Raw genomic sequence first — 56,680 nt, forward strand, 5'->3', positions numbered from 1 at the left:
TATATCAATTAGCTGAAAATGATGGGACGCCGTATGACGGGAAACTGTCACGTACGGTGTTAGGTGGGGGAAAAGGTGGAGATGATATCAAAGCTTTACCTATCACGCACAGTTTGGAAGCAAATTTAAAAATCTTGGCGGAGAATGGGTGAAGTTCAAATTACGTGGAGGTAATAGAATTAATCCCTTTGATCTTCCAAAGATTACTTCATCTACAGAGGAACTTGATGCTGGAAGTGTTTTGTTAGTTAAAATCACACAATTATTAACTATGTTTAGGCTTATGTATCCCTCAATGACAGATTTAGAAGAAGATATAATTTCTAAAATTGTTATTGAAGTATATAAGGACAAAGGCATTGATTATGATACAGATACTACCAAAATTGGTGTAAAAGATGTCCCGATTATGGAAGATTTGTACAATAAGTTGGATGAATATAAGGAAAAGGATAAAGAATTGTATGCTGAAATTAGAAATTTCCATACAACATTAGAAACATACACATATGGTTTGTATAGTAATTTATTTAATGGCTATACAAACGTAAATATTTCGAATGATTTAATTGCTTACGATATTTTTGATTTAAATAATAACGAAAAAGTCCAACGTATTATTTATTATAATTTACTGTCTCATACCACATATGAGCTTCTTAAAGGAGATAAAAGGTCAACCCAAGTTTATATAGATGAAGCCCATGTAATTGCTGATCCTAAAGTACCACTAGCTATGCAATATGTATACTTTATGATGAAAGTCTTACGTTCCTTCAATGTTGGAATTACACCAGCAACACAGTCTATAAAAGATTTTATGAGTGCAAAAGATGAAAAGCGAAACTACGGTGAGGCTGTTATTAGTCAATCTGTACAAAGGTTATATCTTCCTATGACACAAGAAGAGGTAACTTATCTAGAAAAAGAATTATCTCATGAGTTTTCAGAACAGGAGAAGACGACATTAGTTGTACGAGAAGGAGATAAGGATAAACAGGCTGGTAAAGGCATTCTATTCTCAGGGTCTAAGAAAATCAAAGTAGAAGTACAACTAACGCCTTTAGAAAAACAATTATGGTTTGAAAATAAAAAAATAGAAGATATAGCAATATAGATTGGTGAGATCTCGATGAATAGTAGAAATGGAAGTTACATTACGTATCTATTGTTTAAAAATCCGTATATTTTAGCGTTTTTCCTATTGCTTATTTTTACGTTCGGATTAATGTCTATCTTTTTCTTTGCCGATGCTGGAAGTAAAGATAATTCCCAAGATAATAATATGGGCAATGGAAGTTATATGTGCACAGAGGGACAAGTAAATGAAGGTGTGTATATGAAGGCCTTTGAAAAGGCTGGTGTGTTTACTGGAAAGGGGAAAGATTTTATTCAAATTGCTAGGAAAAATAATATTGATCCAGTTCTTCTTACAGCAATTGCTTTCCATGAAACAGGAAGAGGTACATCTAACGCTGTGAAAAATAAAAATAACCCCGGAGGAATCATGGGGAAAGGCGGTTTACGTACATTTTCAACACTAGATGAAGGACTAGATTATATGGCTGGAAACTTATTCAGATTATATATATCGCAAGGACTTGTTACGATACCACAAATCGGAAATAAATATGCGCCTGTTGGAGCTTCTAATGATCCTACAAATTTAAACATTCATTGGGTTCCTATAGTTACAAATATGACTAATGAATTAGGCGGTTTATCAATGAATTGTCAAGCGGTGGGTCAAGGATCTGGCGGTGTAGTTATAGATGGAAGTGGAAATCAAATTTTTGATCCTAACGTTGTGTATAACAGTATGGCAAAATTCTTAGGGCAAGCATATGTGTGGGGTGGAGCATCCCCAACAGGATTTGACTGTTCCGGTCTAATGCAATGGAACTTTAGACAGACTGTTGGTATTAATCTACCAAGAACAGCCGAAGAACAGTATCATGCAACAGCAAGGGTCAGCAAAGAGCAACTTAAAGCTGGTGATTTAATATTCTTCACCGGAACGTATGTCGGGAAAACTGTTACACATGTGGGAATGTATATTGGAAACGGAAAAATGATTAATTCGAATAATTCAGGTGTAAAGATAGATGATGTCTTTTCGCCTTATTGGGGAAAGTATTATTATGGTGCTGGAAGAATAACTCATAAATAAAATATGAGGTTATAAGGTGAAAAAAATGAATAAAAGCCAAAAAAAAATACCGATTATAAATTTCCTTTTAATTTTATTTCTAGTTATTTCATCACTTTATTCTTTCTCAGTTTATAAAAAGAATAAAGAGATAAATAATGATATTCATTTATTAGAAGAAAAATTAAAAAAGGAAAAAGAAATTAGTGTTATTTACGATAGATCAAAAGAGTTTATTGAAAAGTCTAGTATTGCTGATCATGGGGATATGTTAACTGGACAAGCAAAGGAAATGTTTGAAGATGCAATTAAGCAAAAAGAGCGTGAGGGTGCTGAAGACAGTCGCTCTCACTCTATTTTAGAAAGGACAGATATAGATCATATCTTTGCTGTGAAAACAGGAGATAACACAGCGAAATCATATGCAATCTATAAATCTATCTATAATTCGAATCCATACGCAACAGATTCAATGCCCCAGCAAGTAATGACTTTAACAATGATTGTTGACTGGGAAAAAGTTAATGGAGAATATAAAGTTTCTGATTATAGAATTAATGTCTTAAAAAATAGTTTGGATGATTATCTAAAAAGTTTAGAAAAATAATCTTAAAAGCTGGTGATTATTGTGAATGACCTATCAGACAAAATTTCTACTTTTTACTTTTCAGTAAATAAAAAGGTAAACAATTTAATTGAAAAAACTATAGATCAAAATCTTGATAAAGAAAAAAAGGTCTTTTATAGATTGTATCAAAGAGATCCTAATGATTCTGAAATTCTCGAAATTAAAAAAACTATCATAATGAGAAAAGGAATTTCATTATTTGCTGTAATCTTTTTAATCATGATGGGTCTTATAAGTATTGCAAGTTAAAGGAGAAACCGCTATGAAACTAAAAAAGATGTATCAGATCTTATCTATAGTTCTTTTAATATTTGTCGCAATGAATACTAATCTTACTACAGCGTATGCAAAAAAAGGTGAATTTTACGATCAAAATAAAAAGGCTATTGAAAAAGAAATTAAAAATAAAGACAAACAAGAGTTTATAAAAAACTATGATTACAAAGATAATTACTTTGATTGTGGGACATTTGATGTTTCTTGCAAAGTTTCGGGATTGGCTTATGAATCAATTATTGGAACAATAAAAGTAACATACGATAGTTTGAAATCAACTGTAATTAAACCAAGCGATATAACAGGAAATAAAGAATTTAAAAAATACAAAAATGCATTTAATAGCCTATCTTCAACTATGTTAGCTATATTCTTGATGTGGCAAATATTAAAAATCTATTCCATGCGGTATGTAGAACCCGATGGGGATGGTTTTTTGGTAATCAACGAAAAGATGATTATGACTCTTACAGCTGGGGTGCTATTAGGTATATATGATCCGTTTATAAATTGGGTATTGGGATTTCAAGAAGTAATTGTAACATCAGTGTTGTATGAACCAATCAAAATGGAAGAAGTCGTTTTAATGATATTTATAAAAGGTTCATTATATGGTTTCTTCATTGCATTGATAGTAATGTTTGTTTTGTTTGTATTCGCATTAGCGTTTATGTATAGATTTGTTTTGTTTGGACTATTATATGTCATTGGAGTAGTAGCGATCCCAACAGCACTAAATGATGAATACAATTACTTCTCTTTATGGATTAGATTATTTGTAAATAATAGTGTTACGTTGTGCTTACAAGCATTAACGTTTTCATTAGGTTTTATGGCGCTAGTAAAGAATAATGCTTTTGGTCATGGTGTTTCATTTACAGTAGCGTTTGCGTTCTTTATTTTGGCCTTAGCAATTCCTCATTTACTTGGACAATTGGGTGCAAGTACAGGTTCTAGTAGAGCAATGGGACAATCCTTACGTTACCTTTCAAGGAGAAGATAAAGGGAGAGGACTTTATGAAGATAAAAAACATAATACTTGTTGGTGCATTAGTATTTACCACTTTAGTTGGTTGTGAGGATACAAATAAAAAAACAGAAACAAATGAAAAAGTATTTTTTAGCGAAAATGATATGAAACAAGCAAAAAATATCATAGAAAAGGTATTTTACACGTATGAGAATCATCAAAAACAATTAACAATGGATGAGTTTGAAGAAGCAAATAAGTCTATTGCTCAGGATATATCCGAACAATTAAAAGATGCGTACTTTGATGATGTAGAAGTCAATATAGTAGATAATCATCATGTACGTTCAGGAAAAGATGATTTTTTAGAAGATCCTAATAATTGTTATAAGAAAGAAGAAGGAGCAATGCTAGGTACGTATGATCCAGAATGCTTTTTAATTTATAAATTTGAAGGGAATAAGGTAAAATTACAATCCCCTAAAATTGTATATTATAAAAATATTAATGTGCATGAGTTAATTATTCCGATGACTTATGAGGGAAAAGATTTAATATTACCTTCGTTCCATTTTGTAAAGACCAAAGAAGGAATGAAATTAATTCAAGGATTAGGAATTAGTTCAACGATCTTGAATGATTTTAAAACTTTAGAAGATAAAACAGTAGAGGAACTTAAGCTTGAAAAACAATCTAAAACACTAAAAGAAATAAAGATGTATAACATTTTTTAAGAAATATGGTGGTGATAGAACGTGCGAGTTAATATTAACAAATTAGCAAACATAGAAATTGAAGATAATACACTCAAATATCGGATTCCAATAACAGAATTAAATCAAGATGATCTTAATATTATTGAAAAAAATCTTAAAAGAAAAATACAGAGTATAGATAATGATCCACATTATTTAGTTCCATTTGAGATGCAAATATTAAATGCATCTTTAATACTTTATTATGACATGGAGAAATATAAAAGTTTTGAATACCTTAGATCGTTAGAATTTAGTGAGCAATTAAAATATTTTTCATCCATGATTCAAATAGCTAAAAATAGTGTGCATACAAAAACTTTATGGAATAAATATAATTTTGTTTTAGACGAATATGAAGACAAGATGAAAGTAGTTATTTATGACACAACTGATTTGAAAATTTATGACATAAAAGACTCACTAATTGGCGTTAAGGAGTTAATTTTGTTAAGTCTAACAAAATTAACTCAAATTTATGGAAAACCACGCCGTACGGACTTTATAGATCCTAGTGATGAAATAATTCAATTTGCGGAAACCTTGTTACAAATTGAGGATCTTGAAGATCTAGATCATTTTGTTAATACAAAAATGATCCAATCAGAACACTTTGAACCTGAAGAAACGGAAGTAGAAGAAGAAAAGGTTACTAAGGATAAAAAATGGAGTTTAAAGTTAAAAAGTAATAAAAATGATATAAAAAAAAGAGAAAAGAAACAGCAACAGCAAAAGAAAAAGAAAAAAAATAATAGCAAAAAAACCTATATCATATTAGGTAGTGTTATAATATTAGCCATAGGTTTAAATTTTGCCCTTACTTCTTTAAATGATAGTAAGAGTGCGGAAAAGAATAAGCAAAATGCAAAGAAACAGTATCATGCTGAAGTCTTAAAGAAGAATAAGCTTGATAATAAACCATTGAGCCAAGACGAAAAGGATAAACTGTTTGATGCATATCAAATAGCTTTAATAGGCGAAAATCAGAAGGCAATTGAATCATTAGAAAACATTGGATATGAAAACCTTCGAAGCGTAGACCAACAAGTATTAGATAATTTATACAAGAAAACGGATCAGGTATATAAATTATTTGATAAGAAGCCTTCTCTTGTAAAAGGTATTGTAAATGAAATGCTGGCAAATAATAAAGGTGACGAATTATTAAAGATTCAAGAGAAAATGGAATCTAAAAGTCCATATGTAGATTTTGAAGTTGCATATATTAATAAGGACTGGAAAAAGGTTGTTGAATTAAAAGATGAAGTAGATTTAAATGGAAGAAGAGAAAAACAGATTGTAGAAGCGTTTACGTCTCTGAAGAAATACAAAGAAGCTAAAGATTTTGCTCAAAAGGTCGGAAATCCTGTATTGTTAGAAGAGATAAAAGCTTTCTCTGAATAGAGGTGTGAAAAGGTGACATTATTAAAAAAAATTGATCATACAGGTAGAATTACTTTGCCAAAAGACTTATGTGGCAAATTTGGTTTAAAAAAGGATGATCAAGTAGAAATAACGCATGATGAGCAGTTTATTAAAATTAGAAAGCATCAACCTGAGTTTGTTTGTGCGGTGACTGGTAAAATAACAGATCAAGGACAAACAATCGGGAACGCTTTTATTTCCTTTGAAGGCATAGAACAAATCTTACAAGAGCAAGAGCATTTAAAAGAAAAAGAAAAAAAGTAAAAAGCAACCCCTACTTATAGATAGGGTTGCTTTTTACTTTTTTATTTAATTAGTTTTAGATTCGCTTACCGCAATGATATTACATTTTTTCTTAAACCTTCTTTTAACTTCTTCTTTTAATGGTAGTGTTATATTTTTCTCTGAGAAAGCTTTAACTGTGTGTTCTTGCACTTCAGTATGATCTTCAATCTGATATGTAATAATATAAGTTTTGGCTTTAAGTTTATTCATGTGTCCCCAATCCTTGTCTTCTATTTAGTATTAAATTTGATTTTACGTATGTAAGTTGGTTGAATTTGGTTTATATTACCACTTGAATTAATGCAATTAGTAGTTTATTCTATAACTTATCAAAGTTCAAAACTATTATTCTAATTATAATGATATATGTATTTTGGGAATTATCACTCTCCTATTATTACTCAAACAATTAAATTGTAGATTTCTTCTCCTGTATACTAAAATAGTACATTTACCAACATCTTATTAAATTTTATAAATTCTAGTATAACTTGATTATAAACTACATATAGTTTATAATCAAATACGAATGTAAAATAAATATGGTTTAAATTATAAATAATGAAATATATAGATATTTCATTATTAGAGAATTGTTAAATTGGAGTCGAACCCTGTTTACTTTTTTTTAGTTGCTTTATTTAGTTCTTTTTTTGTAAATTTAATAACTGAAGACTCAAACCAATATGGAGTTTCAGCAATAATAATATCCGCATCAATTATCTTTCCACGTTTATAATAAGTATGGAATTTCCCCTGTGAATATGGAACTCCGCTCTGAGTTAAATATTCTGAGAACATTTTTTGATTATATATTTTTTCTTTATGAAGATCTTCCTCAGAAATTTTTAATATGTCTTTTTCTGATATTAAATTTGTATCTTGTTGAAAGAATTTAATAATAGTTTGTAGTGCAAATAAGAGATCATTATCTTTTAAATGTGTATACAATGTATTCATATTAAATGAATATAAACAAGGATCGTTAATAAAAAGTGACAGTTGATAAAATGTATCTTCAACATTGGTCAATGGACATAGAGTACCGTTCATTCTTTCTTTAACCTTTGGGTATTTTTTATAAATTTCTTCAAGAGATTTTTTCAACAGAGTTCCCCCCTTTCGGCACATCCTCATAAGAGTAATGTTCAAATAAATGTGTATGACTTAACTTTTGAAATACCAATTTAATTTTTCCCCAATCGCTTTTTTTCACTCAATATTGTTAAACAAATTTTGTTTAATTTTTTTACAGTTTTATTTCCTACAAAAAAACATTTTCCATTATTTTTATATAATTAGATATATATGTAAGTTTCGAGTGTGTTTTATAAGAAAAAACACGCTTTTTTGTGTACTATTTCAGAGTATCAATTGATGTTTATAAATTCAACAATATATGTATAAAAAATAAACAAAATATGATATAATTTTAAAAAAGGAGGAATCTACAATTGAGAACTTTTTTTGTTAAAAGATTGTTTGGTTATCCCTTATTATACGCTTTCATTTGGTATTACCTATATCAAAATTTTACAGATTTGTATTTCGTTAATATTACTGTAAGGCAAATTAACAGTATCGTAAGAGAATTCCCTTTTATTTATAGTAACATGAGCACATATTTTATATTATTTGGTTTTATATTTGGATATATTTACTCCACTATCTCAACGCTTTTAAAAGCAAGAGAATTTAGAGGAATATTGTTTGTATGTGTATTATCTACTAAGACATTGTTTGCTATTATGACTATTCCTTTTGGCATTATCTTTTATTTAGTAGAGTGTATTTCCCTTATTATTATTATGACAAGTTTATTTCTATTTAGAAACATGAAATATAGATATCTAGTCAATTAATCATGTTCGTGTTTTGCAAAAAAACATAGATGATAAAATTTCAATTACCGAAATGATACTATAAAAATTTGAGGTGAGGAAGGTGAACATTTTTAGGGGGATTTACGAAAGATTATTTAAAACAATTTCGATTACCCTTATGGTGATCCTTTTTTTATGTTATTTTGCTGAAATTGTTTATCCTGAATTAATACGTAGTTGTTGGAATCTTTTATTTGTAATTATTATGGGATATTTAGTTTTGACAATTCTATTCTTTGCACTTCATAAAAATGAACCTATTGTTGACGAGTCAGAAGATGACAAAAAATCTTAATACAAGGTGCATAATACGTATGAACAATTTTCTGTTTGCTTTTATTATGTTATGTGTAATGGGGATCATTGATATAAGTTGGTCTTACCTTCAATACAAAAAAAAGAAAACTAATAAATTAACAAGGAAAAAATAAATTGTAGGAAGGGATTTATGTGAAAAAACATTTTCCTAAAAAAAGAGTTTTATTAAACTGTGCAATTATTGATGATGATCTTAATTATAAAGAGGTTACTAAGGCTTTTTGCCCTAGATGTTCAGAAAGTTTGTTATTGGCTGAACCTTGTGAGAAAAGATATGGGTATAGATGCCCTATTTGTAAAGTAGGTTTTAAACATTGTAGGGATAGAAGTCAGTATAGAGATTATCTCATTGTGTTTAGTAAAATTTACGATGAAGATAATAAAATTAGATGGAGTATTTGTTTGAGTGAATGGAGTTTTATTGGTAGAGATAAGCCTATTTATAAAAAATTCTATTATAAATTAGTTTATAATAAAGAGTCGAAGCAATTGTACATATTCACAAAAACCCCTAAAGGGAAAAAAACTAAGGTTAGCCCTATATCTAATGGAGCAATTGCTAAATGGGTTAATAAAGATCATTTTGATATAATACTCAAAGATAAAAATTATAAGCATTATATGAATACGCTAAAAAAAGAGTTGCCGAATTGGATGCACAATAAAGAAATAGATATTTATAACTTTGTTAGTCTTATTAGGTATCCAGTTTTAATGAATCTACCCCATCTATCACATTTTCCACTTGGAAGATGTACAAGGTTAATATCTCCTGTAGTGAAGAAGAAATTATTAAAATGCGAGAAAAGTATATATTCTTTATTTCAAGAATTACATGGATTTAAACCTACTAAATCAGAAATAAAAATAATAACAGAGAATAGTTTGAATCTAGTAATGTATCCAATTCTAAAAAGAATAATAAAGGATAATAATCATGTAGTAAATGTTTTAAAAAGTATGAGTGAATGGAAAAATACAGATTGTTTTTCACTATCTCAATTCTATTTTAAATATTTCTTGAATCCTAAATGTCGAGTAAAGGAATGTAATCTTCTAATAAACTTACAAGTAATAAGAGGCCTATATGATACAGAGACAGCATTTGTTAGAGCCATGATTAATACGATACATAGAGTCAGTTCATATGAAAGATTAGAAATGTTTATTTTGCACTCAGTTATGTATCTTACTGAACACCAATTTGAAGATAATCATGGGATTTTTAGAAATGCTAGAGATTTTCAAACTATTCATGACGGTTTGATGCATATGGATTCTTATTTACATCTTTGTGGAATAAAATTTCATTACTCAGAAGAAGAAATTTTAAAATTTGAAAAAGAAATGAAAGGATTTAAATTTATATTACCTAAGAGTGGTGAAGATTTATATAAAGTTCATTGTGATTTAAGATTATGTGTAGATCTATACGCTCGATATATTAGTAATGGTGATGGGTATTTAATTTTCTTAGAGAATGTCACTAAAAATAAAGTTGAATATTGTCTAGAAATAAATAATAAAAATCAATTAAAACAAGCAAAAGCCTTTTGTAATCAATATCCCAATAGTAATGTTGCTAATATAATTGCTCAGTATTGTAAGGGGATTAGAGTGTCAATTGCAACTAATGATCTGAGTTCATATGAAAGTTTATCAGTGAGTTAGTTTAAAATATTTAATGGGTATCAAATACCCTTTTAGGTGTTTTTATTTAATTAAGGGTATAAGGAGGATAAGAGAGTGTTAACACACCTTAAAAGCTATTTTAATAAGAATTCAAAGAGGGAAAAAGAAATGAATGCTTTCTCAAATGAAAGGAACGTCCATTTTTTTAAGAAAGGGGAAATCCATGTTTCAAAATTAGAAAAGCAACTAATTGGATTTTCAGAAGAACAGGTATTCAAATTAGGATATGATGTGTTAACAGATTCAATCCTTATAATAAGGAGGTTTAGTTCTCTGATAATGAATCCTAGTTATATTGAGATTATTGATATAACACATAGTCAGGTAATCTCTTGGATTTATATGATTAGTAATAGTATCCATAATATATCCGATCATATAAAAAGAAAGGACTCTAATTATTTAAGAGAAGAGATAGCTAAAGCATTAAGGGTGTTATATTCAATACAACAGTATGATGAAAAGTTAAAATGTTTAGTACCAATTTTCACAGCCAATATCGATGCTAATTTTATTAGATAAGTAGCAATATGAATCATTATAATAGGAGGATCGTGAATGTTTACGGAAAACGATGATACTTTGATTGTCCAAGTTAAAATGTTTTGGTTTCATGTTTCGTTAATTGCTATAGGGTATTCTATTTATCATTGGTGTATATCCTAAAGGTAAAAGTCTTCTTAGTATAGATAACCCTTATATATTATAAAATCACCAGCATCTTAAAAAGGCGCTGGTGATTTTATTTAAAAAAGGAAATTAGTAAATTCTTCAGCACTTATGAAGCCAATCTGTTGATAAGTTTTTGCATCTTCTTCATTAATTTTGAAAGGACTTTCTTTATTTAATAAATGCCCTTTCGCTAGGTCAAATTGGCTTTTATGAAGCACCATAACAGGGTTTTCTTTGCTAGAGTCTTGAATTTTCGGGACTTCAACTTTTGTATAATCACTCTTTAATTCATAGATTTTATCATCATCCAAAGTAACATAAATAGTATGGGTATTAAACGGGATTTTCATTGTAAATGCTCCTTTTTAAAAGATTTTATTATTTCTATTTATAAGATTTTTAGTCAGATAAGACCATTCTCCGATTTTTAGATCTTAATATTTGTTCATACTTCTCATGTAGTAATTCTTGCGTAATAGCTTCAGGGAAAAAACCCTGTTTTTCTATTAAAATGTTTTCAATTATACATTGTCTACGTGTCCAATATACATAAGCTTGTCTTTCAGTTTGACTAAGTTTATAAAATTGTTTAGCATCTTCTTTGGTTGCTTTAGAGCATTTAGAAGCTTCTTTAAATATGTTAAATGTAGTATAGTGACCGCTTCGTGCTTCTCTGACTTCTTTTAATAGTAGATATAAATCAAATATATTATAGGACTTTAGGGACTCTACAGAGCCTTTAGCATCATCTAAAGAAACTGTTTTTTGAAGGTTGTTAAATTTAAATCTACTATTGCCATCATAAATCTTTAATACTCGATTTTTTGTATCATATAATTTAGCATCACAGTATGTACACTTCAATTTGGTAAGATCCTTTTCAGGATTAGTTAAAATTTTCTCTCCACAATAAGCACAATATTTCAATTTGTTCACTCCTTCTCACCATATACCCTTTTATACAATTTTAAGGCAAAAAGGGTATATGGTATACATTAAATTTTAATTAAAATTTAAAATATAGTTTTGAAAGTATATATGTAACAGAAGGAAGAAATATCATTAAAAATAATGTACCATAATACCAAACTTGATCACTTTTACTATCTTGAATTCCGAACCATCTATTGAGTCTATCATAGTGATTAATAAAACTTATAAATAGTTTTTTGATTGGGTTATTTTTTCGCTTATATTGTGGTAAAATGGGTTCATCAGTTGTTAGTTTAAGTAGTACATTTGACATTTGAATCATCCTTTCAAATTTAAGTGTATTTGTATAAAAGACTCTTTTTGGCTTGGCGGTTGAAAAGGAGTCTTTTTTTATTTGTTTATTTAATATACTTTTTTAATAATGTTTCTCTAAAAATTTGTGCACGCTTTTTATTTTTATCCTCGCATTCTTGGTCTATTAAGTCCCAAACTTCTTGCGGTAAGGTAACTGATATCTTCTTTGTAACTCCCATACTAGGTCTTCCAGCACCTTCTCGCTTTCCTCCATGTGAACTCATTTTCTCACCTCACATTTTTGTTAGGTTCTATAATTTTTATTTCTTTTTTGTTTCAAACCAAAATACACTGTAAAAATCAACTTTAAATTGCTCCTTACAACTTTCACAATTCATTTCAAAATTCCCTCCAAGATCACCCACATCTAAATAGTCATCGTAATTATCATGGATATGTTTACAGTGTGGACACTCAATATACTCCGCTTTATGCATTTTCCTATTCCTCTTTTCTATAAAAAATTTTTCTCGCTATAAACATTAAAGTTTGTATTAAAAAACTTGATTTAAGTTACCTTTATTATACATGAAAAAGGTAACTTAAATCAAGTGAAATATTAGTTTTAGCTATATTATTATTTTGTAAGTTCTTGTTGATATTTTTTTGCAAGTTTATAAAAGGTATCTTTTTTTAAGTTACATTCAGCCATTGCTTTGACTGCGGTAATTTCTCCAGCTTTCCATCGATTATAGGATTTAATGAAATCATCAGTTATTGGGATAGCTGGTCTTCCTAAGTGCTTACCATTTTTTCTTGCTAAGGCGATTCCTTCAGCCTGCCTTTTATGTGTGTCCTCTCTTTCTTTTTGAGCAAAGGCGGAAAGAACAGTTAGTGTAGATTTTTTTATGGCAACTTGAATAATGTCATTAGTATGATCATCAGTATGTATTAAGTTAATATACGGTTCTTCTATGAATTTAAGATTTATTTTATTGTTTTCATAGAACTTAAACTCTTCTAATGTATTCTCCATGTTTCTTCCAAGTCTGGTGAGAGAATCAAATACAATTGTATCACCGGAACGAACTAGGTGATGTTTTAACATCTGATAATTTTCACGATCCATATTACTACCTGTTTTTTTGTCGACAATAATATCACGTTCCGCTATTCCTAATTCTTTCATCTTTTCTATTTGTCTACCTTCATTTTGATCTTCACTAGATATACGTACATAGCCAAAAATTTTATGTTCCATTTTATACACCTCAAAAATATTATACTAAATGTATCGGAAAAGGTATATTGTATTTAAGCGCTATCTATAAAACTAAAATAATACCTTTGTCGACATATATTTTAGGCTGTTATGTAGTATCTGAAAAGGTATACCTTTTCAGATATGTATTTGGTTGATTCTATAATTAATTGGTTAGGTTAATATAAAAAAACAGGTATTCAAGAATACCTGTTTTGAAAATATTAAACATAGATTACTATGATTAGGAATATTGATCCAATAACTAATAGAATAAATTGTACGATATTTATTAATCTATTAAACTTTAAATTCTTATTAATTCCATTTAAAGAGTCCATCAATAAAGCTAATAATGAATATATTATTATTAATACTGTTATAGTCATAGTGTTGTATGATCCTTACCTTGTATAGTGTCTTTTTGTATTGTTTCCCTCATTTCTAATAGTAAGTACATAATACCTATTACCCAAAATAATGTAACAACTATTTCTTCCAATTCGAGCCCCCCATTTGTTATTTACTAGATTTTCGTCCCACATAGAAAAAGAAGATAAAAGTAATAATAGAAATAATGATTAATAAAGTATTATCACTAAAATTATATGAGAAAATATCCCCTTGTAGTCCATCTAGGTAATTATCTTTTATTTTACCATATGTAAAATTAATAGTATCTTGGTTAAATTTATAAACTACTATTAATATTATTGATGCTATTAATCCCAATAAGGAACTAAGGAGAGCTTTTAAATATCTTGTCTTTTTGTCTGTTTGTTTACTATAAATATAAAATAGCAATAATAATAACGTACTCAATATAAAATATCCGATAAGTGCAAAGAAAAAATTCATTTTTTATCAATCTCCTAAAGTTCATAATATTAAAAAGAAGAAAGGAAACTTTTTTGCTTCCTTTCTCTTGTTATTTCTTAATTATTGATACATAAATTGAATATTTAATACAGCAATGGTGTTTTTCTTAGCCTGTGCATCCCAATAAATGCTGATTCCAAAGTATTTCCCACCATAGTTTTTGCTAATCATTTTATCAATATCACGATAATTATTTGATGAAGTGCTGAATTTTTGAACATTTACTACAGCTACACCCATTTGTGTATTTTTTGGTAGATATGATGGTATATTATTTTCATTCCATAAATCCAATTTATACAGTTCTTCTTTTGCATCTAGTTCTAAAATATCTCCACTTGCAATATCTTGTACTAAGCTATCAAAATATGATTTTTTGATTCCATTATAACTTCCATAACTACCTAACTTACTTCTTAAATTATGATTAAACCCTGAAGTTTTTGGTGGCTCTACATAGAATGGATCTTGTGTTTCAGGCTTCGTCTCAGGCTTCGTCTCAGGTTTAGTCTCAGGCTTCGTCTCAGGCTTCGTCTCAGGCTTCGTCTCAGGTTTAGTCTCAGGTTTAGTCTCAGGCTTCGTCTCAGGCTTCGTCTCAGGCTTCGTCTCAGGCTTCGTCTCAGGTTTAGTCTCAGGCTTCGTCTCAGGTTTCGTCTCAGGCTTCGTCTCAGGCTTCGTCTCAGGCTTCGTCTCAGGCTTCGTCTCAGGTTTAGTCTCAGGCTTCGTCTCAGGCTTCGTCTCAGGTTTCGTCTCAGGCTTCGTCTCAGGTTTCGTCTCAGGCTTCGTCTCAGGTTTAGTCTCAGGTTTAGTCTCAGGCTTCGTCTCAGGCTTCGTCTCAGGCTTCGTCTCAGGCTTCGTCTCAGGCTTCGTCTCAGGCTTCGTCTCAGGCTTCGTCTCAGGTTTAGTCTCAGGTTTAGTCTCAGGCTTCGTCTCAGGTTTAGTCTCAGGCTTCGTCTCAGGTTTCGTCTCAGGCTTCGTCTCGGGTTTCGTCTCAGGTTTCCCTTTGTCTTCGCCGGATGGTTTGCCAAGATCTTCAGGCTTCGCTTTGTCTTCGCTAGATGGTTTGCTAGGATCTTCAGGCTTCGCTTTATCTTCGCTAGATGGTTTGCTAGGATCTTCAGGCTTCGCTTTATCTTCGCTAGATGGTTTGCTAGGATCTTCAAGTTTCCCTTTGTCTTCGCTAAATGGTTTACCAAGACTTTCAGGCTTCGCTTTGTCTTCGCTAAATTTTTCGCCAAGATCTTCAAGTTTCCCTTTGTCTTCGCTAAATGGTTTGCCAAGACCTTCAGGCTTCGTCAGACTCGCTAACTTTTCGACAATGTTATTGGTAGAAGGTTGTTCTTTTGTAGGTTCTAAGGAAACAATTAATTTATTTGATGGTTCAGTGTTATTATGGTTAATTGTTTCAGGGGAAGGTTCTACAGGTTTTTCTTCTGTCACTACTAAATCAGAATGAGGTTCTTCTTGTTTAGTTTTATCTGTTTCTTTTTCATTACGATCCCTTTTTTTGTACTTCTCTACATTTTTTTGATTTGAATCTTTTGCTTGTTCATCATTATTTTGAGTCATTACGACTGCTGTTGTTACACCGCCACCAACAACTACAGCACTAATTGCACCAATTACAGCTTTTTTACCTAACAAAATTTTTGTGAATAATTTACTCATTTTTACTAACCCCTTTTTAATTGTATTTTTATAATATAGTAAATAATTGCTTATAGGTATATAATAAACCATATGTGTTTTAAAATCAACAAATATTTAAACTAAATATGGTTTATTTTTGTTGTTGTAAATTTAGTGTAGAAGTTAATATTAAATTAATATACGCAATATAACAATATTAGGTCATTAGCTAAACCAAATGTAGTTTATTTTTAAAGGCTTATTAAGTATAATGAATATAAAGGAAGGAGATTATATGCATGAGTAATGAACAGAATCAGATAAGTCACAAGAAGGATAGAAAAAATAGCACTAAAAGTATAGATCAGCGATTAGAAAAATTAGAAATGACATTAAAATTACTTGATATATCTTTTGATGAATTAGTAGGCCTTGTTACGTATTATCGTGCTGAAAAGCAAAAGGGTGATGAACCTATGGAACGATCAGGACAACTAAAATGGAATCTAGATAAATTAATGTTAGAAATGAATTTAAACATAGATCAAGTAGCTACTATTGTAGGTCTACATAGAAACCAAATAGGGAAAATAAAAAATCATGATTTTAAACGTACAGATCTAAAAACAATAGAACGAATTTCTAAAGGATTAAATGTATCATTAGATGAATTATTTAGATATGAAAAAGATGATTCAGTCTAAAAAGAAGGTAACTCATTTGTAGGAGTTACCTTCTTTTTTTATGTGTTTTATTAAAAATGAAGTTTTCATCAATAATTAAGTTTATTTTTGATATTTTTTAATATGTATTCATTCAGGATTCTCAAATTAGTTTCTATAGGTATTTTGTTTGATTGATACCTATTGTATTATGGATACCTACAAAAATTGATACAAGTTAATCTGAAGTGTCATTTTTTCGGTAAGTATATTATATTTTGCTGAAATAAGAAAAAAAGTTATGAATTTATAAATAGATGAATATTTTATTGTTTTTTAGGTTTTTTCTTTAATGGTAAGCCATAATGTTTAGCATTTTTAATTATTTTTTTAGCTAGATCTTTAGCTTCCGTTTTCGACATATTCATACAGTTTTCCTCTCCCCTACTGTTTTATTATTTGTATGTCCAATAAGTAGGGGACTTAAACATAATTCTGAAAATTAGGACATATATTATATTATTCCTTAGGACAGTAAGACACTGTACAAATTCTTAAATCACAAATTTGAAAGGAGAATCGAAATGATTGAGCAAGAGAGGAAGGTAAGAAAAGATAAAAAAGTAGATATTAAGCCGACAATTTCAGTAGATCTCAAAGAATGTATTTACAGACTTTCATATATTACAAATAAACCTGTTAAAGATGTTTCCTTACATATTTGTGACTATGCTCTCCATTCAAAAGAAATTATGGAGATATTATCGGAAAGTTTTCGTAGAAACTTAACGATACACAATACTCTGTATATGGGTGATTTGAATAGAACATCATTAGCAAAGGCAAGAAAGAAGGAAGATTACCCAAAAGAGAGAATTTCTTTACGTGTTTCAAAAACAACTTATGAAAACATTTGTAAATTGAACTATGCTCTAGATGTTACACCAACTATGGCAACTGCTATTTTATTAGAAACATGCCTTCTATATTCAGATTATGTCAATGAAAACGCTAGATCTTATCTTGAACAAAACTTGGATCTTAAACGTATAAAAGAATTAGAAAAGGTAATAAAATATGTAAATGAACATAATCCATATGAAGAAGAAGTATCGTGGGGGGCTTTATTATCATTTTTAATGGATGAAATTAAAACAGGAACGACTAATGTTGCTCAATTAATAAATGATTGGTTAGATTCATATAAAAAATTGAAATGACAATAATCCCTTAATGATTATTTGGTTTTCTTATTTATTTATAAATTAGTGGTACGTGAAATTTTATATATTATGAAGATAAGTCCTAAAAAATAAGCATTGAATCAGATTCAATGCTTATTTTTGTAGTTAAAGTAATAAAATCTTTTAAGGCTTTATTACTTTAACTAGTTGTTCTCCTTCTATAATCTTGAATTTATTGTCTAATTCACTTGTCTCTTCAATTACTCTGACACTCTTTTCGATTACTTTGACATTCCTTATATTTAATTCTTCAATAATCTTTTGATATTCTTTATACTCATTTTCTTTCATTACGATAATCGGTTGATTTCTTGCTACAATCTTGAATTCGTTACTTAATTCATCTGTCTCTTTAATCTCAAACGATATATCTTCCAGCCTATTAATAACCGAAATTAGATCTTTCCATCTTTGTTTTCTTACTTCAAAATTAATTATTGTAGGAGAAAGCCACATAGGAACATCAATTTCTATATTATTTTTTTTGTAGACTTGTAGGAAGCAATCCTCATGATCCTTTCGAATGACTTGTACTTCTAATCTATATTCACCAATTTTACAAAAGAATACCACTTCATTATTTTGATGAGTTGTATCTTTTAAATTAATAATATCTTCTTTAAAAAATTCATCTGTCTTTAAGTCCATTACACTTTTCCTCCCTTTATCGTTTTAAAGGTACAAATGACTTAATACAAACGCTTTATTACTGATATATAAATTGAACATGTAATACAGAAACAGTATTTTGTTTTGTTTCAGCATTCCAGTAAACATTAATTCCGAAATAAGTTCCACCATAATCTTTTTGGATCATTTTATCAATAACTTTATAATCATTAGAAGATGTATTGAATTTTTGAATGTTTACTGATTCTACAGCAACTTTTGTTCCTTTAGGTAAAAATGAAGGGATTTTTGCATCTTCCCAAGGTTCTAATGTTCCAGCTTTCACCTTTGCATCTTCCTCTGTGATCTTACCGCTTGCAATATCTTGATTCAAGCTATCAAAGTATGATTTCTTTACTCCTGTATAGCTACCGTAATTTCCAAGCTTTTGACGTAATGCACTATTTTCTGAAGACTCTTTTGGAGGTGCAACATAATATGGTGAATTCACTTCATCATTGTTATTTCCATTATTGTTTCCGTTGTGATCCGGCTGGTTTTTCATAGTATTGTATAAAAATTGTACGTATTGTTCACGTTTCACAAGTGTTTTTGGCTCGAATGTGTTATTTCCCATCCCTATTGAAATACCATTTGATTGCACCGCACTAATTGAATCTGTAGCCCAATAATTTTTTTCTACATCATCAAAAGTAGTCATAGATTTTGGTTTTAATTTAAATGCTTTCGTCAAAACAGATGCTAATTGTTCACGAGTTAAGATGTTTTCTGCGCCAAAAGTACCATTTCCGTACCCATTCATAATACCTGCTTTTTCTAAAGCTTTAATTTCTTTTTCAAACATATGACCTCTAATATCAGAAAATGAACTTCTAAAGCTTCCGTCTACATCTGCTGGTTTTAAAAAGTTATATAACATTCTAGCAACTTGACCACGTGTTACATTATCACCAAAACCAAAGATGCCATTTCCATAACCAAGAAAAATTTGTTTACTTCCTAAATCATTTATAGCTTCCGTAGACCAATGATTTGCTGGTACATCTTTAAATACTGGTGTTTCTGCACTAGATAAACTTGCACCAAAGAACATACTACCCATAATTGAAAATGCTGTCGTTGTTTTTAATAATTTGTGTTTCATTATAAATCCCTCCATTTATTATAAAATTAGACCATTTGTATATTATAGCAAATTGATATAAATGTTTTATCCCTATAGTCAAGATTCTCTCCGAAAAATACAAGTCCCTCATATTCTAAGTTCTCTAGATAATTGGCTACATAGGGATATATAAGCGGTTTTCCCGAAAGATAACGTTTTGCGTTACTTCCTTTATGTTCTATTAAGAATTCACATAATTGTCTGGTACTAATAATTTCATGTTGTTGTATAAAAGATTTAATAAAACTTTTTTCTGATTCTGATAAGAAATTATGTAATACTTTATTGTGAATGGGCTTAGTGTTAAATCCCTGCTCGATCCCTAGTGTCATTACTTCATCGAATAAAGAAATTTGATTAGGTTCTGTATTGTTAAATTCAACAGATTGAAGATTTATTTCATGCTTAGTATGTTCAAACAAGATTCCTATTAATTTATTTACTTGCTTATCTAATAAGGGCAATTTGAGTTCTAGATGTTCCTTTATATCCCTTGGAATCTCAATATTTAATGGAAGTTGAATTCCTTCATTATTTTCTAATGACCAATTGTTTCTAAGTTTTATTAATATTTCATCTAACTCATAATCTATCTTAGTCATTCCCTCTATAACTTGTTTAACTATTTCGGCTGGAATATTAGTATGTTCTTCAAAGTGACTTTTACCGAATTTTAAAATTTTATTTGTCTTTAAATTTTTTACAATGTATTGGTAACGTAAAGAGCGTCCACATTCACATTTTAGTGTCTCTGTAACAACACCTGCATCTATATAATCAACTAAACGCCAATTTGTTGAAATGTGCTTGTAGTCTTTCTCTGATCCTTCTCCTTTTTGTTGTGCCAATATACTAGCAAAAGCGGTTTTCTTTCCTCTTTTTAAAAAATTCGTCAAATATTCTTGTTGTACATTTGATAATTCTTTAAATAGAATATCTTTCTCCGTCTGCGTTAAATATTTAGCTACCATATTTCACACCTCTTTTATACAGCCATTATTTTAATCATAAGGTCTATATTTCAAGCGTAACTTTTTATACTCTAATTCTTTTTCTAAAATATAAGAGCGCATAAACAAACACACACTCCCGACTTTTTTCAAGGGTTTTAGCTTACCTTCACGAATTAATCTATTTACTCTATCTCTTCCAATATCCAAAATTTCGGCTACTTCAGAAGTAGTGAGAACTTCATCTTTAATAAAGTTCTCCATTTCTTCTTTAGAACTAAATTTCCAATTCATCCGTATCCCTTCCTAAGAAAAAATTTATTGTTCTTAATACCATATATAAACTAATCATAGAAATTACTACTAAATCAAATTTATCTACTTTGCCAAGATCCATTGTTGCAAGATAGAGGATACTAGTAAGAAGTATCCCACTATCTGTTTTATTAATTTTTAATGTATTGATGTTCTTCATTTTAAAATTAGGTGATTAATGTGTTATAATATTTCTGTGGGGAACTGGCTGTCAACCTTCCCCACAGATAAATGGTTATCGGTGCTTGCGTTCTTTACGCTGGCACTTTTTTTGTTTTGTAGTCTTTTTCTTAGCTTTTTTTCTAGCTTTAGCTTTTGCCTTTATTTTGGTATGTATATCTAAACTTACATTGATAATCCCCAAAAAGCTGGCAATAAAGACTACAACTTTTGTTGCTATTTCAATCACCTATCTCCACCTCCTTGATTCTATTATACCATACCTGACCTAAAAAAAGTATAGGTTTAAGCAAAATAAATTCAAAAATATAAATAAAAAGATATTGATTTTTCGTTGTCTTTAAAGGGGGTTTATGCTTTTTGGTAGAGGCTGGCTCGTGGTGTGCGGACGAAACCGCACGATCTTAGCGTATGAACATATAGAGTAGAGAATAATTAAGGATCGGAAGTGATTAGCGGTTCGGCATACTAAAATAGTTTGCACAAGCTGATAGAAAACCTTAGTAACTTTTTGGTCTTCAGCTTGGCAAAAGCCAAAAAGTATGCCGAATTTCTTTCGTCAAGAATGTGAACATCGTGAACAAAGGTGGAGATTTTTGAGTGTTCTTTACTCAAAAATACTACCTGTTTCTTGATGAAAGGAAAGCCCTTTGATGTATACAGTATCTTTTCCTACAAAAAAACGAAAGATTTATCTCTTTCGTTTTTTGTATATAAAGAAAATGAGAGTAGTTGTTACTTAATTTGACTTTCTATTCCTAATTTCATTTTTTTCCATTACACTACATAGTTTTACTAAACCATAAAACAAACCTATTACACAAAAAAGTATTAAAAAAGGGGTAAATTTTTCTACAGCAAAATCCCGCATGATTTCTTGGGCTTGCTCGGGTTTTGTTATGATATTATGCCTGAATGTCAATATATCTATATTCATTTTTACAGTAGCTACACAAACAAGTACAATGGGACATAAGATAGCTATTGCAATCATTACATTGTTCAACAAAAATTTTAATAGTTTTTTCATTATGATCCTCCTTATAACTTATATTTTGTTTTTATAATACACTCTTTTATTTTTATTTATATACATTTTATATTGTTGTGTACTTTTTACTAGATAATAAATTGAAAAGAGAAGAAGTCCCATAAAAGGAATGATGCTAGAAAGAATAATTCTAACAATAAGAGAGTCTAGATCCGCTAGATACATATAAATGGAACTTCCTTGTATGAGGATAATTGAAAGAGAGATTATAATTATTTGTATATATCCAGTCCTTTCTTTTTTTAATTCATCTAGTTGTCTATAATATTTTCGATTACTAATTTTCGGTTTCATATATATCCTCCATAAAGAAAATACGAAAGCATTTGAATAGCAAGTAGGCATTGGCCTACTTGCTTTTTTATGTTTTTTTCTTTTCCGGTTCGTTCAGCATGTGCCTTGGCAAACTCAGGAGGAACTTACAGAGAGTAGCGTGAGCGTACTCTCTGTAGTTATCCCTGTGTTTAATGCTGTAAGCGACACATATCTCCTTGTTAGCTTCTGAAACGCCTGTACAGGCTTTCAGGAGGTTATAAGGAGTAAGTGCCACCGCCCAAAGGATCTAATGTTTAAATCTTTAAAATTGGATTAAATTCTACAGAATAACTCTTTTATTCAACCCTCATGCTTCACTTTATTTTCCATCCATCTTGCTAACTCGCTTAGTTGAATATCCTCTCTTTTAATATCTGTTTCTGCAATATACGGTTCGACAACACAATTATTCAATTTACTATTTAAATTAATTTCAAAAGGATTTATTGTTGAGGTTTTATTTTCTAGATTTAAATTTATTATTTTACCACCAATTTTTTCAATTATTTTATTATAATCAGTCATAACTTTATCCATTGTTCCTCCCCATTTCTTAATAAAATTCAAATTTGATACCAATTAGTATCAGTCATTTTAAGGATGACTCAACTTTTATCAGATTTTTAATAGGACATAACTACTATATTCTTACCGTTAGTTTGAATACGTTCTAAATTAGCTTCTTTTGGTGCAAGCTCCGGTTTAAAGTTATTTTCTTCAAAAAAATGGACCTTTGTACCTTTCCCAAGTCTCCCTATAATAAAAGAATTTTTTGGAGTACCCTTCAAATTAGGAAGGTTTGAACAAAAAATAAGTGGATTAACAACCTCAGTGTTTACTAATGTTTTTTGATTTTTTTTCATTTTCATTCGCTCCTTTTCTACAAAATTAAAACTGTATTACAATAACGCTTTGGTTAAAATCTTTCACTCAAATCTTCTAGCCAGTAAGGTTCTTCAAGCCAATACCCTTCATCTTGATCGAAACGATAGTATAAAACCTCTCCATCCTCATTTACAAAAGGGTTTGTATATGTGTCATAAGGCTTACTTCCTTCTGGATAATAAGTCATCACTTCTTTACCCAACATCGGACAATGAATTTTCCCCCATTCAATGGCATTTATCCAATTAAGCTCTTTCATTCTTAATCCCTCCGCTTTTTGTACAAAATTCAAATTTTATTACAATAAAACGTTTATAAAAAAAGTACCGTTCTGCATTAATTAAACAGTACGGTACTTAATAAAACTTATTTATATTTACTTGCCCAATCTTGCCCATTTACATTATACCCATCTGGATTTAAATATCCTTGCTGACCATCAGATGCACGATAGTAATTGATGTAAATAAATTCGCTTTTATGTTCATCTGCCCATTTTTCTGCTAATTCAATCGCCTCTTGTTCACTATCTACTTCTTTGTGTTTGGTCGGATAAGGAGTTCCAGGTTGATCTTCAATAGTAACAGTAAATACTTCTTCTTTTCTCACTCTTCTTCCACCTTTCGGATTCGGTTGATTTTTATCGAGTATCCAACTATTTCCGACCTTTTTAGCGATTACTTCTCCAGACTGACACAATCCTTTCACACGGTCTGCCGACAATCCCCACATTTCACCAGCTTCTTTAACACCCATGATGTGTTCTAGTGGACTATTCATTAGTTTGCTCTCCAAATATAAACTTCTGTTCCGTTTCCTGCATAATGATTATGTCGTTTATAGTTGTTGATAGCTTCTGATAAATCAGTGTATAAAGATTTTAAACCCATATCAACAGTGATTTCTTCTTTCTCTAAATCAGCTACTATATTGATTTTCTGGGTGTTTTTAAACTCATTTTTGCAAGTTAAAAAACCTTCAAATTTACCTTTGCTACGAATTTCATTCATAAATTCCACCTTTGTTACCTGTACATACTTCATACCCTTTTTCACGATTTCCCACGACATTTTCAAAGCTTTAGCGAAATATTCTTTTACTTTTCCCCCGAATTGTTTTTGACCTTTACGAGCGATTTCCCAAGCTTTTTTCATGACGTTCATCGTTACTTCCTCCTTTTAACCGTTATCGGTTATCTTATATAAAATATAACACCATTATGAACAACCGTCAACGGTTAAAATGAGAGTTTTCGAACTTTTTTCAGTACCGTACTATTTAATTTTCAAAGATCAATTCTTTCTACAAAATTCAAATTGTATAAAGTTTAATTAATTAATGCATTTGTAAAATTCACACCACAATTAAGTTTCTTTTATTCAACTTCACACTAATTTCTCATCCAAATTTGGCGCAAATATGAAGGATAATTTATTCTTATTGGTGCATGATTCACTCCATAGGCTATTGATTCAAAAGTTAAAACATTATATTTATCAAAATACTCTTCGTATTCATCTACTAACTCTTCAATAAAACAATTTTTATTAACCACTCTTTCTCCATCTATAATAAACTTTGATATAAAAGCTGTATCAACATACTCATTACAAGTTATGGCAATCACAAAGTCTTTCTTACTTTGATCATAATATGGGTTTAAAAAATAAAATATCCTCCACTCTAGATCACTTGCAATCTTATGCGCTTCTTCCTCTGTTTTCGCTTTGAAAGTATGATTTGTACTCACTATAATTTCAAAACCACCATCACAACATGCAAAATCAATCTTATACTCTTTCATTTCTTCTTCATTATAGTCTGGCACATTACCACAAATATCACATTCACCATAGTAACCAATGATTTCACCGTCACCATTTTTATCAATCTTTTGCATTTTGTGTACCGTAACCGTATTACAATTCACACAATTTATTCCTGAATCAAACTCTTCTATGATAACTGATTTTGACATTTGCATATCCCTCCGTTTTTATACAAAATTCAAATTGTAATACGTTATCAGTCAAACTTTCATCAGTGGAGGTTTGACTGATTAACTATCTAAAATATGCAATTGCTTTTAGAAAACATCTTCTCCATCAATCCAAGTTTCATAGCCTTCAAAGTCAACTCTTAGATCACATCCGTTCTTGCTATATTTTTTATCTAATATTTTACCTGTGGATACAAGAGGAATATCTGGCTCATAAGAAGATGAACTTAATTCTATTCGCTGACCGATTTCAAATTTATCAAATATATCCTTATACTTTTTTTCTTGTTTTTTATGAAGTTCTTCAATACTCAAATTAACTACCGTATTCATAATTCATTCCCCCATTTTATATAAAATTCAAATTTGATTAAACCCTACTATCTAATTCAGTAGGCTTCAAAAATCAGCGCAAAAAACATAACTATAAAAATCAAAAATATCAAAAAATAGACACATGAAATTCTCATATCATCTTTATTCATATTATCTGCGCCCCCTTCTTTGTGAAGAATTTCGAAGCCTATTTATCTTTTCTTTTTTTTCAGATTTGTGATTAGTTGAACCGAATAATAAAAAACGCAAAAGGAAAAACATTGCGCCTAAACCTAACAAGCTACAAAAAACATTCCAAGAACTAAGATCCACCATCATATTATTTTCCGCCTTTTTTTCTATAACATTCAAATTTGATTAAAACTCTGCAAAGATCCTTCTATTTATTGTTCATTTTCAATAATGTAATATCCTTGGCTAGAAATTGATTTTATACGCTTTAAATCATCAATTATCCTTGCATTTAATTCTACTATGGTTCTACTTCCCCCATTTCGTCCATCGAGATCATCCAATTCCCATAGCAAACTTTTCTCACCATCAAACCCCTTAAATTCGGGGTTAATTCCTTCTTTTAAAACTTTTATGGCATCTTCACAAGCATGAACTAGATCTTCAGGAGAAACTAATTTTAATTTCTTTGAGTTTGGAGGTTCAAATTGACTATATATCGGAATATGTATTCTATAATTTCCAAATACAGCTCTTAATGTCCCACTTGTTGTGTAAGTAAATCTTAATTCGCCTTGATCAAAATATCGTATCATCTCATCAAAATCATTTTCTTCATGTTCTACGATTTCAAATTGTTTGAAATAAGTCCAAGTTACTCCCATAAATTATTCCTCCCTACGTTTTATACAAAATTCAAACTTGATTAAATACCTGCTACTTGGGGTACAAACCGCGAAACGGAAAAAAACCACGCTAAGGATTTTCGAGCCATTTTAACGCTAATTTAAATTGTGTTGTATTCGAAATTAGATCATTTCGATAAATTGTGTTGCGTTAGCACCCATTTGCATTGGTCTTTTTTAGTTTTAATGCAACACAAATGACATTGTGTTGTATCAAAATGTTCTTAACGGGACAAAACTTAAAGAATTTTATGTTGAAATTTGCTTAACGTGGTTTATTTCCAAAATGCTGGCGGTACCCCTACTTAACCATATACTTTTATAGGTGCTGTTTTATTTCGAAGTAACCATTGTTGTAGTTCTTGATACTTGCAAGCCTTTTCACAAATATCCTGAAATATTAGAATCTCATATTCAGTACGGTCTTTTAATTCCTTTTCAAGAAAATTCTTTACTTCATATGGATTTATATTACAGCTCTCCACGATACAATTATGAATATGTTTTATTCGCCCTTGATCGTATAGTGCTAAAATATTTCCTATCATTTCTTCCTTCGTCTCCATAAATTCATTCGTAACACGCTTTTCACGCCAATTAACCTTTAAATCTTGTGAGAAAAACTTTCCTATCTCTCGTGAAGGTTCTTCTTGAAATACAGCTAATATCTTTGTATCTTTATTTTGTGAATAAGTTAGAATATTTTCTAAAACACTTGGATATTCCTGTTCGATCCAACCAGCATTATCAATTATAATAATGTCACTTTGAGATAGAACTGTTAGCATTTTATCTTTTATTAAAATAGATTTATAATTTTTTTGAATTATATCCTCTATTCCATATACTTTCATACCATTGATATTTTTACTCATTTCAACATATTCTTCAAAAACATCAACCACTAAAACGCTGGAATATTCAACTAATAATCTAGGGATTATATGTTTAATTGTAGTTGTTTTCCCACTCAGTGGTTTACCAACCACTATTAGATTCCCTTGTAATTTCTCAATGTTTACATAACTTTCAATCATTCTCTCTATCTCCTAGCTTAAAATAGATTTAATCTACGTATTTAAACGCAACTGGGGAAGCTGTTAATTCAAGATAAGGAAGCTCATTCGCTTTTGCTTGTCTACAAAACTCTTTAAGAAGTGTCATTCCTTCTTCGATACTTAATATTTTGTAGAAATTACTGTTTATATCATCAATAAAGAATTCAATTATTTCAACACTATCAAATAAAGAGTTCGAGTCTATTTCTGTAATTAACTTCTCATTGTCTATATCAATTTTTACAGACAAATAATTCGTTACACCATCAAGAGCATCCTCTTCAAATTTATGAGTATTAAATTTAATTGTCGCATCAAAAGAATAATCTGATTTCAAATCATTATAAGTAAAACCATGCCAATTAAAAATATATCCATATGCTATCTTCTTATTTTCCCCTTTACTTTCTTCTATATAATTGACGTGTTCTTCAGTGGAATTTTTTTTATTTTGTTCAACATCATCCAATTTTCTAATTTCTTTACTTGCTCTCCAATAAGAACGAATAGCTGACATTGCATGTTCTTCATCAGGTACGTTTGCTATCTTTAGGTAACATTTACCCTGATAAGCTATTACAAATTCACCTTCAAAATCCCACTTTTCATCCTGCTCAATTTCCCTATATAATGAATAATCATCTCCATCTCTACCTTGAATTAAATAGTTTGGTATTTTAAAATTTAATCCTTTAAACTCCGCTTCGGGTGGTACAATCACTTTCGTAGTTACTGTATCCATGATTCATTCCTCTCCTTTTCCAAAAATAACTATTTTGTTTAAATTTCATGTAGTTCGCCGATATAAGCTGTAACATATTGAATATGAGATTCTTGATTATTTTTTCCGAAACATGTCTCTATTCGGTCTATGCTTATACTTGGAAATCTTTCTTCCAATAAGCTTATCAATAACTTTTTATTAGTATCGTTATCTACTAATTGCAATTCGTTATCTTCTTTTATAAGGACGAATCCCCGATCACGTAATTGTTGGATTTTATCTACTTCATCTTTTTTATCTGATATTGGTTTTTTGCTAAAGATTCTGCTAAGTCTGGTTAAACTAAAAGCGAACTTTACATTCAATCCACCATACTCAGTGAAGGTCATTTCAGAAATATGATTAAATCCAATTTCTCTCCACCAGCCTTTAATTTTATTAGTTAATGCATTAAGTTGTTCACTCAAACCATCAATAGGCTTCATATCAGCCATCTTTTTTTCTAGTTCTCTAATACGTAAATTTGCATTCCTAAGATCATTACTACGTCTTTCTCGTTCCCTAGCCAAGTCAGATTCGTAATTTGTTTCTTTAGCTATAACTGAAATATGACTTTCTGATAAAGAAATAAGTGTCCCCTTCATTTCCTCTGTTAACTTATCTTTTGATAACCATTCATGCATTTGTTGTGCTGTAAAATATAAATCTTTTAATCTCTTTAAAGTGACCGCCTTTTGATCTTCATTCAAAACAACTAATGTTTCTTGGTTTCCCATCTCTCATTCTCCTTTTCTCGTTTTCTTGTTTTTGAATAAATCCTGTACGCTTTTTATTTTTTTTATCTTTTTTTATAATTTCTAGGTACATACTTAGATATATTTCATTCATAAACTTATCTATTTTTACTCCCTCCGATCTCGCTTTAATCATTGAAAGATATAAGGAAAGTCTATTAAATTTGTAACCACTCTTTTGTGAGAATTGTCTTCAATAAATTAAACTTAGAGGTCTTTTTATCAAGACAATGTATGTTAGCACAATCCGCATTGTACCCCTTTATACATAAATGTATCTTCTCTTGAAACGAATCAGTTTTAGTAGATGCTTCGTATATAACCTCGCATCCAACCTCTTTATTGTCTTTATATAAAACCACAGTGTAAATGTTAAGAATATCCTTCACACTGATCCCTCCCTTAATTACAAAGTAATGTAACAATATCTACTGCTGTATTATCCGCTACTTGATAATACATTTCTAAGCCACGTCTTTCTGATTTTAAAACTCTCGTACTTTTTAATTTTGCTAGATGAACAGATACAGTAGATTGTGGTATATCTAATTGTGTTTGTATTTGAGTTACATTGCTAATCTTACATGAAATAAGGTATCGTACTATTTGAAGACGGATGGGATGCCCTAGAGCCTTTAGCATATCTACTGATTTTTCTGTTACAGTTTGTAAATTTTTTTCTACTAGTTTCATATTATACATTCCTTTTATATTAATTTTGTAATGTTGTTAACTAATAATCTTGTAAACATTTGTTCTATAAAACTCTTAATCTATTAACCACAAAGTATTCATGAATACTTTGTGGTTAATAGAACCTACAATCTTTTAATATTATAATTACATTATACACTAAATATAGTTTAAAATAAACAACTTTATAAACTGTATTTAGTTTATTTTTAGTGTCATAATTAAAAGGAGGAGATATAACCTCGTCCTTTTAATTAATCACAACTTGAGCTATTGTCATTGCTACTATCATTATAGTTATTCGAGGAATTATCAGGTGAACACATCCCACTTGATTTATCTAATCCATTATCAGCGTCTAGTATTATGTTATTAATAGTACTTGCTGTAATTAAGGGATCTACTAGATCACTAGCATTTATATGTTTTTTTTCCTCAGTAAAATGATGTACGTTTGAGTGTCTATTGGAACGTCTAACTATATTGGTTTTGTCGCTAGATATTTCAATTTCTTTTTTATCCATGCTTACTTTACAAGATTTCAAATTTTTATCTTTCATATAATTTACAACTTTATCTACGTCTTTTCCCATAATAGGTTCTTCCTCTTGTTTAAAAAAGAGCGACAACCCCTTTGTAAAGAAATATCCCATTAAAACAACCAAACCGAGCCAAACAAAAATTCTTATTAGTAAAAACCAATCAAATGCTAGATTTTCCATATTTTCATGCTCCCTTCATTAGAATCTTATTTACACACTATTCGAATTCATCAATACGGAAATCCTCATAAATTTTCGGTTTTTTCATAGTTGGCCTATTCCCTTCAAATTCAACATTATCAGACCAATTTATTTTTACTTTTTTATAAAATTCTTCTAACTCTTTTGATGTTAATAGAGACAATAAAAAACACAACTCACTTTCTACCTGAAGTAAACCTGAAGTAATATATCCTCTTTCATATTCACTTTTTTTACCTGCATTACTAATAAAATCATGCATACCTATTAAAGCAAGCATCCGATTAGTAAATTTGCCACTGTTTTCATCGTTATTAAAAGCTTCATATTTTGCAAACATATAATCATTCCTTTTTATAGTGTTCTTAATCTTTTATCCAAAAATCCATATTCCTATAAACAAATAAGCAAAAAGCGCAAAAACAAATGCAAATCCAAACACTAGAGATTTACCAAAGGACATACTTTTATGATCTTCCACTGATTATTTTTCCTTTCTTAATGAATTTTATTCCGTTTCTAGCAATAACATATTTTTAATAGGGGATTCTGTTTCAAGTTCTTTCTCATCCCTTATCCATATAACAACGTCACGTTCACTATCTAACCCTCTGTTTATAGTTTTTACACATAGGGCTACACCTTCATTTTTTGAGATGATATTTCTTACACGTTTTCCTTTTATATCAAACTCTTTTTTCATATTCTCACTCCGTCACATTCTCTATAGTCCCAATAAACATAAAGTTGACATTATCATATTTGAAAATTTCTATTTTATTAACTCCGTCTTCATTTACCTCTAGATAATTACATAAGATGGTATTTGCCATATAACCAGCTTCCTCTTGGTTTTCTAATAGATAGCTATCACAATCTACAACAGTATTATCCTTCTTTGCTACAAATGAATATATATCTTTCAAAATAATTCATCCCTTTCTCCAAAATTCCCGTCTTTTTTGATATAAAATTCAAACACTAAAACTTTTGACATTCTCCATCGCACATATAAATAGGTCTTTCACAATTATCACAGATATACTTAAACCTTAAAGTGCCTACAATTTTATTTACCACTGTTCTATCAAACTCGTATCCTACAGAAGTATAATCACACCATGATTGACTGTATTTTTCTACTCTTATAATCTGACTAACTATTTTCGTTAAAACGATATCAATAAATGATGCTATAGGCGTTTTATTGGTATTATCTCTATCTGGATAATCTTTTAAGCATGTAATAAATGTCCATTCTAAACCTTTCAAATTAGTAAAATATGTACTCTCCGTTTCCCAATCACAGGGATCTACTTGTAAATCTAAATCCCCTTTTTGTTTTAGTCTTTTTTGAATGATATCTTTACTAAACGGAATGAGGGTACTTCTTTCAATTTCGTAATATTCTTTAAGAAACGGATAAATTTCAATTGCTTTCTTCCAATCCCCATTGTTAATTAATTCAACTAAACCTTTGTATTCTTCCTTAATGATTACCTTGCCACGAAATGCCGTAAATTCTCCCATGATATCACCTCATTTATAATAAGTTATCTTTTAAACATGTACCCAATAATAGAATAAGGAACATAACCCAGCAATTTAAATAACAATTGCGATTTAAATTTTTTGAAATACCAACGATTCCTTATTTAAGGTTTCTATAATAATTTCTTTTATTTTATGCATTGCTTCTTCAGCTTCATTGTGATTCAAAAATGTATATATACCATTTTCAAAATCAAAGTATTCCAAGTTTATTAAATAAGAGTAATTCCCTGTCAAAAAAGCCCTATGCTCTCTATTTCTATAACTTACAAGCTTGATATTAAAATGATCTTTCTGTAGATATTTCACAATAAAATTTTTATATTTAATTCTAAAGTGTGGCTGGTATATTTTGACTACATTTTGAATTCTTTGTTTGAATTCATCATTGAAATAACAAATTTTAACATGAAGTACATATGGCTTTTCTAATGTCTTATTTACTTCTATATTGGTATCTAGTTTATAAAAAATATGCATTTTTCTATTTCTCCATTATACTAAGATTTAATTTCATTAGGTTTTTTAAATAAAAATCGTAATACAATTATAATTGTCCAAATCCAAAGTATTACTTTACCAATATTAAGCAATAGATATGTTTTATTTTGCATTCCACTAACTATATTTGTTGATACAGTAGGTTCTGTATAAAAATCCAGTGAAAATAGATAAGTAATAGCTTCTATTAATCCCATTCTAGCCTGTGCTGGGAACACCCAAAATGTCATCGGTATTACAAAAAACACACCAATCCAAACAACAGCCCCCCAATCAATCTGTTTGATATTATGGATAGGTCTTTCAATCAAACTCATGTTATTTATTTTTTTCATGTTCATTCCACCTTTTCAAAAAATTATTTTATAAATTGAAGAATACAAATTACAATTAAGCAAGTAAGCATTGCTGGTAGCATAATTTTTAATTCATCCGGTAATTCTTTCTCCAAAATAGCAAATATTAGATTCACTATTATTGCCAAAAATATAAATAGAGCTAGAGATCCAAGAAACATTATTGGTATGATTGATAATGAATTCATTTATTTTCTCCATTCAAAACTAATTAATTTTTATATCGTTATACCATGTATCGCTATAAGCATTGTGCCTGTCAGATATACCATAAAACCAGCTAATGCAAACATCTTAAGAAATTCATTATTTTTTTCACTATGTCCATTAAGCATTCTATAAAGAACACTAGCATTAAACCCTAATAAACATAAAGCTACAGGTATACCAATATACCACTTTCTTAAAGGAGCAAATATCCCCGAAACCACCTCTTGTATAGCCATTTCATTCGTTAATCCAGCTTGTTGTAATAAATCACCCATTGATGATAAAGCAAGAAACATTAAAACCGAAAATCCGAATATACTAAAAAACTTATTCATTTTATATCCTCCTAGCTTTAAATAAATTTGTATTTTAATAGAGATCTTTAATTCTCCATACTCCCTCTAGCTGATACTTATTAACAAGGTATTTTAAGAAATCAAAATAACTTTGTCCTGATTCTTTAAAGTCCCATGTTTCATCTAAAAGGGTAGTGATTACATTAATTTGTCCTCTAACGAAACTGGATTTCACATGATATTTCCCATCATTTTCTGATTTTTCTATTCTTATAAACTCATTAATCCGTTCAGTAAGCATTTCTCTAATAGCTTTTGAGGATAGTATAACTTCCGGTATTTCCATACTCATATTTTCTAAATTAAAATCCTTAGCTTCTTGCTTATGATATTTAACGTTCTTATTAGGGTTTTGTGCATTATAAAACTCCCTATTGAACTCTCTTAGTTTATTCAATTCTTCATCTGAACAATGCTTCCATATCATACCTTCATCTAATATCCTTGTTTTCTCTTCACCTAGAAGCCCTTGATCCCTTATCTCTTTCACCATCTTTTCTAAGGCTTCCAACATATCGTCTACTCTCATTTTTTGACCTAAAATATCTCTATTATTTTCAAGAAACCTCATGTACCTTTCTAATTCTTCTAATTTCATCAACTCATATCAATCCTTTCATTTTTCATTTAAACTATTACTAGTAAATACACCTTCAGCTTTTAAAAACCTTTCAAGAGCATCATATAATTTCAGTTCGTTGTTATTACAATACTCTTCATTGTCGTGAAGAACGCTTGCTTCTTCTAATGTATCCAAATTACTCCATAATTCATGAGACAACTTATGTACTTTCTTACGAATTTCTTTAAGATCAACAGCTTCCATTAAAATCACTACTTTCATAATAAATTCTAAAACTATTAATTTTTTCTATTTAACGCCTTTTCCAAAGCATTTTAAACAAGGAATTTTTATACCTGTCTCTTGTAATCCAAAACCAAATCTATCTTCTTTTATTGAATAACTCTTGCTAAAGACAAACCCTTTTCCATTACAAGATTTACATTTTCTAACTCTCATTTCTCTTATCCCTCCAATAAGTATTCTTGAATACCTTTATCTTCAAACATCCAAAAATGCGCTTATCTAACTTACTATCTTATTATATCATATTTTATTAATAAAACAAATATAGTTTATTAATAAAAACAATGTAAACTATATTTGTTTTAAAGGGTGGGTGGTGGGTATTGATATAAAGAATAAGCGTAGCTTATTTTCAATGCCTTTATATAAAAAATGAGAACAAGATTTTCTATCTCATTCTCATTTTTTATAACTACTTGATATATTCTCCAAAGCTAAATTTTTCAATATACATTTTTTAAGCATAGGCATAACAAGTTCTAAATTTAAAAATACCATAAATAAAATTTTGTATGTAGGAATCGAACATTTTACAAGTACCGTCCATAACAAATTAAGAATAGAGTTTGTTACAGTTGTATTTGTCACATGGTTAAGATCCACCAAGAAACGGTCTATTATCTCTACATTAGAGATAGGCATTACACATAAAAAAATAAATGACACAAACAAAGTAACCACAAAAGGTTTAAAAATAATATTAGTTATTGTTTTTGGTAAGCTAAATATAATGACCACCTACTTTGTTAATTTTTTATGTTGATATATAAGAGAATAAGGCTACATCACAACAGTTATTCCCTATCTTATATCTCATTTATTGTATAAAAATCATACAATAAATGTAGTTTAAAGTAAATGTTATTTTTAAAATACATCTAGTTATACATATAAATAAAAACGGAATCAAAAGATTCCGTTTTTATTTATGCTCGTTTCAATCTATTTTGGCGATACTTTTTAAAATCTTTCTCCTTAACAACCCTATCTAATGTATTCAAAGCTTCTTCAATTAGTTGTTCGTTATTTTCTTGGCTCTTTAAATATGATTGATACTCTTGAACTAATTCTTCCGCCCAATCTTCTATTTCTTTATTTTCAATTGGTTGATATTCCACAACGTTACTATATACAGGAATATCAGCATATCTTTCCTCATAATTAAATTCATCCGCTGTCTCATCTTTTAATTCATAAACAAATCCTTTTAAAACTTTTTTCCCATTTTCGATATCATGAATTAACTCAACCATAATTTCAGTCTTTCCATCATCTAAAAACGCTTTTCCGAATTGCATTATTTAACACTCCCTTTAAATAGTTTATCTAACTTTAACTCTAACTGAAGGAGTTCACTTTTTATTATAAATGAATCTTCGCTTTTTATATATTGTCCACCTTCTGAAAGTTTATAAACATATACTTTATTTTTAAACTGATCCAGTATCCAATATTCCTTTACACCATTTTTTTTATATAATTCTACGTTACTCACTAAATCCTTTTCCATATTAGAATGTGATAATACTTCTACAATCACATCCGGTGCTCCTACGATACAATTTTCTCCTACTATATTATGATCGGAAACAACAACAGAAAGATCCGGTTGAGGTTTAACATGTCCAAAACGCCCTTTTACATTTCTTAAATAGACAGTGTAAGGTGCAAAAATACTGACATGCTTCATTTCTAATTGTTTTCTTAATTCATAGTATACATTTCCTAATATTAATTGGTGCTCCGTATTAGGTGTTTTATGCTGATTAAAAATCATTTGCATGTTCCCCCATAGAATCATATTTTTTTCATTATAGTCTTTTAATAGAAACTTTACTTTACATATTATCAATAGTATACTTTTTATTAAGATAATAGCAAAAGACAAGTTGCAACCTTGCCTTTTGCCAATGCTGTTTAGAGTGTGAGGGTCGATTCTTGCACTCTTTTATTTATGTTCAATGAAGTCCATATACATTTCACATTTCGGGCATTTCTTTTTGGGTATGATTTCACTACTCCAATCACCTTCCTTGCATTCTTCACACACGTATTCAATAAAAATAAAATCCCTATGCTCGTGTTCCTTTTTCTTTTTATTAATAGTGATATTGAACATATGCATTTGCTAAAAACCCCAAGTAATGATTGATATCTCTATTATAAAAATCTATTTTTCTTATTTGCTTTTCAATTACTTTTTGTTCTTCTATTGGTGCTTGTTTAATCATATCTATAACAATTTCATTTTCAATTACATGTGTAAGTCCTTTATGTTTAATAACAAAAATATCACTTGGAATGTGCTTTTCTTCAAAAAAACGATCAATAAATGTACGTGTTCTTTCTTTTACTGTATACATATTATTTCCCCTCCTTTGTTTTTCCGTCTTCAAACCCTAAATAACATGCTATAATCTTTAATTTTCGATTCATATTTTCTTCCCCTATCCATTCATATAATTCTTCTTCAATCTCTTGTCCTGTAACAACAATACTCTCAGGTTGATCGCACATACCCGCAAATATTTCTATTTGTTGATTCGTATAATCCATAGCATTATCCCATTCGGTGAATAAATGCACATTCTGTTTTGTTTCTTCTAGATTCCATAACTCTTTTACAACAATAATTTCTGTATTTTTCATAGAATCTAATATATAGTCTACATGCCATTCCTGATTTTTATCTGATTTAAAAATCAAGGTTACTTCCCCATCATATGGATTTAGTTTAATCACCACGTTTTCATTCATTTCTTCAGCAAAACCCACATAACAAAAGAATCCAGCTTCATACTTTTGATATACAATGTCTTGGATCTCAAAAGTATTTTGTCTTTCCATAAATTCTTTTAGATCTTGAAAGATTTGTTCTTGCATGTTTTTTAATGTTTTCATGTTTTTTCTCTCCTTTTTTTGCATTTGCATTACGCAAATGATCTTCCCAAAGGGAATTATTTTTGCCATTTGACATGAAGCATGGAACATCCGCATAGGGAAGTTGGCAAGGGTTTTAGCTGAAAAAATTTTATGTCCGAATTTTTTTATCGGAATAAAAATTTTTCAGCCCCTTGCCAATTTCCCTGAATCACTTAGCAAAAAACAGGTTAAACCGAAGGGGAAACTTTGACCTGTTTTTTGCTTAGTGATTCTGCGGTATGTTACAGTGCGTAGTGCAAATGCAAAAATAATATAAATAAAAAGAGTAGGCGTTTGCCTACTCTCCGCTTTTAATCTTTTGTTTTTTCCGGTTCGTCCAGCATGTGCCTTGGCAAACACAGGAGGAACTTACAGAGAGTAGCGTGAGCGTACTCTCTGTAGTTATCCCTGTGTTTAATGCTGTGAGCGACACATATCTCCTTGTTAGCTTCTGAAACGCCTGTACAGGCTTTCAGAAGGTTATAAGGAGTAAGTGCCACCGCCCAAGCCTAAAAAAGCACTTATTCTCCCTCTTAGAAAGAACAAGTGCCAATATTCTAATTATTTATCATAAAAAATATCTACCCTACTTAATCATTAGGTATTTCAACAGATAAACTCGGTTTTGCTGGTGATGGTGTTTCTCCACCATTAAGTGACGCTTGTTTTAAACTACTAAAACTATTGATACTACATGCTAAAGTACCTACTAATACCATGCCTAATACAACCTTCTTTATTTTAATCATTATTTCAACGCCCCTTTTCTCAAATGTTTCTTGTCTGCATTGTTACTAATATAAAAGTATTTACTTGCTTTAACATGATCATCAGTTTCATAGAATTGAATGGCCAACATTTCGGCATATTCTTTTACGCAATCCCACATTCCTTCTTTTTCAAAATAAGAAATTGCATCTGTAACAACTTGTTCTAAACGTGCTTTAGGTAATTCTGTGACTAATTCATTTATAACTGCAAAACGATGCTTATATTCTGCATTTCCTGATTGAATTGCGCTTTTCATTCCCTGTTCTATATGTTGTTTTGCTGTTTCAATATCACCTAATTTATAATATGCTCTCGCTAGAACAAATAAAGCTTTATAATGATTCGGAATTTTATTTACAATTTCAGAACTATGTCTAATAGCCAATTCATATAAATTTTCAATATGGTATAACCATCCTAAATTGTAACGCACCTTAATTAACAAATGCTCTTCATTATTCCTTTTGAGAACATCTATTACCTTATTAAGACATTCTTCAGCCCTTCCGAATTCCCGTAAATCTATACAAGCTATACTGTATAGGTTATCACATAATGCATGATTGATTTCATATCCTATATGATTTGAAAACATTTCTTTAGCCTTTAATACATGCTGAATACCTTCAAATGGTTGGTATGAATGATAGTAAAAACTTGCCATTCTATATTCAAATTCAGCCTTTTCTATTTCATCAGGAATATAAATTAAAAGTTCTTCCGCTTTATCATAATGTGCTTTTGCATCATTGTAATTAGACAAAATTGTAGAATGTATTGCTTTAAAGAAATGATAATAGTAAGCCAAAAATAAATATTGATCTTTGATTCCTGAAAGTTCTTCTACCTTTTCAAACGATTCCTTTGTAATATTAATTCCTTCTACTAAAACTTTATATCTAAATTCAAGTAGTGAATAATAGAGTGAAAGATATTGATCTGTTTCAATTTCTTTTAAATTTTCTTCTATTTTCATTTTTAACTGATTGGATTTCTCGACATGATACAAACGGATTTCTTCATACCATTCATTCAATAATCTTATTAATTGCTCTCTTCCTTTTGTCTGAATGCTCATAATATCCCCCTTCTTTCTATATACAGTCTTAATCCGATAATAACAGAAATTGGGTACAATGAATTTTACTACAAGATTTCTCATAAATAAACAGAATATTCTGAAATAAAAAAGACATATCCTATTTTTTTATCTAGGGATATGTCTAAAATGACGAATCATGTTTATTATACATTTTTGTTGTTGTTTATAAAAATATTATGTATACCTAACAAACAAAATAGGTGAATCACCTATTTTGTTTGTTCCGCTTTAATAGTAGAAATAAGAGCGAATGTAATCACATCAAATAATTTCTCAGGACAATTGGAAACGAAATGTGCAATCGCAATTTCTATCACTTCGCCAACTGTTTCTACATCTTTTGCTAACATTTTGATCCTTTGTCTTTCTGTTTCATCAATTCTCACATTCAATACGACTCTTTTATGTGAGACACTAACTTCTTGATGAATGATTTCTTTCAATTCCTTCATTCTTTTACTTTGTAAAAACGATTTTAATGATGCTACATTATTTGTCTGTTTAAATACATCATCAATCATCATTTTCAAAAACTCAGGCTTATTAGTCGTTGATAATTCAGTAATGGTAGGGTAATTAAAATGTTTTATAATTAGAAATTCAGTAAACTTAGATCTCTTATATATCATGTAAGTTGCAAGGAAAACATAATTCATGACAGGATCTATTTTGTACGATTTGTTAGGTATTGTATTGTTTGTATCCATTTTTCCTACCTCTCCAATACATATAAAATAAAAAAAGGAAACAATAACGAGTTACTGTTTCCTTTAACAATCAATTAGTTCGATAAAAATCAAAGGTATTATAAGCATCCTCTATAATCTCAACAGTAACGATATCTCTTTTGATAATACCATTTTTCCATTTCGCTGTGAACATGAAGTAAATATTACCTTTTTCTAACTTCGTTCTCGGATCAGTCATGGATGGTTCAAAAATATCAAGATTATATATTGGATGACTTGAATTTAAAGGCTTTCTAATAATGAGATCCTGTTTGTTTACTTGCATTCCTTTGAATTCTAATGTAACAAATTCAATCGGATAATTTGTTACATTGGCTGACGTAACAAATTTTTCCCCTGATACAAATTGCTCCGGTAAATGGTTTAGCTTTTTATGAATTTCTTGCCACTCTTTTGTATGATCCACTTTCCCTTTAATACTAAGTGGTTCAGCTTTAAAAGAGACTTTCGCTTCTCCCTTTTCACCATGAGGATCTGTTACTGTTGCTTTAAATTCATACGATCCATCTTTTATCGAATCTATTTTATATTGTAAGGTCTTCCCTGATATAGCTTTCTTTTCTTCAAATACTTTCTTCCAGTTTCCTTGATTCTCTTTCATTTCTAGTATAACTTGTAGCTTTTCTTTATCACTAGGATCTTCATCACTCGGTAACATTTCTAAAGTGACATTATCTCCTTCAAATACTGGATTAGGGTTATATTTCAATTCAATTTTAGGTACTGTATTTACATAAGGAGTAGTGGAAACTTCATTGTCGTTTTCATTTATCTCTTTAATCACATTTTCATCGTCTACTTTTGCCCGAAATGTATGATCCCCTGAATCTTCAGCCTTGAAAGTAAAATATTTTGTAGCCTTTTCTCCTTTTTTCATACTCTTCATATCTATTGTTTGTAGCTTTTTATTATCTTGGTAGAATGCTATTTTAAATGCTTTTACATCTAATTCACCATCATTAATAAAGTCTACTTTCGCCTTATATTCTTGGCCTTTAACTAAATGATTAATAGCTTTGTTATTTGAATCTAAAATAGTAATAGATTGCGCTTTTAAGTTTGTCGCCCGAATATCTCCAACATACTCAACTTCTACATCCCATTTTCCGCTTGTATCATATTCATTCCAATGATCAAATACTTCCTTGGAAAGTTTACCTTTATAAGTTGCCTTTCCAGTGAAATCTTTGAGAATATCAGGCAAGTTAAATGTTCCTCTATATTCCTGAGCATATCTATATCCTTGCACTTGCTTTATATAATCAATCCATACGCCTTTACGATATCTATTAGTCCTCCCCGATTCTGATTTCCAACGATAACCGAACTGTGCTGTTTTATAATGCCATCTTGGATCTTCAGCATCTTGTACGTCCCATTCATCCCATCCCCAATCCTCAACTATCCAATTCTCCTTATCAGGCTCTAATCCGTAATATGTATCAGGTTTAAGGGGTTTAGAATCACTGAAGTTATACATATCACCATAATAAGTATACGGGTTATATGACATAAATCCTAAACGACTATTTCCAGCACCATCATAGTATTCAGCTCGTCCTTCACTTCGGCTCTGTATCCACATTCCTTTAGAATCCACCGAATATTTATCACCCGATTGAGGAACTTGGAAATTAAGAGTTTGTCCACTTCTTTCATCATAATAGTTTTTCGATATACTAGATGGTGCTGGCGCTTGCCACGAATACCTTCTAAATATGTTGTCTTCCCAATGTCCATCTAGGTTAACAGTTCTATTTGTTTCCCAATTTTTTGACCACTCAACATTTCCCACTAGAGGGATTTTCCCTTGATACCCATCTTCATTAATTGTCACTTCTTTTGGCACTAACGATTGATCATTAGTATGGTAGGTATTACTAACTGTTTTTGTAAACTCTTTGGTTTCTGTTCGATAGATACCATCCTTATGATGTACCTTTTCTTTTGGTGTTAATTTAATACGTGTAGCCTTTAGAATACCGGTGTGACCATCTTGATCATAAGCGATGCTATCAGGATAATCACCGTATTCTTGATTCGGATAGGGAACAATTTTCGGATTTTCCCAACGCATATCTTTCCGGATTTCACCATAATGTATCCATCTTGTAGTTTGTTTTTCAGCATGTGCTTCTTTGACAGGATATTGAAATATGCTACTTACTATGAGAGAAGATAAAGCGATTTTTAATACTTTATGTTTCATGATATCTCTTCCTAACTTTTAAATTTCACTTGTTAAAATAAGGAGAAAATTTATATCCGATTGCAAATTCTGTATATTGATCGGAGCATTCTTTATAAGCTGATAAATCTATTTGCTCGCTAGGAGGTTCAATATTAATAGTAAGCCCCCTGTTTTTTAAATCTTCTATATCCCATACCTCCACTTCAAAGGCAATATCCATAATAGGGGTACTATTATCCATTTCTTGTTTTTCTAGCATTTTCACTTGAATACTCATAGTTACGTTTTTATCTAATTCACCCTTATTAGGATTAAGTTCATATATTTTTTCAGTGTATTGGACTTGATTCTCCTGATAATTTTTTTGAGAATCTAAAAGGAATTTTTCAGCATGATAATAGATTACTCGGAAGATCCGCACTCCTAATGACATGTTTTCCCATAATAACTTTGAGTGTAGTAATAATTCTTTATGACTTCCATGTCTAGAACGGATTGCATCCAAACATACTTTATATATTTTTACTTTTGATAGATTTATATTTTCTAGCTTAGATTCTCCAAATTCTCGGAAAGTTGTTCCTTCCATTTCGTATATATCAAAGAACATAGATGCATAAAAAATAAGTTCATCTAGGTTTAGATTCTTATCAAACAAACTTTCAACAAACATAAGAACAAGTTCTATTTTCTCTAAAGATAAATTTGTTAAAATATATTTCTCTTCAGTGTAGTCCTTGTTATAAATACGAATTCCCTTGTATGTATTTCCATATAGCCTTTTACTTTTTAAAAATTTTTGTACAATAGGTAAAAAAGGATTGTACTTCTCCATTGCCTTATGAAATAGATCTTCTATTTCTCCAAAAAATAGAGGGTGCTTATCTTTCAAATAATTATATAAATCCCCTTCTATTCTTCTTACCTTTGAAATATCCTCTTCAGTGTATTCCAGTACATTTCTTTCCTCTTCATTTAATTGTGTTTTAAAAAACACCTGACGGATAATAGAAGGGTTTATATGTGCCCCTTGCTGTAACTGAATTACAAAGTTATCGTATTCATGAATACTCATTGTTATTGCTTGTTCAGGATTTTCAAAAAAAACACTGGTATATTTCATTTATTTATTCTCCTTTATGCTTTAATTTCTGTACTATACAAGGATTTGTTTATTCTTTAATCCGATTCTAAATACATTCATATTCTTAACATCAATATCATGAAGTAATAAAAAAGCTTCAAAATTTTCGTTAGGAAAAGAAACAATAATTTCAACGTCCGGCAAGTGTTTTAAAGCTGGTATAATCTTTTTAATATCTTTGACTTTCACATCTTTATTTACATCACAAAACAATTGATACACATTAAAATTATCATTTTCATTTTTGATGATAATGTAACAGTTTCCATTTCTATAACCTTTTACTAAGATTTCAGATTGAATAACTTTTATTTTAATACCCCCTTTAGAAATCTCTATACAGCGTATTTTTTTATTGCTTCTTCTATTGTTTTAGCATCTTTTTCTTCTGAATAATCTATATAAGCTGGTATTACCTCACCAATATTTAATACCATTAAATCAAACCTTTGCCCTGTATTTTCGTTATAAAAGCAATGGGAATAATAGATAGGGATCTCATACAGCATCCAACCCTTTATATCAAACCCTTTCTCTTGGATATAAGTAATACAGTTATGAAAACGAATTAATGAATCATCCTCATGATTCTTTTTATTGAAGTAACTCCCCTCTTCAATTTCTTCAAAATGAGAAATATATTCTTCTATTTTTATCTTTATATAGATATTCAAGCTATTTTTCAGTAATTCTTTTGCAAATTCTATCTTTTCCATATAGGATACCCCTTATGATTTAATAGTTTCCTTGCTCTGGCTCAAAGTCGAATGCTCTACCGATAAATTATGGAATCGTTGGAATACTTCTCTCATAATATCTATATCTTCTTGTTCTACTTCCAATTCATCATCAAGCGACAAAATTTCTCCAGTTTCTAACCATCCCTTATACATTGATACAAACGTATCTATCGTTTCTTGTATCTTTTCTTTTTTTAACTTGTCCCATAAATCCCCATCAATTTGACTTATAAAGTCATCTAAATAAATTGCTTCTGTTTCCTTATATTGAGCAACAAGCACTTCCTTTAATTTTTCTAATTCATTTTGTGATAATTCATCAGGATTGAAATTACATTTTAACCAATAATATCCTTTAGGGATGTATTGTACAAAATTTAAAATATCCTCTTGTTTTGAAAAATCAAATTCTAGAAAACCTGTTCCTTTACAAGTAGGACACTTTTCCTCCCCTATTTCAAATAATAAAGATCTGTAAGCCCCTGTACAATTTTGACATTTACAATTCATTTTCATAGTTTTCCTCCTAATTTTTATACATTAAAATTAAAACTTTCGAATCGAGAGATTTAACAAGTAAATCTCTATCTTCCAAAGTTCTAACTTACTTACTGATACATAAATTGAATGGCTAATACACCGATACGGTTTATCTTATTTTTTTCATCCCAATAAATATTTACATCAGCGTATTTCCCATTAAAATCTTTCTTTATTAATTTATCAATTTCGCTGTAATCATTCGATTTCGTTTCGTAAATTGCTGTATATACTATATCTACTCCACATCGTACATCTTCAGGTATTTTCTTATTTGCATCTTCCCAAAGTTCCAATTGATATATTTCCTGTTTAACTTCTTCTACTGATTTTTCCTTTTTTGTCATAGCTTCTAATTGTTGATCAAAATACTCTTTTTTCACACCATCATAACGGTTAAATACACCTAATTTTTTTCTTAAATCGTTATTTGTTCCCGCTTTTTCTGGTGGGGCTATATAAAATTTACTTTGAGTTTGCTTTGTGGATTCTTTTGATGCTGTATTATGATTTACAAACCAATACACCGAAGCGCCCATTACTATTAAGGCCATACATATATAAATAAGTAATTTACGTTTCATATCCTAACCGTCCCCCTATTCCTTATTAAAGAAGCTTAATGGATTAAGGACTTGTCCATTCATTCTAGTTTCAAGATGCAAGTGTGCCCCTGTACTATCTCCTGTCGATCCTACATGTCCAATAATCTGACCAGCTATTACTTTTGCATCTTTTGATACAGTAATAGAATTTAAATGTGCATATCTAGTTTCAAAACCATTCCCATGATCCAAAATAACTAGGTTTCCATATCCACCCATAGTACCAGCAAATGTCACAGTTCCATCTTTTACAGCCCCTACAGGTTGATTCATAATATTAGGCGCTGATATATCAACTCCGTTATGTTTTTCTACCTTTCCTGTGATTGGGTGAACTCGTTCAGGGTTAAAATTAGAAGTTACATTTTGAGTAAATGACAATGGAAATACTAACCCTTTTTCATTTGCGGTAACGTTTTGTAATTGCCCTAGATTTTGATTTATTGGATTAGGAGTCTTTACTTTATAGGTGTAGGAAGCAACCCTTCTAACAACCCGATCCTCTTTACTTAAAAAATATTTTTTTGTAGTAGTTTCAATTATCGCTACTAGGGTAGGGTTTTGAAATGTATCTTGAAACTTCAAGGTATTTGCTTTATATTTCACTGGAAATTTGGAGTTAGATTGATCAAGTACTTGGAATTCAAGAATTTTATAATCTGTCCCTTCTTGGAATCCAGTGTTATCTTTTAAACTTTCTTTAAATGTTTGCTTTGCTTTTATAGGGTCAAACACTAGCTTCCCATTTGCAAGTTCATCCTTTTTCAATTCTAAGCTTGCATCATGTACAGCTACCTCTAGATCCTCTTTTAAATACTTAGAGCTTTTTGCGTATGTGGCAATATTCATATTCAAAGTTAATCCCATAACAGCCATTAATACGATAAATAAAGTTCTGATAAGATCTCCCACAATATCACTCTTCCTTATGTAGTCCCTGTATATTCGCTTCTAACAGTTCTCTTAATCTTATAGGGCTTAGAATTATCAATCTTAAATAAATCAATAACTGTTAATGGGGGTTGGGGAATTTCAAACTCAATATAAATTTTTCCCCCTCTAGTGGTTACTGTTTCAGTTCCCTTAATTTTTATTTGATCCGCTTTATAATGATGGATATTTACAAGATAGTCCTTCATTTCTTTATATAAAGCTGAATCATATTTCCCTTGTAAACTTGCTTTTTTTTGAGTCTCATATATAGCTAAATTAATAGTTTCATCGACTTGGGATGCATTGAGAAATAAAGCTGGTTGAAAAATTGACCAAAGGATTAATGGCATCAATAATACATATGAAAGAACTTGATTCATACGCACACCCCTTTCGTATTTTAATTATTTACTATTAAAAGATTGCTTGGTAAAAGTTATTTGTATACTTTTCTAGTAAGTTCTTATACTCTTGTTCTTCTTTTTCTGTAACTTCACCACCCTCACCATAAATCTTGGAATACAACATTTTCTCCCTCTTTTCTTCCTCTTCAGATGGGAAAATGTTACCTTCCGCAAGTTCAATGAATTCTATTAAATTCTCAATTTCTTTTTCATTTAAAGATTGTTCTAGATCAGCGCAAATACAGAAGTAAGCTAAATTCCAATGTTCTACTTTCAATTGAATTCCACAGATCGGCAAATAATTAAAAATCTCTAGTAAATACATTCTTTCCTTTGTATTTAAATTGTTTTTTCCTTTTTTAATATGTTGTTTAAGGTTACGCACTACCTTTGCTTTGACAACATATCCTGTATCTTCATAGCCTGTAGAAAGTTCTTCTAAATCAGCCATACCAGACTGATTTCTATATTCGATTACTTGTTCAGCAATTGTCATAGGGATAGCTAATGCGCACACATTTTGTCTTTCCACTTTAAACATATACATCACACCTTCTTAACTCTTATTATTCTCAAAATAATGTTCTCGATAAAATGTTCTCAAAAATAATGCTCTCGATAAAATGATAATCCATTGAATATTCAATGGATTATCATAAAAGTTTGCTAAATACTTATTTTTTAATTTGTAGGTATTAAGGCGCTACTTTAGTAGAAGTAATTTGTTTCTGTACTTCTCCACCTTTAGTTTGAACAGAAGGTGTTAATTGATTCCACACCACCGCACCAATTACTACAAGTGTTGCGGCGATTAATAATACTTTTGAAATGACTGAATCCATGATCTTTTTCTCCTTTACGATTTAAAATTTTTTAATTTTTATTTTACTTTTGTTCCATCAATCTGAGTTTGAATTTGTGATCCTTTGCCTTCAATTGAAGGCGTTAATTGATTCCACACCACCGCACCAATTACTACGAGTGTTGCGGCGATTAATAATACTTTCGAAATGACTGAATCCATGCACATTCACCTCCTTTAAATATGACTTTTTCCTAAAATATCACTAAACATGGCAAAGATATAAAGAACTAACCATGATATGATTAACAAACTTGTTGTAGTAAAAAACCCAAACATAACTGTTTTACTTTTTCCGCTTTGTTGCATTTGTGCTTCATAGTAGGAAAAAGCAAATACGCTAGATTCAGCATTAATTGTTTCTAATGCTTGATCCTTTGAAGTTTGATCCATTTTAAAAATAATATCTCCTAATGCTTTTGTTCCTTCTCCACCAATATCTTCATGAAAAACGTCTTTAGCCTTTTCAGGATCAGACTTCCATAATGAAAGAAATCTAGCAATTGTACCGTCAATATGTTCAAACATCGGTAGAGAATCCCTAATAATTCCATATATATTAACTTCTTGCGAAGGATTTAATGAATATAAATCAGCTTTTAAAACATCAAATAATGTAAACACTTCTGTCATTTTCTTTTGATATTTTAATGCTATTAAATAATTAATTATCATCGAGATAATTGAGTATTTAAAAATTGGCTCTGTAGCTAGATATATACCCCAAACCAAAAGTAGGCTCATTACGGAAAATTCTCCTAGCGTTACATATGGAATAGCTAGATAATAGATTGCTAAAAAAAGTAACACTACAATTCTTGTAATTTGATAATGAGAAGCCTTTATATACTTAATTTCTGCGGTTGATAATTTTTGCTGGAATTTTGATTTATTATTAGCTAAAATGAACTTTTTCTTCTTTTGTTGGATACTTTGAGCAATTTTTGTTCTTTGTAATTTTCGTTCTTCAAGAGAAGTACATAGAGCATAAGTTTGATATGCTCCTGTTCCAAAGAATATGAGTACCAATAGATAGACAAACAAGCTTACCAATAAATCTACAGACACATCTTTTACACTCCCATCTATTTAGCAAATATGTTCAATATCTAAAATTAGAATTATACAATTTAGGTATTCAAGAATACTTTAAGGTTGTAATAGTTCCTATTTTAGATATCGGCTCTCGGCTTACTCATAACAAAAGCTGTAAGAACTGAAAAAATTGACATTACTAAACTAATCGTAAATAGTATTAGTGGCGTTTTCTGTTGGAAAACATACCAAAAATCTACTACACCTGAGATCCTATAAGCTAAAAAGACCATAAGAGGTAATAAGATCATTGGTGTATACCCTAAAATTACTGTTTCTAATTTTCTTGTTTTATCAGTTTGAATATCTTGTTTCCTTTTCTTTATATCTGCATTTAAATCCATTAAAGACATGGTGATATCACCACGATCTATATGTGCTTTTTTTAATAATTTTGCGAAACGTTTCGCAAAAGTTGAATTTATTGAATATGAAAATACATTTACCGCTCTTTCAAATTCTAAATTCCCTCTATCCTTTTGAAGTGATGATAATAGTTTCATATAGATATGCTTTAATTCTTTATTTTTTGTTTCTTTTACAGCATTTAGCATTGTATAGTATATATCTTTTGAGGTACTTTGATAATTTTGAAATAAAACATGATATTCAATTAAAAATGCATACTGTGTTTTTAATCGTAACATTGTTAGTCTATATCTAATTGCAACATACGGTAAAATCCCAAAAGTAATACCAATACCTAACGCAAATACAAGATCATGAATCAAAAGGTATAAAACTGTAACAGTTATTACGAAAATAAGCATTGATGCAAACAAGAAATTAAACACATTTACATTTTTACTATTTTTAGAAATACTAGAAAGTAGTAATTCTAGATGTTTAACAAATGGGTGTACTTCGTAATTCTTTTTTGCTGTTTGATGTACTTCTTCCCATCTTTTAATTTCTCGTCTATTTTTCCATCTTCTAAAGTTCTTTTCTAACTCACCTTGCAAGAATGGAGCGCCTAACAAAGCCCATAAACCATAAAAGAATAGGGAGTATCCAAGAATCTTAGAAATTGCTTCGATAAACAAAATCACGCTTATTCACCCCTAAAATATAATGTCTTCTTTTACAGCTGTAGTTATTGGACAACGGTTACTTTTTTCTTGTAGCAATTGAATAAATCTTTCAGCCTTTTTCCGATCTATAGATTTCATTTTCTTTATTAATGCCTCGGAAACTTCTGAATTGTATTCCCATCTTTCATCCAATTCATTATATTTCATTAAATAGTTGATCCAAGCTTTATCGCCTTTATAGTCGTAACAAATTTCATAAATACTCATTAATCTCTTTGCATTTTTTTCTTCATCATTTTTCATAATAATGCCAAGATCTAAATTTTTTGCTACTCGTCTAATTTCATTTTCTAGCTTTCTATTTGCGTATGCATCAACAATATGTTGTGCTAATTGTTCAGGCGTTCTAGACGGATCAGTAATATGATAGGTCATCATCATTCCAGTTGTCCCTCTCTCTGCCCCTTTCATAGCACCATCAGCTTCAATCCCACGTACCTCTTGAAAGATTACATAATCATGATCTGTTCTTAAAGCTGAATAAATTACATCTTCGATATTTCCATTAACGGTATAAAAGTCATATACGAGTCGATCAGGAAAATCTTTTTTTAGAAAACTTTCAGGACTTGTTTCAATACAAATTGCAATTTTTTCAGGACTTCTACTAGCATATATTGTTTTTAACATAGTAGATTTCCCTGATTCAACATGTCCAGCTATAATCATATTCAGATACAACTCTGATATGATTTCCATTAGTTCTACATCTTCGGAAGAGATTGTTTTTCTTCTCGCTTGTTCTTCAAAAGAGAAGTTACTAATTATAAATCTTCGAAAAACAATTACAGGAAATAAATCTGCTGGCGGACGAACAATATTAAGCCTTGTTCCATCCTTCATTTCAATTTCAGCCCTTGGATTTTCGTGATTGATTTTCAATCCTTTATGTCCTACTTCCAACGCACGAAATATCTCATAGATGTGTTGTTCGTCTCTTAATTCTTCTTCTTGCTTTACAAACTTACCATTAATTTTGAACCATATTTCTTTACCTATGATGGATGCTGATACTGATTCAGGATACTTTTTCCACTTATAAAACGCTCCGAATCCATAAATTTCATGGAATAGAGCTTGAGCAAGTGAATCAAAAAAGTCAGGATACTTTACATCTAGTAAATTCTGTTCCCTAAGACACTTTTCAATTTCTTTTGTTAAAATCTTTTCGGCTTCATGATCACCCAAAATTGCATTATGCTCTATTTCTTGCCTTTTTATCTTTTCATCGGAACTAATACCTCTGTCTTCATATATTTTTTCTATACTTTTTTTGACGATTTCTAGTACCTCTGAGAATTCATGCGCTTGCTTTACACTTTTGGCTTTTTCCACATTGTAACTAATAACGTCTGCGACTCCACTTTCCTGTAAATGGGAGTTTATATCAAATACTTTCGATGTTACTGTTGACATTTATTTTACCTCCTTCCTTTTTTTACAGGATACCAAAAAATTTCCTTCTTCTTGGCAATTGAAGTTCATCATTAAAAATTAAATCAACACTAGATGCGATTGACTTCGCAACAGCATTAATTGACTGTTTGTATCTGACATCTTCATAATCATATAGTACAGTTCGTTCAATCTCAGAAAGCATACCATTTTCACTTTTTTCTATTGTTGTTAATAATGGAATATCAATATCTTTATGAATATCTTTGGTAGTAGGCAAATGCGATAGGTCTTCAAACTGATTAATAATCATTAACAGATCATCTTTTTCATAACCTAGTGGATATAAAATATCACGATGAAATTGATTGAATTTTCTTATCGCCTTTGTTTGCTGGTTCATAATTAAAAATCGTAAATTACTTTCATTTAACGCTTGAACCATATTAGCATTATCAAAATGCGATCCAGCATCAACTAAGACTACATCAAATGTCTTTTTAGAGTGTTCAATTAAATAGTTAATTTCTTCTTTAGTAAATAATCTTTCCATTTTAGTATCACGATTACCACCTAATATATATAGGTTGGGATTAGCCATATAGAATTGTGACAAAAATTCCTGTTCAGAACTAATGGTTTTAGATGCTAACTTACTTTTAACCTGATCCATATAATTCCCTTTAAAATTCAGTTGATCAGTCCCACTATCCCATGCATTCAGTAATAAAACTCCTACTTTTGCATTTGTATATTGGCTTAACGCTTTTCCTACGCTTAAACATGTTGAAGTAGTACCAATGTTAGAAACTGAAGAGAAGAAAGCTATGATATTAGTTTTCTTTACTATTGCTAGATTAAGATTTTGCTCAATAAAATCAACAATTTGTTCTACTACTAATCTAGGTGGAATTAAATAAATATCCTTACTATTACAAATTGCTTTTACTGTACTTTCAAGTTGAGGTTTGTACTGATTCTCTAACATGTAAAATACTTTTTTATTTTCAAACTCTATAGTAGATAATTCACTATAAGGCAATACACGATCTGAAATTAATAAATATCCATCTTTACTAGCTTTTTCAACATTATTAATCTGTTGTACTGAAGTAAAAACTTTTCGTTCTTTAATTTTATTAATTAGCGCTTCATCGGAAGACATTACAAATAATTTCATATTTACATAACCCCTTTCTTGTTATCTTCCAAACTTATAGACAACATAAATTTTGTATCCTTGACTTGTATAATCTTTTAATTTATTCAACATTTTTTGATCAGCTATAACTTCAATATTAGATACTGATCCTGTAGCATTCTGCTGATCTTCTTGTGTTTCCGTTACCTCTTTATTTCCGTTATCTTTTACTGAAGCTACTCGGACATTCTGTAAAATCGGTTTGGCTAACCTCATAACTTCTACATCTGAGTCTTCATCAGTTTTTAATGGCTCTTTATCATTTTTCCCTTCATTTTCCTTAGAATCTTGAACAAGGGAACGAATTACAGCTTGATCTTTATCAGGCACAAGATAAAAGTCTGCAATGTATGTTTTTCGTAATGATCCCGGAACAGCAAACAACCAACTATCAGGAATCGGAGCAATAAATTCTCCCTTTTCCTCATTTGGAATTAGATTATATGTATCCACTAATTTGGAATAAATTTGAGTTCCTTTTTTAATATCAATTGAAGCATGTTTATTTAAAACAAGTTGTACATCTTCAGGTTTCAATGCATCATGCACAGCTATATCTTTTCTTACAGAAACTACTTTTATGTCATCTTTAGTAATTTCTGATTTGAATTTGATATCTTGCTTTGCAACAATTACATCAGTTGTATTAATTTTGTCTTTAAAAACTAGTTCATAAGATCCCACTGTACCAATTCCTAATACCATCATTGAAACAGGTAATAGTACCTTTAATTTCCTTTTCAACTTCATTTCTTCTTCCCCTTCTTAAAATATTTTAGGTATGAATCTAGACCTTTTCTTCACACCATTATTAGGTAATTCATAAAATTGACGAGGTAATATTTGTACTAGAACGGGTTTTAGCACTTTTTCGATTTTCATTTTATATTGCTCATTATCATATAAGAATTCAGTTTTCCACGTTAACTCTATTAAATCCTCATAAGGAATTGTCGGAAAAAGAACTAACGGTTTCTTATCTCCAAGAGATTCAAGCCATGTAGTAGTATCAATCTTTTTTGTATATTTCATATTTATAAATTGATAAGTTACTCCCTCTGTTTCCTCAATCTCATTTAGGAAATCAATAGCCCTTTTTTCTTCCCTTTGTACCTCAGCATCAATTCCACCGTTCTTAATGGTTGATAGCCAATCTATTTTGATTGGATCAGGCTCTATGCAAATATAAATATGATCAGCATGGTGTAATAAACTTTGTACTGTTGGATCATTCAAACGATTCGAAACATCTACAATAGTAATTGTCGAGTTGATCGAATAAACAAATTTCAGCATTTCTTCGTATCCAAATGACTCTATAGGCTCTAAACGTGAATCTATTACATACCAATCCACACCATGTTCATTCCATACAGCTCCATGCTTTTTAAATGATCTATTCATAAGAAGTTCTCTTGCTACATCTACATATTCCTGTTCCTTTTCTTGTTCTTTAACAGGAATAGCCAAGTAATCAAAGGTGTAAGGTTTTAGAACTGGATACTCAACATAAGATACCTTTAATCCTCGTCCAGCTATTGCTTTAGCTAAATTATGTGCAAATGTTGTAGAACCAGCCCCAGACCACATAGAGCCTACTACAATTAGTTGATTAGGAATAGATGTATAAGATGTTTTAAATACTTCTTTTTCTACAACCTTTTCTTGATAAATTATCTTTTCCTTTTTTTCAACAGGTGGTTTAGTAGCTATTACACTTGCATTCACTTCTTTGATTTGTAAAGGATCTTCTTCACTGGGTTGTAGGGAAAAGAAGTTTAATATTTGTTCAATAACTAGTTCAAAATCGGATTCAAAAACAGTAAATTCAATGTCATTTCTGTTTAAAAAATCACATATAGATTTTGAATCAATCACTTTTGAATCTACAACAATATAATCTACCTTCCAAAATTCAACTACATCCTCTACATCAGTTACCGTCTGTACATTCTTTTGATATATTTCAACCTCCTTTCCATATTCATGATTCTCTAAAATTGCGACTAATCTCTCAAAAGCAAAATTGGACTTCATCGAGATCGCTAATTTCATAATTCCACCTACTCTTTTGTGTATTTTATTCACAAAATTTATAACAAAAGCCCTTTCTAAAAAAAGGACTATGTTTATTTAATCAACGTTCTTTCATCACAAGAAAATTGTACCATCTTGTGTTTAATTAAACAACAATTTTTGTGTATTTTTTAAACAAAAATGTTTAAATATCCGAATTAGAGCATATTTTAATATTAAAAAAGCTTACTATTACGATAGTAAGCCTTTCCATGATTCTTATAATAATTCTCTTAAACTACTTTTTTATCTCTCTAATTCTAGCTCTTCCTCTTTTTCTTTTTCCTTCGGCTTATCTTCCAGCCCTTTTAAAGAATTTAATTCATTTTGCGCTTGTTTTTCACTAGAATAAAATTCTGTAACTCTTTCAACGCCATTATATTTGTCTAACTTCCCTACATACCAACCGTCCTTAGAATTTATTACTTTTAAATCCTCGCTTTTTTCTTTTTCGGTAACATAAACATTATTAGTAATTTCTTCTCTTAATCCATTGTTTCTTGGTAGATTTTTAGTTTTATTAAATGCATAATCAACTAATTCATCCATAGTTTGAATTTCTTTATTTTTTAATAAAGTCCAGCCGATTACATTCCCACTATTTTCTGAAAGGAGTATTTCTTTTTGGCTACCATAGGATAAATATTGCCCTACATGAAAATTGGTATCTATTTTAATATCATTTAGCCTTTTATCTATATCACTTCTAATATCTTGAACTTTTTCTTCAAGATTTTCATTTAATTGTTCTTTCATATATTGCTTTAAGACGGTTTCTTTGTGTAAAGATTGAGAGATTGCTATTCTCAACAATTGATTTTGTGCATCTTTTCTATTTGTATATTCCTTAGATACAATGTCTGTTCCACCCATGCTTGCAACAGCATACTTACCCTCAGATATCTTGTGTACTTCCAGCAAGGATTCAACATGCTTAAATTGAGATGCTTCTACTAGTTTATTATTAGTAATTTCTTTATTTAATAAATGGTAATCTCCTTGTTTATGAACTTCGGATAATGGAATAATCATATTTTTATTGGTTCTCAAATAGAATTTATCATTTTTAGGTGAATGCTCTAATCTAGCTGATAGAATAATATTGTTTTGTTTGTTAAGTAATTCAAATTGATTAGTATTTAGATTTTCTTTATTACTTAGTTTTAATCCTAAATCTTTTTCAAAGAACTCTACAGCTTCATAATATTGTTTATCGTTATTTTGATAGAAATCTAGAATTTTGTCTTTTTGTAGTTCATCAAGAGTAGAAATTATATCTCTCGAAACCTCCTGAATCTCACGAATTGCATTTTTAGCTAAGTTTAGATCTTTCGCCCATGTAGCTATATATCCTAAAGAAAAATCATCCCTTTCTAGTCCATAATTACTAGAAACTACATAAGCAACACTTTCCGCTTGTGCTTCCTTATGTCCCCTCGAAAGGTCTTTCATTTCACTTTCTTTATGATGTAACTTCGCATGTGCATATTCATGTAGTAAAGTAGCAAATTTGTCATTTGCATTTTTATTTTCGTTTGTACTTATTACAATTTCATTTGTGTTCCTGTTATAATATCCCCCAACTCCTTGATCAGTAACACTCTCCTTAATATCATATGGAGTTGTTTCCTTCACATGTTTAAAGAAGTCTTTATATAAATTATCCATTGATTGGTTATCTGACAAACTATTTTTAATAAAATCACGCACTTTAGGAATTTCTTTACCTACAGTTTGGGAAACATCAAACACACTTACCATTTTATAACCAACGGTTCTTTCTACAGTTTCAGTTTGAACTTTACCATTCTTATCTAGAATAGGCTCTTTTGTTACAGGATCTACTTTTTCAACTTTTATTTTTTGCTTTTGTGGAGCAAGGATACGGATACTTTTCTCATATTGTTTCGGACTTCTCCCAATCTTCTTCCAATCATTAAAGCCTTGCACCATAGTAGCATGTGGCTTTTGAGCAATAATTAATATTGTATTATTAGTTGAATAACCTTTAAATTGCGACATTACTTTTAGTAAATGCTGAAAACGATCATTTTTAAAAATTTCTTCAAGGCCTTTTTCTAATTTTTTATTGGTATCTTCAACTGTTATAAAGTTTTGCATCCTTCTCACACTCTTTTCACATATACTGGTTTAAAGAATTCTTTATCAAATTTATTAATGCTTACATAACCATCAAGCACATAATCATTAATATCCTCATTCAAATGAATTATTTCTTCATAATCAAAATGTTGTTCCCCTTGTTTCTCATAAATTGATTTATCTGTCCCTAAAATCTCATGTTTTTCTAACATCTTTAGCCCTCCTATTTACATTGAAATTCAAATAAAACTTTCCCATCATTAA

77 protein-coding genes and 1 pseudogene (1 of these 78 cut by a window edge) are annotated in these 56,680 nt (G+C 30.0%); 12 read left to right on the plus strand and 66 right to left on the minus strand.

Annotated elements, in window-relative coordinates:
• Positions 1–148: 148 nt before the first annotated feature.
• The 8 genes from ACS2CR_RS19200 to ACS2CR_RS19235 are packed head-to-tail and all read left to right on the plus strand — an operon-like array spanning position 149 to position 6,467.
• Positions 149–1,117, plus strand: a complete 969-nt coding sequence (locus ACS2CR_RS19200; RefSeq protein ID WP_240523758.1) for a hypothetical protein — start codon at positions 149–151, stop codon at positions 1,115–1,117.
• A 15-nt stretch (positions 1,118–1,132) separates the two neighbouring features.
• Complete coding sequence (locus ACS2CR_RS19205; protein ID WP_097938967.1) at positions 1,133–2,170, plus strand: C40 family peptidase; 1,038 nt, start codon at positions 1,133–1,135, stop codon at positions 2,168–2,170.
• A gap of 25 nt (positions 2,171–2,195) precedes the next feature.
• Positions 2,196–2,756: a hypothetical protein gene (locus ACS2CR_RS19210; RefSeq protein ID WP_001043540.1), complete on the plus strand. Its 561-nt coding sequence runs from the start codon at positions 2,196–2,198 to the stop codon at positions 2,754–2,756.
• Positions 2,757–2,777: 21 nt separating this feature from the next.
• Positions 2,778–3,026 carry a hypothetical protein gene (locus ACS2CR_RS19215; protein WP_437261354.1) on the plus strand — a complete coding sequence of 83 codons (249 nt, stop codon included), beginning with the start codon at positions 2,778–2,780 and terminating at the stop codon, positions 3,024–3,026.
• Between the two features lie 13 nt (positions 3,027–3,039).
• Complete coding sequence (locus ACS2CR_RS19220) at positions 3,040–4,056, plus strand: conjugal transfer protein TrbL family protein (protein WP_437261355.1); 1,017 nt, start codon at positions 3,040–3,042, stop codon at positions 4,054–4,056.
• Between the two features lie 14 nt (positions 4,057–4,070).
• A complete protein-coding gene (locus ACS2CR_RS19225; protein ID WP_437261356.1) occupies positions 4,071–4,757 on the plus strand; it encodes a hypothetical protein in 687 nt (228 codons plus the stop codon).
• Positions 4,758–4,778: 21 nt separating this feature from the next.
• The gene (locus ACS2CR_RS19230) at positions 4,779–6,182 is read left to right on the plus strand and encodes a hypothetical protein (protein ID WP_437261357.1); all 1,404 of its coding nucleotides are present in this window, start codon (positions 4,779–4,781) and stop codon (positions 6,180–6,182) included.
• Between the two features lie 12 nt (positions 6,183–6,194).
• Positions 6,195–6,467: an AbrB/MazE/SpoVT family DNA-binding domain-containing protein gene (locus tag ACS2CR_RS19235; RefSeq protein ID WP_000173532.1), complete on the plus strand. Its 273-nt coding sequence runs from the start codon at positions 6,195–6,197 to the stop codon at positions 6,465–6,467.
• A 45-nt stretch (positions 6,468–6,512) separates the two neighbouring features.
• Here the strand turns inward: ACS2CR_RS19235 and ACS2CR_RS19240 are convergent, their stop codons facing one another.
• Together ACS2CR_RS19240 and ACS2CR_RS19245 are read right to left on the minus strand one after the other, a co-directional pair.
• On the minus strand, positions 6,513–6,698 hold the full coding sequence (locus tag ACS2CR_RS19240) for a hypothetical protein (RefSeq protein ID WP_437261358.1): 186 nt from the start codon (positions 6,696–6,698) through the stop codon (positions 6,513–6,515).
• Positions 6,699–7,106: 408 nt separating this feature from the next.
• Entirely contained in the window at positions 7,107–7,595 is a 489-nt protein-coding gene (locus tag ACS2CR_RS19245; protein ID WP_000749018.1) for a hypothetical protein, read from the minus strand.
• 1,226 nt (positions 7,596–8,821) lie between these two features.
• On the opposite strand from ACS2CR_RS19245, the gene ACS2CR_RS19250 reads away from it, so the two are divergent.
• Together ACS2CR_RS19250 and ACS2CR_RS19255 are read left to right on the plus strand one after the other, a co-directional pair.
• Positions 8,822–10,360 (plus strand): PcfJ domain-containing protein, encoded by a 1,539-nt coding sequence (locus ACS2CR_RS19250; RefSeq protein ID WP_437261359.1) that lies wholly within the window; start codon positions 8,822–8,824, stop codon positions 10,358–10,360.
• A gap of 75 nt (positions 10,361–10,435) precedes the next feature.
• Positions 10,436–10,903, plus strand: coding sequence for a hypothetical protein (locus tag ACS2CR_RS19255; protein WP_240523775.1), 468 nt, complete (start codon positions 10,436–10,438; stop codon positions 10,901–10,903).
• Positions 10,904–11,127: 224 nt separating this feature from the next.
• Here ACS2CR_RS19255 and ACS2CR_RS19260 read toward each other — a convergent pair whose 3' ends face one another.
• The 7 genes and pseudogenes from ACS2CR_RS19260 to ACS2CR_RS19290 form a co-directional block, all read right to left on the minus strand.
• Complete coding sequence (locus ACS2CR_RS19260) at positions 11,128–11,403, minus strand: hypothetical protein (protein ID WP_437261360.1); 276 nt, start codon at positions 11,401–11,403, stop codon at positions 11,128–11,130.
• 49 nt (positions 11,404–11,452) lie between these two features.
• Entirely contained in the window at positions 11,453–11,989 is a 537-nt protein-coding gene (locus ACS2CR_RS19265) for a hypothetical protein (RefSeq protein ID WP_437261361.1), read from the minus strand.
• 395 nt (positions 11,990–12,384) lie between these two features.
• Positions 12,385–12,564: a CopG family transcriptional regulator gene (locus ACS2CR_RS19270; protein WP_097939155.1), complete on the minus strand. Its 180-nt coding sequence runs from the start codon at positions 12,562–12,564 to the stop codon at positions 12,385–12,387.
• Positions 12,565–12,600: 36 nt separating this feature from the next.
• Positions 12,601–12,777, minus strand: a complete 177-nt coding sequence (locus tag ACS2CR_RS19275; protein WP_000548493.1) for a hypothetical protein — start codon at positions 12,775–12,777, stop codon at positions 12,601–12,603.
• A 140-nt stretch (positions 12,778–12,917) separates the two neighbouring features.
• Positions 12,918–13,541, minus strand: a complete 624-nt coding sequence (locus ACS2CR_RS19280) for a recombinase family protein (RefSeq protein ID WP_088065239.1) — start codon at positions 13,539–13,541, stop codon at positions 12,918–12,920.
• Between the two features lie 519 nt (positions 13,542–14,060).
• Positions 14,061–14,399, minus strand: a complete 339-nt coding sequence (locus tag ACS2CR_RS19285; RefSeq protein ID WP_001008787.1) for a hypothetical protein — start codon at positions 14,397–14,399, stop codon at positions 14,061–14,063.
• Between the two features lie 81 nt (positions 14,400–14,480).
• Positions 14,481–15,146, minus strand: a pseudogene (locus ACS2CR_RS19290) (hypothetical protein); the annotation flags it as partial.
• A gap of 1,202 nt (positions 15,147–16,348) precedes the next feature.
• Here ACS2CR_RS19290 and ACS2CR_RS19295 point away from each other — a divergent pair.
• Both ACS2CR_RS19295 and ACS2CR_RS19300 read left to right on the plus strand, forming a co-directional pair.
• The gene (locus tag ACS2CR_RS19295; protein ID WP_049112838.1) at positions 16,349–16,753 is read left to right on the plus strand and encodes a helix-turn-helix domain-containing protein; all 405 of its coding nucleotides are present in this window, start codon (positions 16,349–16,351) and stop codon (positions 16,751–16,753) included.
• A gap of 542 nt (positions 16,754–17,295) precedes the next feature.
• A complete protein-coding gene (locus ACS2CR_RS19300) occupies positions 17,296–17,931 on the plus strand; it encodes a hypothetical protein (RefSeq protein WP_437261362.1) in 636 nt (211 codons plus the stop codon).
• Between the two features lie 147 nt (positions 17,932–18,078).
• Here the strand turns inward: ACS2CR_RS19300 and ACS2CR_RS19305 are convergent, their stop codons facing one another.
• The 57 genes from ACS2CR_RS19305 to topB all read right to left on the minus strand — a co-directional run.
• Positions 18,079–18,603, minus strand: a complete 525-nt coding sequence (locus tag ACS2CR_RS19305) for a hypothetical protein (protein ID WP_437261363.1) — start codon at positions 18,601–18,603, stop codon at positions 18,079–18,081.
• Between the two features lie 58 nt (positions 18,604–18,661).
• A complete protein-coding gene (locus ACS2CR_RS19310) occupies positions 18,662–19,729 on the minus strand; it encodes an S-layer homology domain-containing protein (protein ID WP_437261364.1) in 1,068 nt (355 codons plus the stop codon).
• A gap of 26 nt (positions 19,730–19,755) precedes the next feature.
• A complete protein-coding gene (locus ACS2CR_RS19315) occupies positions 19,756–20,721 on the minus strand; it encodes a DUF3895 domain-containing protein (protein ID WP_438906074.1) in 966 nt (321 codons plus the stop codon).
• A gap of 30 nt (positions 20,722–20,751) precedes the next feature.
• Positions 20,752–20,994: a helix-turn-helix domain-containing protein gene (locus ACS2CR_RS19320; RefSeq protein WP_001104068.1), complete on the minus strand. Its 243-nt coding sequence runs from the start codon at positions 20,992–20,994 to the stop codon at positions 20,752–20,754.
• 256 nt (positions 20,995–21,250) lie between these two features.
• Positions 21,251–21,424 (minus strand): hypothetical protein, encoded by a 174-nt coding sequence (locus tag ACS2CR_RS19325; RefSeq protein ID WP_000569597.1) that lies wholly within the window; start codon positions 21,422–21,424, stop codon positions 21,251–21,253.
• Positions 21,425–21,934: 510 nt separating this feature from the next.
• Complete coding sequence (locus ACS2CR_RS19330) at positions 21,935–22,225, minus strand: hypothetical protein (protein WP_437261320.1); 291 nt, start codon at positions 22,223–22,225, stop codon at positions 21,935–21,937.
• A gap of 18 nt (positions 22,226–22,243) precedes the next feature.
• The gene (locus tag ACS2CR_RS19335; protein ID WP_437261321.1) at positions 22,244–22,540 is read right to left on the minus strand and encodes a hypothetical protein; all 297 of its coding nucleotides are present in this window, start codon (positions 22,538–22,540) and stop codon (positions 22,244–22,246) included.
• Positions 22,541–22,861: 321 nt separating this feature from the next.
• Positions 22,862–23,098 (minus strand): hypothetical protein, encoded by a 237-nt coding sequence (locus ACS2CR_RS19340; protein WP_437261322.1) that lies wholly within the window; start codon positions 23,096–23,098, stop codon positions 22,862–22,864.
• Between the two features lie 86 nt (positions 23,099–23,184).
• Positions 23,185–23,424: a hypothetical protein gene (locus ACS2CR_RS19345; RefSeq protein WP_325858323.1), complete on the minus strand. Its 240-nt coding sequence runs from the start codon at positions 23,422–23,424 to the stop codon at positions 23,185–23,187.
• Positions 23,425–23,477: 53 nt separating this feature from the next.
• The gene (locus ACS2CR_RS19350) at positions 23,478–23,705 is read right to left on the minus strand and encodes a hypothetical protein (RefSeq protein WP_000661412.1); all 228 of its coding nucleotides are present in this window, start codon (positions 23,703–23,705) and stop codon (positions 23,478–23,480) included.
• A gap of 107 nt (positions 23,706–23,812) precedes the next feature.
• On the minus strand, positions 23,813–24,226 hold the full coding sequence (locus ACS2CR_RS19355; RefSeq protein WP_153603013.1) for a hypothetical protein: 414 nt from the start codon (positions 24,224–24,226) through the stop codon (positions 23,813–23,815).
• On the minus strand, positions 24,226–24,609 hold the full coding sequence (locus ACS2CR_RS19360; protein WP_437261323.1) for a hypothetical protein: 384 nt from the start codon (positions 24,607–24,609) through the stop codon (positions 24,226–24,228). Before ACS2CR_RS19360 ends, ACS2CR_RS19355 begins: the two co-directional genes overlap by 1 nt.
• A gap of 227 nt (positions 24,610–24,836) precedes the next feature.
• Positions 24,837–25,424 carry a hypothetical protein gene (locus tag ACS2CR_RS19365; protein WP_153603015.1) on the minus strand — a complete coding sequence of 196 codons (588 nt, stop codon included), beginning with the start codon at positions 25,422–25,424 and terminating at the stop codon, positions 24,837–24,839.
• Between the two features lie 108 nt (positions 25,425–25,532).
• Positions 25,533–25,778, minus strand: coding sequence for a hypothetical protein (locus ACS2CR_RS19370; RefSeq protein WP_437261324.1), 246 nt, complete (start codon positions 25,776–25,778; stop codon positions 25,533–25,535).
• Positions 25,779–26,164: 386 nt separating this feature from the next.
• Entirely contained in the window at positions 26,165–26,617 is a 453-nt protein-coding gene (locus ACS2CR_RS19375; protein ID WP_437261325.1) for a vacuolar protein-sorting protein 36, read from the minus strand.
• Positions 26,618–26,943: 326 nt separating this feature from the next.
• Positions 26,944–27,675 (minus strand): hypothetical protein, encoded by a 732-nt coding sequence (locus ACS2CR_RS19380; RefSeq protein ID WP_097939214.1) that lies wholly within the window; start codon positions 27,673–27,675, stop codon positions 26,944–26,946.
• A 28-nt stretch (positions 27,676–27,703) separates the two neighbouring features.
• Complete coding sequence (locus ACS2CR_RS19385; protein ID WP_097939212.1) at positions 27,704–28,438, minus strand: hypothetical protein; 735 nt, start codon at positions 28,436–28,438, stop codon at positions 27,704–27,706.
• Positions 28,439–28,476: 38 nt separating this feature from the next.
• On the minus strand, positions 28,477–29,196 hold the full coding sequence (locus ACS2CR_RS19390; protein ID WP_000528045.1) for a hypothetical protein: 720 nt from the start codon (positions 29,194–29,196) through the stop codon (positions 28,477–28,479).
• A 176-nt stretch (positions 29,197–29,372) separates the two neighbouring features.
• On the minus strand, positions 29,373–29,603 hold the full coding sequence (locus ACS2CR_RS19395) for a hypothetical protein (protein ID WP_437261326.1): 231 nt from the start codon (positions 29,601–29,603) through the stop codon (positions 29,373–29,375).
• Between the two features lie 13 nt (positions 29,604–29,616).
• Positions 29,617–29,907 (minus strand): ArsR/SmtB family transcription factor, encoded by a 291-nt coding sequence (locus tag ACS2CR_RS19400; RefSeq protein WP_000779680.1) that lies wholly within the window; start codon positions 29,905–29,907, stop codon positions 29,617–29,619.
• A gap of 254 nt (positions 29,908–30,161) precedes the next feature.
• Positions 30,162–30,629 carry a hypothetical protein gene (locus ACS2CR_RS19405; protein ID WP_437261327.1) on the minus strand — a complete coding sequence of 156 codons (468 nt, stop codon included), beginning with the start codon at positions 30,627–30,629 and terminating at the stop codon, positions 30,162–30,164.
• A 37-nt stretch (positions 30,630–30,666) separates the two neighbouring features.
• Entirely contained in the window at positions 30,667–30,990 is a 324-nt protein-coding gene (locus ACS2CR_RS19410) for a hypothetical protein (RefSeq protein WP_000457467.1), read from the minus strand.
• A 168-nt stretch (positions 30,991–31,158) separates the two neighbouring features.
• On the minus strand, positions 31,159–31,353 hold the full coding sequence (locus ACS2CR_RS19415) for a hypothetical protein (RefSeq protein WP_437261328.1): 195 nt from the start codon (positions 31,351–31,353) through the stop codon (positions 31,159–31,161).
• Positions 31,354–31,357: 4 nt separating this feature from the next.
• Complete coding sequence (locus ACS2CR_RS19420; RefSeq protein ID WP_437261329.1) at positions 31,358–31,576, minus strand: hypothetical protein; 219 nt, start codon at positions 31,574–31,576, stop codon at positions 31,358–31,360.
• 55 nt (positions 31,577–31,631) lie between these two features.
• A complete protein-coding gene (locus ACS2CR_RS19425; protein WP_086402422.1) occupies positions 31,632–32,180 on the minus strand; it encodes a hypothetical protein in 549 nt (182 codons plus the stop codon).
• Positions 32,181–32,273: 93 nt separating this feature from the next.
• Positions 32,274–32,681: a hypothetical protein gene (locus tag ACS2CR_RS19430; protein ID WP_086402423.1), complete on the minus strand. Its 408-nt coding sequence runs from the start codon at positions 32,679–32,681 to the stop codon at positions 32,274–32,276.
• A 20-nt stretch (positions 32,682–32,701) separates the two neighbouring features.
• Positions 32,702–33,043 carry a hypothetical protein gene (locus ACS2CR_RS19435; protein WP_003274323.1) on the minus strand — a complete coding sequence of 114 codons (342 nt, stop codon included), beginning with the start codon at positions 33,041–33,043 and terminating at the stop codon, positions 32,702–32,704.
• Between the two features lie 233 nt (positions 33,044–33,276).
• A complete protein-coding gene (locus ACS2CR_RS19440) occupies positions 33,277–33,603 on the minus strand; it encodes a hypothetical protein (protein WP_437261330.1) in 327 nt (108 codons plus the stop codon).
• A 34-nt stretch (positions 33,604–33,637) separates the two neighbouring features.
• Positions 33,638–34,222, minus strand: coding sequence for a hypothetical protein (locus tag ACS2CR_RS19445; RefSeq protein ID WP_437261331.1), 585 nt, complete (start codon positions 34,220–34,222; stop codon positions 33,638–33,640).
• Between the two features lie 18 nt (positions 34,223–34,240).
• Complete coding sequence (locus tag ACS2CR_RS19450; protein WP_437261332.1) at positions 34,241–34,468, minus strand: hypothetical protein; 228 nt, start codon at positions 34,466–34,468, stop codon at positions 34,241–34,243.
• Between the two features lie 27 nt (positions 34,469–34,495).
• Positions 34,496–34,645, minus strand: coding sequence for a hypothetical protein (locus tag ACS2CR_RS19455; protein ID WP_001266018.1), 150 nt, complete (start codon positions 34,643–34,645; stop codon positions 34,496–34,498).
• A 773-nt stretch (positions 34,646–35,418) separates the two neighbouring features.
• Positions 35,419–35,790 (minus strand): hypothetical protein, encoded by a 372-nt coding sequence (locus ACS2CR_RS19460; protein WP_001159448.1) that lies wholly within the window; start codon positions 35,788–35,790, stop codon positions 35,419–35,421.
• On the minus strand, positions 35,790–36,269 hold the full coding sequence (locus ACS2CR_RS19465) for a Uma2 family endonuclease (RefSeq protein WP_437261333.1): 480 nt from the start codon (positions 36,267–36,269) through the stop codon (positions 35,790–35,792). Before ACS2CR_RS19465 ends, ACS2CR_RS19460 begins: the two co-directional genes overlap by 1 nt.
• A gap of 322 nt (positions 36,270–36,591) precedes the next feature.
• Complete coding sequence (locus tag ACS2CR_RS19470) at positions 36,592–36,855, minus strand: hypothetical protein (RefSeq protein ID WP_437261334.1); 264 nt, start codon at positions 36,853–36,855, stop codon at positions 36,592–36,594.
• Position 36,856: 1 nt separating this feature from the next.
• Positions 36,857–37,393 (minus strand): hypothetical protein, encoded by a 537-nt coding sequence (locus ACS2CR_RS19475; RefSeq protein WP_437261335.1) that lies wholly within the window; start codon positions 37,391–37,393, stop codon positions 36,857–36,859.
• A 611-nt stretch (positions 37,394–38,004) separates the two neighbouring features.
• The gene (locus tag ACS2CR_RS19480) at positions 38,005–38,133 is read right to left on the minus strand and encodes a Phr family secreted Rap phosphatase inhibitor (RefSeq protein WP_437261336.1); all 129 of its coding nucleotides are present in this window, start codon (positions 38,131–38,133) and stop codon (positions 38,005–38,007) included.
• Positions 38,134–38,162: 29 nt separating this feature from the next.
• Positions 38,163–39,263 carry a hypothetical protein gene (locus tag ACS2CR_RS19485; protein WP_438906075.1) on the minus strand — a complete coding sequence of 367 codons (1,101 nt, stop codon included), beginning with the start codon at positions 39,261–39,263 and terminating at the stop codon, positions 38,163–38,165.
• Positions 39,264–39,496: 233 nt separating this feature from the next.
• Positions 39,497–39,994, minus strand: a complete 498-nt coding sequence (locus tag ACS2CR_RS19490) for a hypothetical protein (protein ID WP_437261338.1) — start codon at positions 39,992–39,994, stop codon at positions 39,497–39,499.
• Positions 39,995–40,064: 70 nt separating this feature from the next.
• Entirely contained in the window at positions 40,065–42,245 is a 2,181-nt protein-coding gene (locus ACS2CR_RS19495) for a CARDB domain-containing protein (RefSeq protein ID WP_437261339.1), read from the minus strand.
• 25 nt (positions 42,246–42,270) lie between these two features.
• The gene (locus ACS2CR_RS19500) at positions 42,271–43,350 is read right to left on the minus strand and encodes a hypothetical protein (RefSeq protein WP_437261340.1); all 1,080 of its coding nucleotides are present in this window, start codon (positions 43,348–43,350) and stop codon (positions 42,271–42,273) included.
• Positions 43,351–43,706: 356 nt separating this feature from the next.
• Entirely contained in the window at positions 43,707–44,087 is a 381-nt protein-coding gene (locus ACS2CR_RS19505) for a hypothetical protein (protein ID WP_437261341.1), read from the minus strand.
• A 12-nt stretch (positions 44,088–44,099) separates the two neighbouring features.
• A complete protein-coding gene (locus tag ACS2CR_RS19510; protein WP_437261342.1) occupies positions 44,100–44,627 on the minus strand; it encodes a hypothetical protein in 528 nt (175 codons plus the stop codon).
• Positions 44,628–44,719: 92 nt separating this feature from the next.
• Positions 44,720–45,235, minus strand: a complete 516-nt coding sequence (locus ACS2CR_RS19515; RefSeq protein ID WP_437261343.1) for a hypothetical protein — start codon at positions 45,233–45,235, stop codon at positions 44,720–44,722.
• Between the two features lie 15 nt (positions 45,236–45,250).
• Positions 45,251–46,168, minus strand: a complete 918-nt coding sequence (locus ACS2CR_RS19520) for a M23 family metallopeptidase (RefSeq protein ID WP_000502628.1) — start codon at positions 46,166–46,168, stop codon at positions 45,251–45,253.
• 14 nt (positions 46,169–46,182) lie between these two features.
• Positions 46,183–46,569, minus strand: a complete 387-nt coding sequence (locus ACS2CR_RS19525) for a hypothetical protein (protein ID WP_437261344.1) — start codon at positions 46,567–46,569, stop codon at positions 46,183–46,185.
• A 34-nt stretch (positions 46,570–46,603) separates the two neighbouring features.
• A complete protein-coding gene (locus ACS2CR_RS19530) occupies positions 46,604–47,134 on the minus strand; it encodes a hypothetical protein (protein WP_000477383.1) in 531 nt (176 codons plus the stop codon).
• Between the two features lie 154 nt (positions 47,135–47,288).
• Positions 47,289–47,435 carry a hypothetical protein gene (locus ACS2CR_RS19535; RefSeq protein WP_000378690.1) on the minus strand — a complete coding sequence of 49 codons (147 nt, stop codon included), beginning with the start codon at positions 47,433–47,435 and terminating at the stop codon, positions 47,289–47,291.
• 38 nt (positions 47,436–47,473) lie between these two features.
• A complete protein-coding gene (locus ACS2CR_RS19540; RefSeq protein WP_000378686.1) occupies positions 47,474–47,617 on the minus strand; it encodes a hypothetical protein in 144 nt (47 codons plus the stop codon).
• Positions 47,618–47,632: 15 nt separating this feature from the next.
• Positions 47,633–48,523, minus strand: a complete 891-nt coding sequence (locus ACS2CR_RS19545) for a hypothetical protein (protein WP_097939051.1) — start codon at positions 48,521–48,523, stop codon at positions 47,633–47,635.
• A 104-nt stretch (positions 48,524–48,627) separates the two neighbouring features.
• Positions 48,628–49,599, minus strand: a complete 972-nt coding sequence (locus ACS2CR_RS19550) for a hypothetical protein (RefSeq protein ID WP_097939053.1) — start codon at positions 49,597–49,599, stop codon at positions 48,628–48,630.
• A 12-nt stretch (positions 49,600–49,611) separates the two neighbouring features.
• A complete protein-coding gene (locus ACS2CR_RS19555) occupies positions 49,612–51,057 on the minus strand; it encodes an ATPase, T2SS/T4P/T4SS family (protein ID WP_097939055.1) in 1,446 nt (481 codons plus the stop codon).
• 22 nt (positions 51,058–51,079) lie between these two features.
• Positions 51,080–52,216, minus strand: a complete 1,137-nt coding sequence (locus tag ACS2CR_RS19560) for a hypothetical protein (RefSeq protein ID WP_097939057.1) — start codon at positions 52,214–52,216, stop codon at positions 51,080–51,082.
• A 21-nt stretch (positions 52,217–52,237) separates the two neighbouring features.
• Positions 52,238–52,987, minus strand: coding sequence for an SAF domain-containing protein (locus tag ACS2CR_RS19565; RefSeq protein ID WP_000769513.1), 750 nt, complete (start codon positions 52,985–52,987; stop codon positions 52,238–52,240).
• Positions 52,988–53,002: 15 nt separating this feature from the next.
• The gene (locus ACS2CR_RS19570; RefSeq protein ID WP_438906076.1) at positions 53,003–54,292 is read right to left on the minus strand and encodes a hypothetical protein; all 1,290 of its coding nucleotides are present in this window, start codon (positions 54,290–54,292) and stop codon (positions 53,003–53,005) included.
• Between the two features lie 267 nt (positions 54,293–54,559).
• The gene (locus ACS2CR_RS19575; RefSeq protein WP_437261345.1) at positions 54,560–56,434 is read right to left on the minus strand and encodes an ArdC family protein; all 1,875 of its coding nucleotides are present in this window, start codon (positions 56,432–56,434) and stop codon (positions 54,560–54,562) included.
• A gap of 5 nt (positions 56,435–56,439) precedes the next feature.
• Complete coding sequence (locus tag ACS2CR_RS19580; protein WP_000890312.1) at positions 56,440–56,628, minus strand: hypothetical protein; 189 nt, start codon at positions 56,626–56,628, stop codon at positions 56,440–56,442.
• Between the two features lie 11 nt (positions 56,629–56,639).
• On the minus strand, positions 56,640–56,680 hold the final stretch of the coding sequence (gene topB / locus ACS2CR_RS19585; protein WP_437261346.1) for a DNA topoisomerase III. 2,113 nt of this gene lie beyond the right edge of the window; only the last 41 of its 2,154 coding nucleotides appear in the window; the start codon falls outside the window, past its right edge; its stop codon occupies positions 56,640–56,642.

Origin of the sequence: Bacillus cereus group sp. BceL291, assembly GCF_051776705.1 — a bacterium.
Classification (GTDB): domain Bacteria; phylum Bacillota; class Bacilli; order Bacillales; family Bacillaceae_G; genus Bacillus_A; species Bacillus_A cereus.

Coding starts and splice junctions, on each gene's coding strand:
- ACS2CR_RS19205 (WP_097938967.1), top strand. CDS start 1,133: ATGAATAGTAGAAATGGAAGTTACATTACGTATCTATTGTTTAAAAAT.
- ACS2CR_RS19210 (WP_001043540.1), top strand. CDS start 2,196: ATGAATAAAAGCCAAAAAAAAATACCGATTATAAATTTCCTTTTAATT.
- ACS2CR_RS19220 (WP_437261355.1), top strand. CDS start 3,040: ATGAAACTAAAAAAGATGTATCAGATCTTATCTATAGTTCTTTTAATA.
- ACS2CR_RS19225 (WP_437261356.1), top strand. CDS start 4,071: ATGAAGATAAAAAACATAATACTTGTTGGTGCATTAGTATTTACCACT.
- ACS2CR_RS19240 (WP_437261358.1), bottom strand. CDS start 6,698: ATGAATAAACTTAAAGCCAAAACTTATATTATTACATATCAGATTGAA.
- ACS2CR_RS19260 (WP_437261360.1), bottom strand. CDS start 11,403: ATGAAAATCCCGTTTAATACCCATACTATTTATGTTACTTTGGATGAT.
- ACS2CR_RS19270 (WP_097939155.1), bottom strand. CDS start 12,564: ATGAGTTCACATGGAGGAAAGCGAGAAGGTGCTGGAAGACCTAGTATG.
- ACS2CR_RS19275 (WP_000548493.1), bottom strand. CDS start 12,777: ATGCATAAAGCGGAGTATATTGAGTGTCCACACTGTAAACATATCCAT.
- ACS2CR_RS19280 (WP_088065239.1), bottom strand. CDS start 13,541: ATGGAACATAAAATTTTTGGCTATGTACGTATATCTAGTGAAGATCAA.
- ACS2CR_RS19285 (WP_001008787.1), bottom strand. CDS start 14,399: ATGAATTTTTTCTTTGCACTTATCGGATATTTTATATTGAGTACGTTA.
- ACS2CR_RS19295 (WP_049112838.1), top strand. CDS start 16,349: ATGAGTAATGAACAGAATCAGATAAGTCACAAGAAGGATAGAAAAAAT.
- ACS2CR_RS19300 (WP_437261362.1), top strand. CDS start 17,296: ATGATTGAGCAAGAGAGGAAGGTAAGAAAAGATAAAAAAGTAGATATT.
- ACS2CR_RS19305 (WP_437261363.1), bottom strand. CDS start 18,603: ATGGACTTAAAGACAGATGAATTTTTTAAAGAAGATATTATTAATTTA.
- ACS2CR_RS19310 (WP_437261364.1), bottom strand. CDS start 19,729: ATGAAACACAAATTATTAAAAACAACGACAGCATTTTCAATTATGGGT.
- ACS2CR_RS19315 (WP_438906074.1), bottom strand. CDS start 20,721: ATGGTAGCTAAATATTTAACGCAGACGGAGAAAGATATTCTATTTAAA.
- ACS2CR_RS19320 (WP_001104068.1), bottom strand. CDS start 20,994: ATGAATTGGAAATTTAGTTCTAAAGAAGAAATGGAGAACTTTATTAAA.
- ACS2CR_RS19330 (WP_437261320.1), bottom strand. CDS start 22,225: ATGAAAAAACTATTAAAATTTTTGTTGAACAATGTAATGATTGCAATA.
- ACS2CR_RS19335 (WP_437261321.1), bottom strand. CDS start 22,540: ATGAAACCGAAAATTAGTAATCGAAAATATTATAGACAACTAGATGAA.
- ACS2CR_RS19340 (WP_437261322.1), bottom strand. CDS start 23,098: ATGGATAAAGTTATGACTGATTATAATAAAATAATTGAAAAAATTGGT.
- ACS2CR_RS19345 (WP_325858323.1), bottom strand. CDS start 23,424: ATGAAAAAAAATCAAAAAACATTAGTAAACACTGAGGTTGTTAATCCA.
- ACS2CR_RS19350 (WP_000661412.1), bottom strand. CDS start 23,705: ATGAAAGAGCTTAATTGGATAAATGCCATTGAATGGGGGAAAATTCAT.
- ACS2CR_RS19355 (WP_153603013.1), bottom strand. CDS start 24,226: ATGAATAGTCCACTAGAACACATCATGGGTGTTAAAGAAGCTGGTGAA.
- ACS2CR_RS19360 (WP_437261323.1), bottom strand. CDS start 24,609: ATGAACGTCATGAAAAAAGCTTGGGAAATCGCTCGTAAAGGTCAAAAA.
- ACS2CR_RS19365 (WP_153603015.1), bottom strand. CDS start 25,424: ATGTCAAAATCAGTTATCATAGAAGAGTTTGATTCAGGAATAAATTGT.
- ACS2CR_RS19370 (WP_437261324.1), bottom strand. CDS start 25,778: ATGAATACGGTAGTTAATTTGAGTATTGAAGAACTTCATAAAAAACAA.
- ACS2CR_RS19375 (WP_437261325.1), bottom strand. CDS start 26,617: ATGGGAGTAACTTGGACTTATTTCAAACAATTTGAAATCGTAGAACAT.
- ACS2CR_RS19380 (WP_097939214.1), bottom strand. CDS start 27,675: ATGATTGAAAGTTATGTAAACATTGAGAAATTACAAGGGAATCTAATA.
- ACS2CR_RS19385 (WP_097939212.1), bottom strand. CDS start 28,438: ATGGATACAGTAACTACGAAAGTGATTGTACCACCCGAAGCGGAGTTT.
- ACS2CR_RS19390 (WP_000528045.1), bottom strand. CDS start 29,196: ATGGGAAACCAAGAAACATTAGTTGTTTTGAATGAAGATCAAAAGGCG.
- ACS2CR_RS19400 (WP_000779680.1), bottom strand. CDS start 29,907: ATGAAACTAGTAGAAAAAAATTTACAAACTGTAACAGAAAAATCAGTA.
- ACS2CR_RS19405 (WP_437261327.1), bottom strand. CDS start 30,629: ATGGAAAATCTAGCATTTGATTGGTTTTTACTAATAAGAATTTTTGTT.
- ACS2CR_RS19410 (WP_000457467.1), bottom strand. CDS start 30,990: ATGTTTGCAAAATATGAAGCTTTTAATAACGATGAAAACAGTGGCAAA.
- ACS2CR_RS19415 (WP_437261328.1), bottom strand. CDS start 31,353: ATGAAAAAAGAGTTTGATATAAAAGGAAAACGTGTAAGAAATATCATC.
- ACS2CR_RS19425 (WP_086402422.1), bottom strand. CDS start 32,180: ATGGGAGAATTTACGGCATTTCGTGGCAAGGTAATCATTAAGGAAGAA.
- ACS2CR_RS19430 (WP_086402423.1), bottom strand. CDS start 32,681: ATGCATATTTTTTATAAACTAGATACCAATATAGAAGTAAATAAGACA.
- ACS2CR_RS19435 (WP_003274323.1), bottom strand. CDS start 33,043: ATGAACATGAAAAAAATAAATAACATGAGTTTGATTGAAAGACCTATC.
- ACS2CR_RS19440 (WP_437261330.1), bottom strand. CDS start 33,603: ATGAATAAGTTTTTTAGTATATTCGGATTTTCGGTTTTAATGTTTCTT.
- ACS2CR_RS19445 (WP_437261331.1), bottom strand. CDS start 34,222: ATGAAATTAGAAGAATTAGAAAGGTACATGAGGTTTCTTGAAAATAAT.
- ACS2CR_RS19450 (WP_437261332.1), bottom strand. CDS start 34,468: ATGAAAGTAGTGATTTTAATGGAAGCTGTTGATCTTAAAGAAATTCGT.
- ACS2CR_RS19455 (WP_001266018.1), bottom strand. CDS start 34,645: ATGAGAGTTAGAAAATGTAAATCTTGTAATGGAAAAGGGTTTGTCTTT.
- ACS2CR_RS19460 (WP_001159448.1), bottom strand. CDS start 35,790: ATGCAATTCGGAAAAGCGTTTTTAGATGATGGAAAGACTGAAATTATG.
- ACS2CR_RS19465 (WP_437261333.1), bottom strand. CDS start 36,269: ATGATTTTTAATCAGCATAAAACACCTAATACGGAGCACCAATTAATA.
- ACS2CR_RS19470 (WP_437261334.1), bottom strand. CDS start 36,855: ATGTATACAGTAAAAGAAAGAACACGTACATTTATTGATCGTTTTTTT.
- ACS2CR_RS19475 (WP_437261335.1), bottom strand. CDS start 37,393: ATGAAAACATTAAAAAACATGCAAGAACAAATCTTTCAAGATCTAAAA.
- ACS2CR_RS19480 (WP_437261336.1), bottom strand. CDS start 38,133: ATGGTATTAGTAGGTACTTTAGCATGTAGTATCAATAGTTTTAGTAGT.
- ACS2CR_RS19485 (WP_438906075.1), bottom strand. CDS start 39,263: ATGAGCATTCAGACAAAAGGAAGAGAGCAATTAATAAGATTATTGAAT.
- ACS2CR_RS19490 (WP_437261338.1), bottom strand. CDS start 39,994: ATGGATACAAACAATACAATACCTAACAAATCGTACAAAATAGATCCT.
- ACS2CR_RS19495 (WP_437261339.1), bottom strand. CDS start 42,245: ATGAAACATAAAGTATTAAAAATCGCTTTATCTTCTCTCATAGTAAGT.
- ACS2CR_RS19500 (WP_437261340.1), bottom strand. CDS start 43,350: ATGAAATATACCAGTGTTTTTTTTGAAAATCCTGAACAAGCAATAACA.
- ACS2CR_RS19505 (WP_437261341.1), bottom strand. CDS start 44,087: ATGGAAAAGATAGAATTTGCAAAAGAATTACTGAAAAATAGCTTGAAT.
- ACS2CR_RS19510 (WP_437261342.1), bottom strand. CDS start 44,627: ATGAAAATGAATTGTAAATGTCAAAATTGTACAGGGGCTTACAGATCT.
- ACS2CR_RS19515 (WP_437261343.1), bottom strand. CDS start 45,235: ATGAAACGTAAATTACTTATTTATATATGTATGGCCTTAATAGTAATG.
- ACS2CR_RS19525 (WP_437261344.1), bottom strand. CDS start 46,569: ATGAATCAAGTTCTTTCATATGTATTATTGATGCCATTAATCCTTTGG.
- ACS2CR_RS19530 (WP_000477383.1), bottom strand. CDS start 47,134: ATGTTTAAAGTGGAAAGACAAAATGTGTGCGCATTAGCTATCCCTATG.
- ACS2CR_RS19535 (WP_000378690.1), bottom strand. CDS start 47,435: ATGGATTCAGTCATTTCAAAAGTATTATTAATCGCCGCAACACTTGTA.
- ACS2CR_RS19540 (WP_000378686.1), bottom strand. CDS start 47,617: ATGGATTCAGTCATTTCGAAAGTATTATTAATCGCCGCAACACTCGTA.
- ACS2CR_RS19555 (WP_097939055.1), bottom strand. CDS start 51,057: ATGTCAACAGTAACATCGAAAGTATTTGATATAAACTCCCATTTACAG.
- ACS2CR_RS19560 (WP_097939057.1), bottom strand. CDS start 52,216: ATGAAATTATTTGTAATGTCTTCCGATGAAGCGCTAATTAATAAAATT.
- ACS2CR_RS19565 (WP_000769513.1), bottom strand. CDS start 52,987: ATGAAGTTGAAAAGGAAATTAAAGGTACTATTACCTGTTTCAATGATG.
- ACS2CR_RS19570 (WP_438906076.1), bottom strand. CDS start 54,292: ATGAAATTAGCGATCTCGATGAAGTCCAATTTTGCTTTTGAGAGATTA.
- ACS2CR_RS19575 (WP_437261345.1), bottom strand. CDS start 56,434: ATGCAAAACTTTATAACAGTTGAAGATACCAATAAAAAATTAGAAAAA.
- ACS2CR_RS19580 (WP_000890312.1), bottom strand. CDS start 56,628: ATGTTAGAAAAACATGAGATTTTAGGGACAGATAAATCAATTTATGAG.